General features: G+C 52.9%; 51 protein-coding genes and 1 tRNA gene (2 of these 52 only partly in view). 31 read left to right on the top strand and 21 right to left on the bottom strand.

Annotated elements, in window-relative coordinates; genetic code table 11:
* The 5 genes from DHN43_RS03455 to DHN43_RS03435 form a co-directional block, all read left to right on the top strand.
* Positions 1-600 carry the 3' portion of a sugar ABC transporter substrate-binding protein gene (locus tag DHN43_RS03455; protein ID WP_057465012.1) on the top strand. Its footprint begins 327 nt before the window's first position, so only the last 600 of its 927 coding nucleotides appear in the window; its start codon lies off the left edge, out of view; it ends in the stop codon at positions 598-600.
* Positions 601-664: 64 nt separating this feature from the next.
* Positions 665-1771, top strand: a complete 1107-nt coding sequence (locus DHN43_RS03450; protein ID WP_108817730.1) for an ABC transporter permease — start codon at positions 665-667, stop codon at positions 1769-1771.
* Between the two features lie 2 nt (positions 1772-1773).
* A complete protein-coding gene (locus DHN43_RS03445; protein WP_057465013.1) occupies positions 1774-2553 on the top strand; it encodes an ATP-binding cassette domain-containing protein in 780 nt (259 codons plus the stop codon).
* A gap of 184 nt (positions 2554-2737) precedes the next feature.
* Positions 2738-3850: a Gfo/Idh/MocA family protein gene (locus DHN43_RS03440; protein WP_063317951.1), complete on the top strand. Its 1113-nt coding sequence runs from the start codon at positions 2738-2740 to the stop codon at positions 3848-3850.
* Positions 3851-4052: 202 nt separating this feature from the next.
* Positions 4053-4128, top strand: a tRNA-Phe gene (locus tag DHN43_RS03435).
* 553 nt (positions 4129-4681) lie between these two features.
* On the opposite strand, the gene DHN43_RS03430 is transcribed toward DHN43_RS03435, so the two are convergent.
* The 5 genes from DHN43_RS03430 to DHN43_RS03410 all read right to left on the bottom strand — a co-directional run bounded on the left by DHN43_RS03430 (position 4682) and on the right by DHN43_RS03410 (position 9844).
* A complete protein-coding gene (locus DHN43_RS03430; protein ID WP_108817729.1) occupies positions 4682-5446 on the bottom strand; it encodes an ABC transporter ATP-binding protein in 765 nt (254 codons plus the stop codon).
* A complete protein-coding gene (locus DHN43_RS03425) occupies positions 5443-6495 on the bottom strand; it encodes a FecCD family ABC transporter permease (protein ID WP_082830616.1) in 1053 nt (350 codons plus the stop codon). The genes DHN43_RS03430 and DHN43_RS03425 overlap by 4 nt, the downstream gene beginning before the upstream one ends.
* The gene (locus tag DHN43_RS03420) at positions 6495-7484 is read right to left on the bottom strand and encodes a FecCD family ABC transporter permease (protein ID WP_108817728.1); all 990 of its coding nucleotides are present in this window, start codon (positions 7482-7484) and stop codon (positions 6495-6497) included. Before DHN43_RS03420 ends, DHN43_RS03425 begins: the two co-directional genes overlap by 1 nt.
* A 9-nt stretch (positions 7485-7493) precedes the next feature.
* Positions 7494-8417, bottom strand: coding sequence for an ABC transporter substrate-binding protein (locus tag DHN43_RS03415; RefSeq protein ID WP_108817727.1), 924 nt, complete (start codon positions 8415-8417; stop codon positions 7494-7496).
* Between the two features lie 149 nt (positions 8418-8566).
* Positions 8567-9844 (bottom strand): MFS transporter, encoded by a 1278-nt coding sequence (locus DHN43_RS03410; protein ID WP_063293301.1) that lies wholly within the window; start codon positions 9842-9844, stop codon positions 8567-8569.
* Positions 9845-10402: 558 nt separating this feature from the next.
* Here DHN43_RS03410 and DHN43_RS03405 point away from each other — a divergent pair.
* From DHN43_RS03405 to DHN43_RS03355, 11 genes are all read left to right on the top strand, one after another.
* Positions 10403-11962, top strand: a complete 1560-nt coding sequence (locus tag DHN43_RS03405) for a glycosyltransferase family 39 protein (protein ID WP_108817726.1) — start codon at positions 10403-10405, stop codon at positions 11960-11962.
* Between the two features lie 2 nt (positions 11963-11964).
* Entirely contained in the window at positions 11965-12948 is a 984-nt protein-coding gene (locus tag DHN43_RS03400) for a glycosyltransferase family 2 protein (protein WP_108817725.1), read from the top strand.
* Positions 12932-13708: a ChbG/HpnK family deacetylase gene (locus DHN43_RS03395; protein WP_159096782.1), complete on the top strand. Its 777-nt coding sequence runs from the start codon at positions 12932-12934 to the stop codon at positions 13706-13708. The genes DHN43_RS03400 and DHN43_RS03395 overlap by 17 nt, the downstream gene beginning before the upstream one ends.
* Positions 13709-13844: 136 nt before the next feature.
* Entirely contained in the window at positions 13845-14738 is an 894-nt protein-coding gene (locus DHN43_RS03390) for a GNAT family N-acetyltransferase (RefSeq protein ID WP_208994804.1), read from the top strand.
* Positions 14739-14750: 12 nt separating this feature from the next.
* The gene (locus DHN43_RS03385; protein WP_108817723.1) at positions 14751-15200 is read left to right on the top strand and encodes an ABZJ_00895 family protein; all 450 of its coding nucleotides are present in this window, start codon (positions 14751-14753) and stop codon (positions 15198-15200) included.
* A 286-nt stretch (positions 15201-15486) separates the two neighbouring features.
* On the top strand, positions 15487-17076 hold the full coding sequence (locus DHN43_RS03380; RefSeq protein WP_108817722.1) for an FGGY-family carbohydrate kinase: 1590 nt from the start codon (positions 15487-15489) through the stop codon (positions 17074-17076).
* Positions 17077-17105: 29 nt separating this feature from the next.
* Positions 17106-18746, top strand: a complete 1641-nt coding sequence (locus tag DHN43_RS03375; protein WP_108817721.1) for a signal transduction protein — start codon at positions 17106-17108, stop codon at positions 18744-18746.
* Between the two features lie 265 nt (positions 18747-19011).
* The gene (locus tag DHN43_RS03370) at positions 19012-20007 is read left to right on the top strand and encodes a LacI family DNA-binding transcriptional regulator (RefSeq protein ID WP_108817720.1); all 996 of its coding nucleotides are present in this window, start codon (positions 19012-19014) and stop codon (positions 20005-20007) included.
* Between the two features lie 269 nt (positions 20008-20276).
* The gene (locus DHN43_RS03365; protein ID WP_082830618.1) at positions 20277-20738 is read left to right on the top strand and encodes a nuclear transport factor 2 family protein; all 462 of its coding nucleotides are present in this window, start codon (positions 20277-20279) and stop codon (positions 20736-20738) included.
* A gap of 93 nt (positions 20739-20831) precedes the next feature.
* Entirely contained in the window at positions 20832-21617 is a 786-nt protein-coding gene (locus tag DHN43_RS03360) for a trypsin-like serine peptidase (RefSeq protein ID WP_108817719.1), read from the top strand.
* Between the two features lie 101 nt (positions 21618-21718).
* Positions 21719-22252 (top strand): hypothetical protein, encoded by a 534-nt coding sequence (locus tag DHN43_RS03355; protein WP_108817718.1) that lies wholly within the window; start codon positions 21719-21721, stop codon positions 22250-22252.
* A gap of 48 nt (positions 22253-22300) precedes the next feature.
* On the opposite strand, the gene DHN43_RS03350 is transcribed toward DHN43_RS03355, so the two are convergent.
* Together DHN43_RS03350 and DHN43_RS03345 are read right to left on the bottom strand one after the other, a co-directional pair.
* On the bottom strand, positions 22301-22969 hold the full coding sequence (locus DHN43_RS03350; protein WP_108817717.1) for a DUF6058 family natural product biosynthesis protein: 669 nt from the start codon (positions 22967-22969) through the stop codon (positions 22301-22303).
* Positions 22970-23056: 87 nt separating this feature from the next.
* Complete coding sequence (locus DHN43_RS03345; protein WP_108817716.1) at positions 23057-24739, bottom strand: methyl-accepting chemotaxis protein; 1683 nt, start codon at positions 24737-24739, stop codon at positions 23057-23059.
* A 403-nt stretch (positions 24740-25142) separates the two neighbouring features.
* Between DHN43_RS03345 and DHN43_RS03340 the strand changes: the two genes are divergently transcribed.
* From DHN43_RS03340 to DHN43_RS03325, 4 genes are all read left to right on the top strand, one after another.
* Complete coding sequence (locus DHN43_RS03340) at positions 25143-26744, top strand: peptide chain release factor 3 (RefSeq protein WP_108817715.1); 1602 nt, start codon at positions 25143-25145, stop codon at positions 26742-26744.
* 113 nt (positions 26745-26857) lie between these two features.
* Positions 26858-27901 carry a class I SAM-dependent methyltransferase gene (locus DHN43_RS03335; RefSeq protein ID WP_063287414.1) on the top strand — a complete coding sequence of 348 codons (1044 nt, stop codon included), beginning with the start codon at positions 26858-26860 and terminating at the stop codon, positions 27899-27901.
* Positions 27902-27929: 28 nt separating this feature from the next.
* On the top strand, positions 27930-28628 hold the full coding sequence (locus tag DHN43_RS03330) for a pseudouridine synthase (RefSeq protein ID WP_063295709.1): 699 nt from the start codon (positions 27930-27932) through the stop codon (positions 28626-28628).
* A gap of 124 nt (positions 28629-28752) precedes the next feature.
* Complete coding sequence (locus DHN43_RS03325) at positions 28753-29142, top strand: hypothetical protein (protein ID WP_063293287.1); 390 nt, start codon at positions 28753-28755, stop codon at positions 29140-29142.
* 63 nt (positions 29143-29205) lie between these two features.
* Here the strand turns inward: DHN43_RS03325 and DHN43_RS03320 are convergent, their stop codons facing one another.
* The 5 genes from DHN43_RS03320 to DHN43_RS03300 form a co-directional block, all read right to left on the bottom strand.
* Positions 29206-29610 (bottom strand): hypothetical protein, encoded by a 405-nt coding sequence (locus DHN43_RS03320; protein ID WP_108817714.1) that lies wholly within the window; start codon positions 29608-29610, stop codon positions 29206-29208.
* 109 nt (positions 29611-29719) lie between these two features.
* Entirely contained in the window at positions 29720-30610 is an 891-nt protein-coding gene (locus tag DHN43_RS03315; protein ID WP_108817713.1) for an AraC family transcriptional regulator, read from the bottom strand.
* A gap of 409 nt (positions 30611-31019) precedes the next feature.
* Positions 31020-31358 carry a hypothetical protein gene (locus tag DHN43_RS03310; protein ID WP_063305169.1) on the bottom strand — a complete coding sequence of 113 codons (339 nt, stop codon included), beginning with the start codon at positions 31356-31358 and terminating at the stop codon, positions 31020-31022.
* Positions 31359-31925: 567 nt separating this feature from the next.
* Positions 31926-32849 (bottom strand): signal peptidase I, encoded by a 924-nt coding sequence (gene lepB / locus DHN43_RS03305; protein WP_108817712.1) that lies wholly within the window; start codon positions 32847-32849, stop codon positions 31926-31928.
* 719 nt (positions 32850-33568) lie between these two features.
* Positions 33569-34036, bottom strand: a complete 468-nt coding sequence (locus tag DHN43_RS03300) for a hypothetical protein (RefSeq protein WP_108817711.1) — start codon at positions 34034-34036, stop codon at positions 33569-33571.
* A gap of 479 nt (positions 34037-34515) precedes the next feature.
* Here DHN43_RS03300 and DHN43_RS03295 point away from each other — a divergent pair, with 479 nt between their 5' ends.
* Positions 34516-35202: a potassium channel family protein gene (locus tag DHN43_RS03295; protein ID WP_208981836.1), complete on the top strand. Its 687-nt coding sequence runs from the start codon at positions 34516-34518 to the stop codon at positions 35200-35202.
* Between the two features lie 210 nt (positions 35203-35412).
* Positions 35413-35733 carry a carboxymuconolactone decarboxylase family protein gene (locus tag DHN43_RS03290; RefSeq protein ID WP_057462788.1) on the top strand — a complete coding sequence of 107 codons (321 nt, stop codon included), beginning with the start codon at positions 35413-35415 and terminating at the stop codon, positions 35731-35733.
* A gap of 174 nt (positions 35734-35907) precedes the next feature.
* Here DHN43_RS03290 and DHN43_RS03285 read toward each other — a convergent pair whose 3' ends face one another.
* Positions 35908-37728, bottom strand: coding sequence for an ABC-F family ATP-binding cassette domain-containing protein (locus DHN43_RS03285; RefSeq protein WP_199914764.1), 1821 nt, complete (start codon positions 37726-37728; stop codon positions 35908-35910).
* 385 nt (positions 37729-38113) lie between these two features.
* Between DHN43_RS03285 and DHN43_RS03280 the strand changes: the two genes are divergently transcribed.
* The 4 genes from DHN43_RS03280 (at position 38114) to DHN43_RS03265 (ending at position 43489) form a co-directional block, all read left to right on the top strand.
* Positions 38114-39700, top strand: coding sequence for a peptide ABC transporter substrate-binding protein (locus DHN43_RS03280; protein WP_063288129.1), 1587 nt, complete (start codon positions 38114-38116; stop codon positions 39698-39700).
* Positions 39701-39805: 105 nt separating this feature from the next.
* Complete coding sequence (gene oppB, locus DHN43_RS03275) at positions 39806-40729, top strand: oligopeptide ABC transporter permease OppB (RefSeq protein ID WP_057462785.1); 924 nt, start codon at positions 39806-39808, stop codon at positions 40727-40729.
* A 12-nt stretch (positions 40730-40741) separates the two neighbouring features.
* On the top strand, positions 40742-41869 hold the full coding sequence (locus DHN43_RS03270; RefSeq protein WP_057462784.1) for an ABC transporter permease subunit: 1128 nt from the start codon (positions 40742-40744) through the stop codon (positions 41867-41869).
* 9 nt (positions 41870-41878) lie between these two features.
* The gene (locus tag DHN43_RS03265; protein ID WP_063293277.1) at positions 41879-43489 is read left to right on the top strand and encodes an ABC transporter ATP-binding protein; all 1611 of its coding nucleotides are present in this window, start codon (positions 41879-41881) and stop codon (positions 43487-43489) included.
* 112 nt (positions 43490-43601) lie between these two features.
* On the opposite strand, the gene DHN43_RS03260 is transcribed toward DHN43_RS03265, so the two are convergent.
* Positions 43602-44054 carry a DUF2000 domain-containing protein gene (locus DHN43_RS03260; RefSeq protein ID WP_108817710.1) on the bottom strand — a complete coding sequence of 151 codons (453 nt, stop codon included), beginning with the start codon at positions 44052-44054 and terminating at the stop codon, positions 43602-43604.
* Between the two features lie 137 nt (positions 44055-44191).
* On the opposite strand from DHN43_RS03260, the gene DHN43_RS03255 reads away from it, so the two are divergent.
* Positions 44192-44686, top strand: a complete 495-nt coding sequence (locus tag DHN43_RS03255; RefSeq protein ID WP_057462781.1) for an Lrp/AsnC family transcriptional regulator — start codon at positions 44192-44194, stop codon at positions 44684-44686.
* Positions 44687-44733: 47 nt separating this feature from the next.
* On the opposite strand, the gene DHN43_RS03250 is transcribed toward DHN43_RS03255, so the two are convergent.
* Entirely contained in the window at positions 44734-45801 is a 1068-nt protein-coding gene (locus DHN43_RS03250; protein ID WP_108817709.1) for a dipeptidase, read from the bottom strand.
* Positions 45802-45997: 196 nt separating this feature from the next.
* Between DHN43_RS03250 and DHN43_RS03245 the strand changes: the two genes are divergently transcribed.
* Positions 45998-46312 carry a cupin gene (locus DHN43_RS03245; RefSeq protein ID WP_108817708.1) on the top strand — a complete coding sequence of 105 codons (315 nt, stop codon included), beginning with the start codon at positions 45998-46000 and terminating at the stop codon, positions 46310-46312.
* A gap of 58 nt (positions 46313-46370) precedes the next feature.
* Here DHN43_RS03245 and trhA read toward each other — a convergent pair whose 3' ends face one another.
* A complete protein-coding gene (gene trhA, locus DHN43_RS03240) occupies positions 46371-47015 on the bottom strand; it encodes a PAQR family membrane homeostasis protein TrhA (RefSeq protein WP_108817707.1) in 645 nt (214 codons plus the stop codon).
* 462 nt (positions 47016-47477) lie between these two features.
* Between trhA and DHN43_RS03230 the strand changes: the two genes are divergently transcribed.
* Positions 47478-48944, top strand: a complete 1467-nt coding sequence (locus tag DHN43_RS03230) for an ATP-binding protein (RefSeq protein ID WP_057462776.1) — start codon at positions 47478-47480, stop codon at positions 48942-48944.
* A gap of 8 nt (positions 48945-48952) precedes the next feature.
* Here DHN43_RS03230 and DHN43_RS03225 read toward each other — a convergent pair whose 3' ends face one another.
* Positions 48953-49816 (bottom strand): hypothetical protein, encoded by an 864-nt coding sequence (locus DHN43_RS03225; RefSeq protein ID WP_063318328.1) that lies wholly within the window; start codon positions 49814-49816, stop codon positions 48953-48955.
* A 224-nt stretch (positions 49817-50040) separates the two neighbouring features.
* Positions 50041-50931: a DMT family transporter gene (locus DHN43_RS03220; protein ID WP_063288136.1), complete on the bottom strand. Its 891-nt coding sequence runs from the start codon at positions 50929-50931 to the stop codon at positions 50041-50043.
* A gap of 382 nt (positions 50932-51313) precedes the next feature.
* Between DHN43_RS03220 and DHN43_RS03215 the strand changes: the two genes are divergently transcribed.
* Positions 51314-53497 carry a malate synthase G gene (locus tag DHN43_RS03215; protein ID WP_108817705.1) on the top strand — a complete coding sequence of 728 codons (2184 nt, stop codon included), beginning with the start codon at positions 51314-51316 and terminating at the stop codon, positions 53495-53497.
* 128 nt (positions 53498-53625) lie between these two features.
* Here DHN43_RS03215 and DHN43_RS03210 read toward each other — a convergent pair whose 3' ends face one another.
* The 3 genes from DHN43_RS03210 to DHN43_RS03200 form a co-directional block, all read right to left on the bottom strand.
* Positions 53626-54288 carry a DUF1906 domain-containing protein gene (locus DHN43_RS03210; RefSeq protein ID WP_108817992.1) on the bottom strand — a complete coding sequence of 221 codons (663 nt, stop codon included), beginning with the start codon at positions 54286-54288 and terminating at the stop codon, positions 53626-53628.
* Positions 54289-54506: 218 nt separating this feature from the next.
* A complete protein-coding gene (locus DHN43_RS03205; protein ID WP_108817704.1) occupies positions 54507-55955 on the bottom strand; it encodes an ATP-binding protein in 1449 nt (482 codons plus the stop codon).
* Complete coding sequence (locus tag DHN43_RS03200) at positions 55952-56680, bottom strand: response regulator (RefSeq protein WP_057462770.1); 729 nt, start codon at positions 56678-56680, stop codon at positions 55952-55954. The genes DHN43_RS03205 and DHN43_RS03200 overlap by 4 nt, the downstream gene beginning before the upstream one ends.
* Before the next feature lie 274 nt (positions 56681-56954).
* Here DHN43_RS03200 and DHN43_RS03195 point away from each other — a divergent pair, with 274 nt between their 5' ends.
* Positions 56955-57671, top strand: the 5' portion of a protein-coding gene (locus DHN43_RS03195) for an EF-hand domain-containing protein (RefSeq protein WP_108817703.1). It continues 291 nt past the right edge of the window; the window shows 717 of its 1008 coding nt (coding positions 1-717); its start codon is at positions 56955-56957; the stop codon falls past the right edge of the window.

Here is a 57671-nt window from a genome sequence, read left to right as displayed (position 1 = left end):
TCCATGAACTCCGGTAGTGATGTGTCTGCAAGCTTTGGTGCTTTGTTGCACGTGGGCCAGGACGAGTATGACGCCGGTAAAGCAGCAGGCCAAAAGCTTGCTGACATGGGCGGCAAAGTCGGCATCTGCGTCAACCAGGAAGTGGGCAACGTGTCCCTCGATCTGCGCTGTGACGGTTTTGCAGCTGGCTTTGGCGGCAAAGTAACTGTTGTTCCAACAAACAACGATCCAGCTGAAGTTGAAGCGAAGATCAAGGCAACTCTGGAATCCAACGAAGACATCGACACCATCATGGGTCTTGGTGCATCTCTCGTGGGTGAGCCAGCAGTGGCAGCTGTTGAAGCAGTTGGACGCACTGGCGAAGTAAACGTTGCAACCTTCGACATGTCCGCAGGCTTCCTGCAGTCAGTTGCTGACGGTAAAGCAGCATTTGCAATCGACCAGCAGCAGTTCCTTCAGGGCTACCTGCCTGTTATCTTCCTCGCTCTCAATGCAGAGTACGGACTTATCCCTGGTGGCAACGTTCCATCTGGTCCAAACCTGATCACCGCTGATAAAGCCGGTCAGGTTGTAGAGCTGTCCGCTCAAGGCATCCGTTAAGGAGCTTTGCTGTGGGAGGGGTGCATGCATCCCTCTCACTTCATGCAAAACTGAGGGAAATAAAATGTCCGATCTTGCTGTTGAGAGCGCGGACGAAAGAGTAAAAAACGTCTCGCTCATCTCCCGGCTCATGAAGCGTCCTGAACTCGGCGCCATTGCTGGCCTTGCTCTCGTAACAATCTTTTTTCTTTTTACTGCTGACCCTAAGATGTTCACCCTCGCGGGGATCCTGAACTTCATGACGCCTGCTGCCCAACTCGGCATTCTGGCTATTGGGGCAGCACTTCTCATGATCGGCGGTGAGTTTGATCTCTCCGTTGGCTCTATGGTTGCGTTCACAGGCCTGATTTTCGGCGCGGCAATGGTCACCTTCGACCTGCCACTCTATGCAGCGATTATTGTCACTTTCATCGTGGCAGCTGCAATGGGTGCCATCAACGGACAGATCGTCATCCGTACGGGCTTACCGTCTTTCATTGTAACGCTTGCGTTCCTGTTTATCCTGCGCGGCCTGTCTCTGGTTGGCCTCAAAGCGGCAACCGGCGGCTCAACTCAGCTGCGCGGTATCCGTGCAGAATTTGAAGGCAGCTGGCTTGCTGACTTCTTTAGCGGAGAAGCGTTCACACCATTCTTCTACTGGCTGGCCGAAGCGGGCTGGATCGACACCTTCAAGTCCGGCAAGCCAAAAGTAGACGGCATTCCGGTTGATATTCTCTGGTTTGTCTTGCTGGCTCTTCTGGCAACTTGGGTTCTGCTTCGCTCCCCATTTGGCAGCTGGATCTTTGCAGCAGGTGGTGACAGCAACGCAGCAAGTAATTCCGGCGTGCCAGTGCGCAAGGTCAAGATGTACCTGTTCATGTTCACTGCATGCTGTGCAGCTCTTGTCGCAATCCTGACTGTTATGGATGCAGGCTCAACGGACGCCCGCCGTGGTTTCCAGAAGGAGTTTGAGGCAATCATTGCAGCGGTGATCGGCGGCTGTTTGCTGACAGGCGGTTACGGCTCCGCAATCGGTGCCTTCTTCGGCTCCATCATCTTCGGAATGGTGCTTATCGGCCTCAGCTACACCAATATCGATCAGGACTGGTATCTGGTCTTCCTCGGTTCCATGCTGCTGATCGCGGTGTTGTTTAACAACATGATCCGCAAGCGCGTCACAGGGGAGCGCTGATCATGACGACACCTATTGTTGAGATGAAGAACATCGAAAAGCATTTTGGCTCTGTCATTGCTTTGGCTGGTGTTTCGTTCTCCGTCATGCCCGGCGAAGTGCATTGTCTGCTTGGTGACAATGGTGCAGGTAAATCCACCTTCATCAAAACCATGTCCGGCGTGCACAAGCCAAGCAAAGGCGAGATCGTCGTTGATGGTCAAAAGCAGGTCTTTGAAAGCCCGCGTGATGCAATGAATGCAGGTATTGCAACGGTGCACCAGGACCTTGCGATGATCCCGCTCATGTCCATCACCCGCAACTTCTGGCTTGGCCGTGAGCCGGTCAAAAAGTTCGGCCCGATCTCTTATTTCGACCATAAGTACGCAAACGAAGTCACTATGGAAGAAATGTCCAAGATGGGCATTAATCTGCGCGAACCGGATCAGGCTGTGGGCACACTGTCCGGCGGCGAACGTCAGACAGTCGCAATCTCGCGCGCCGTGTATTTCGGCGCGAAAGTCCTCATCCTCGACGAGCCGACCTCTGCTCTGGGTGTACGCCAGACGTCAAACGTGCTCTCGACTATGGATAAGGTCCGCAAAAAAGGTGTTGGCGTCGTGTTCATTTCGCACAACGTACGCCACGCCATGGCAGTGGGAGACCGCTTCACAGTGCTGAACAGGGGGCAAACCCTCGGTACTGCGAAGAAAGGCGAAATCACCGCTGAAGAACTTCAAGATCTCATGGCTGGCGGGCAAGAGCTTGCCAGTTTGGAGGCATCATTGGGCGGCACTGTGTGATGTGTATTCCTGAAAATCCTCTGTCGGTTTTCGGGTCAGGCATACGCAACATTCAGAATGTTCAGTGAGACACTGAGGAGCGGCATTACCCGATCGTGCCGCTCCTTCATTTTATCAATGCCCCGTTCATAACGCGTTCTATTCCAATGAACTCTATTCTAGGGGCACTTCCAGGATTACTGAGATGGAAAAAATCGGCGTAGGTCTGATTGGAACCGGATACATGGGCAAATGTCATGCTCTGGCATGGAATGCTGTATCCGGTGTGTTTGGTGGTGAGCTGAAGCCAGAGTTGGTGACGCTTGCTGAGGTGAATGAAGAACTGGCAGCAGCACGCGCAAAAGACTTTGGCTTTGCCAAGTCTACGGGCAACTGGCGCGATATGCTGGCCGATCCGGATATTCACATTATCTCGATTACCACGCCGAATGAGTTCCACCCGGAAATGGCAATCGCAGCTCTGGAAGCGGGCAAGCACGTCTACTGCGAAAAGCCAATGGCTCCGTCCTATGCGGATGCGCAGAAAATGCTGGAAGCCTCCCGCAAATCCGGTAAGAAGACCTTCCTTGGTTATAACTACATCCAGAACCCCATGATGCGCCGCATCCGCGACCTGCTGAACTCAGGCGAAATCGGCGATGTACTTCAGATCCGTCTTGAGATGGACGAAGACTTCATGGCCAACCCGGATGATGAATGGGGCATGAAAAGCGGATTGGCCTCCGGCTTTGGCGCACTGGATGACTTCGGCGTGCACACCATGTCCTTGCTCATGGCGCTGGATCTGCGCATTGCCAAAGTCATGTGTCACATGACCAAGCCGTACGCGACCCGCAAGGACGCTGCTGGCAACGACAAAGCCGTTGAAACCTTTGATGCAGCCACCGTGCTGTTTGAACTGGAAAATGGCGGCAACGGCACCCTCCAGCTCAACCGCTCCGCATGGGGACGTAAAGGCCGCATCGCCGTACAGATCTTCGGCTCCAAAGGCTCTATCGTTTATGATCAGGAACGCATGAACGAGATGCACGTCTACAAAGCTGAAGGCGATGTCGCAGGGCAGGGCTACACCACAGTTCTGGCAGGGCCAGCCCATGCGCCATACGACCGCTTCATCCCGGCCCCGGGCCACGGTCTCGGCTTCAACGATCTGAAGATCATTGAGGTCAACGAGATCCTGAAAAGCCTGCAGGGTGAAGACAGTCACCTGATCGACTTCGAACGCGGCATCTTCATTGAAGGCCTCGTCCAGACCATGGCCAAATCTCACGAACAGGCCAGTTGGGTCAGCGTCTAAGTCTATTGAGAGTAGAAGAAAACTAAGGGCGCATGAACAGCGCCCTTTTTTGTGAGCCAGCCCCTTCCTTGCAATACGTTCTGAGAAAAAAAGATTTAACCCCCTAAAAGCCTTTGGGAAAACTCATTGAGGTGCTGGACAGAGGAAATCAGGCGCCCTATAAGACCCTCACCTCAGCGGGGCACACTGCCCAACGCGAAATGCCCGGATAGCTCAGTTGGTAGAGCAGCGGATTGAAAATCCGCGTGTCGGTGGTTCGAATCCGCCTCCGGGCACCACTTATCTCCTTGAAATTACTAGATAATAAACCGAGCATTCGCTCAGCTTTCCAAAGGTTTGACACTTTTGCTCTATCCGCTTGCTGAACTCTTCCCCTCGCAGCGTGATTTCCTTTTCAATGTGGCGCGGCGTGAGGTTTTGCATAGGTGGGTGATATGACGTGCACAGCGGCCTTTTCTCTTTCCCTACAAGCTTTGAACGTTAGAGAAGTCTCAAAGCGTACCCTTTTAACGCTCAGTTTATCGACGGTTTAAGACACGCTCTTTGGAGCTAAATTATCTGCGCCCGAGGCTCTGGCCAGCTCTGCGACTTAAAGTGAGTTTTAGTAGCTCTAAGTCTTGGCACTCTCCGCCAAATTAAAGAGGGATTGTCTCCAATAGAAGTGGTTCGATGTCTCAGCCATTGTCCATGAGATAAATATTCACACTGAGGATTTTCTGGAAAGTCATCGTTAAAGGCATCAAAATCCGAATAACGTTAGGTCTGGACAAACAGGTTTTGTCCCTAGCACTTAATGCGCAGCTTTCACCCGAACGCACGCTGGCCTTCATCTCAAACAGGCGTTACCACCGGTGTTTGAGACACCGGATCAGCGTAAACGCTTGTGTCGATTTCGTAGACGGAGCTCACCAGAGACGGGCTGACCACCTCGTGTGGTGTTCCCTCGGCAAAGATCGTTCCATCACGCATGACGACGAGGTGGTCTGCGTAGCGGGAGGCCTGGGCGATGTCGTGGAGGACGACCACCACCGTGCGGCCCTGACTGTTGAGGTGTTGGAGGAGATCCAGTGTCTCATACTGATAGCGGATATCCAGATAGCTGGTTGGCTCATCCAGCATAATGTAGGGCGTATCCTGAGCCAGACACATAGCGATGAAGGCACGTTGGCGCTGACCGCCGGAAAGGTCTTTTAACGCCCGGTCCTTGAACGTGTAGAGCCCTGAGGTGTGCAAGGCCTCCTCAACAATCTCAACATCCCGCCGGCTGCGAATACCCAGGAGTGATTGATGCGGCGCACGGCCATACCCGACAAGTTGCTCAACATTGATGCCAGTTGGAACCACAGGGCTTTGCGGCAAAAATGCAATTTGCCGTGCAACCGTTTTGGCAGGCAGGCGATGGATTGCTTCACCATCAACGGTGATAGTGCCGCTCTTTAACTTGTTGATCTGGCCGATGGTTTTCAGCAATGTTGACTTGCCGCAGCCGTTGGGGCCGATCAAAGCGGCATAGCTGCCCTTTTGAATGGTGAGATTGATGCCCTTGAGCATGAACTCTTCGTAACCGGAGGTGACGTTTGAAAGAACGATGCTCATGTGCTTTGTCCTTTTTGTGAGCGGCTCATGATCCAGATGAAGTAAGGAGCGCCCAGCATTGCACTCAAAATGCCTGCGGAAACTTCAAGCGGCGGCGCAATAGCCCGTCCAACCGCGTCTGCCAGAACAACCAGAAGTGCCCCCACCAGTGCAGCAGTTGGCAGCAAAAGGCGATGTCGTCCCCCCACAAGAGAGCGGCTGATATGCGGTGACATCAAGCCGATAAAGCCAATCACACCAACCACGCCAACGGAGATACTGGCAAGCAGGGTTGCAACGCCCAACAATAAAAGGCGCATCTTATTCGTGCTTTGGCCTAGTCCGCGGGCGGTCTGGTCTCCCAGTTGCTGCAGGTCCAGTTGATAGGAGAGCACCATAGTCAGACCCAAAAGGATGACAAGTGGCATCCATATCGATTGCACATGCACCCACGTACGAGCCCATAGAGAGCCGGTGAGCCAGACAAGCGGGTTTGAGATTTCCAGCGTTGCGGCTGTCACCAGCAGATAATCAACACCTGCATCGCACACCATGCCAACGGCTATACCAACCAGAGCCAGACGGGCAGGGGAGACTTGGCGCAGATGAGCTGCAAACAGCACCACCACCGCAGCAACAATGCCGCCAAGGGCCGCAGCAAAAGGAAGATAAGTAACGGGCACATTGGGCAGGAACATCACTGTACCCAAAGCAGCCAGTGCAGCACCTGAGTTAATGCCCATGATCTTGGGGCTGGCCAGCGGGTTACGAATGATAGCCTGGACAATAACACCGGAAACAGCAAGGCTTGCCCCGGCCAGCAAGGCAATCAACACACGGGGGAGCCGTGACTTCCAGATAATATAGGTCTGCTTTTGGCCATCAAGATCAAACAGGCTGTTCAAAATCACATCCAGCGGGATGTTAACTGCGCCCACACCCAGACTGAGCATGCTGACAAAGACGCAGGCAAACAACAGCAGCATTTGGACGCGAAAGGCTTTGGTGCTCCGGTGGCTTTTAAAATCTGTACGCCACTGTGCGCCGGAGGCCTCAGAGAGCATGCTCATCAGTCAATCTCCTTGGCCGTGATGGTCAGGTACAAAAAGTAGGGCGCGCCAATCAGGGCTGAAACCACACCCACCGCAGTTTCCTCCGGGAAGTTGATCAGCTTGGAAGCGCCATCAGCAACAAGCATCAAGGTGGCACCACACAGCATAACCGCGGGCACCAGTACACGATGGTCTGTGCCAAAGGCAGCGCGGCACACATGCGGAATGATGAGGCCAACAAACATCACAGGCCCGGCAACGGAAACGGAAACACCGGTCAGGATTGCCGCGAGCAAAATGCCGAAAAGCAACGTAAGCCGTGGATCAGAGCCAAGCCCTTTTGAGGCTGCTTCACCAAGCGCCATCAAGTTAAGCTTATGCGACATGAAGAACGTCAGGAGGCCACCTGCCAGACACCAGACAAGCAGCGGCGTTGCCTGTTTCCAGCGCACATCTGCAATGTCACCTGTGGTCCACTGGATCACGGAGAGGGCAAGTTCATCATCCAGCGTAAAAGTGAACCGCACCAATGCAAACGCAAAAGCGCTGACTGCCACACCAGAAAGAATCAGGCGCAGCGCACTTAACGTGCCCTTGAGGCCACCTGCAAGCGTTAGAGTTAGACCACCGGCAAAGGCAGCACCCAGCACCGCCATGGTGTCGATGTTGAAGAGAACGAGCGAGGGGAACACCAGCCCGATGGCGATGCCCAGAGCTGCGCCCTGATTGATGCCAAGGATAGACGGAGAGGAAAGTGGATTGCGCGTTGTGGCTTGCAGCAAAAGCCCGGCAAGGCCTAGGTTTGCGCCAATCAAAGCGGCAATGAGAGTGCGCGGAGCACGGATGTCTCGCACAATGGAAAGGCTCTGCTCATCAAGCTGAGCAAAGACCGAGTTCAGGATTTGGAGAAACCCGATATCTTGTCGGCCACCTGTGGCAAGGGACAGCGCCGCTCCACCGAGCAGCGCCATCCCCATAAGGCTCCAGTACATGGCAGTGAGTGGCATGTGCGTGGCTTAGTTCTGAACTTGCTTCATAATGTCTTGCAGATCATTGGCGGTCATTTCTGCTGCCACCATGCCGCGCAGACGAGACCACACATGCGCTTCCACGTAAAACACGCGGTCGTTTTTCACAGCGCTGATGTTTTCGTAAAGCGCTTCGCCCTTCCAGCCATCCGCAAAGGCTGGGTTTGCGTAGCGGCCCAGAATGAGAATGTCCGGGTTCACAGCAGAAAGCTGCTCCAGAGAGGTCTTCACGTAGTTGGATTCGTAAACCGCACCCTTGGTTGGCTTCATGCCGCTGGCAAAACCAAAACCTTTCAACACTGAGCCATTGTAGGAAACTGGGGAATGCAACCACAGACCCTTTGCGTTGGTCACACCAAACTGGATCTTGTAGTCGCCAGCCTTTTCAAACTGCGCGCCAATCTCAGCCATTTTGGCTTTATGCGCTTCAACGCGGGCTTTCATCTCATCTGCCTTGCCAACGGCAGCGCCAATCGCTTCCAGCTGCGCAATTGCAGAAGGGTAGTCACCACCCAGACTGTCAAAGACAACCGTCGGTGCAATTTCAGAAAGCGTGTCATAAGCGGCTGTATGCCGGGTCTTGTCGGCAATGATCAGGTCTGGACCCAAGGATGCAATCACTTCAAGACTTGGTGTCTTACGGGTGCCAACAGAAACCCAGTCCTGCCCAATCTTATCCGTATAGGCGCTGATGATGCGCTCACGTTTCTTATCATCCGCCACACCCACAGGAGCAACGCCAACGGCAGCCAGCGCATCAACAAAGCTATATTCCAGCACAACAATACGCTGAGGTTGATCAGGAACAGTGGTGGTTCCCAGCTCGTGTTTTACATCACGCGCGGACGCTCCAAAGGCAACAAGAGTTGAAAGGGCACCAGCGAAGGCGGCTGCGAAAAGATTGGTTTTCATCGGCTTGACTTCTCATAAGGACGGGCAATAGCAAAGGTTGTAGGGTGAGCTATTGTATACCTGATAATTATAGTCAAGTTTAAATAAGAGTTTTTACCTCATATTTATTCGATAACGCAGACATCCTGCAAATGCCTGCGCATAACCACTTAAGACGAAGGTTGTTCTGACAGCTCGTCCACTTCCATCTCCTTGGCAACTTCTTCATCAGCAAGAATAATCGTTTGCGGTGTGGCCGTGCGTGTTGGCGCAGAAGGCACAAACACACTCTTCTCGCTCTCTGCAACAGCAGAACGCTGTGTGAGGCGCCATAAGGTAAAGGCAAGAATAAGCGCATGGGCTGCAAACGTGGACATGAACAGGCCGATAGACCCGAAAACGCTCATCAACACGCCGCCCAAAAATGGCCCGATCATGGACCCCACGCCAAGCATCAGCAACAAACCACCGCTGGTCTGCATCGCATCCCCCGCATCTGCATGGTCATTCGCGTGGGCAACCAGCACCGGGTAGAACGTGTAAATCGCAGCGCCAAAAATTACCGCTGAGGCAATGGCGATGTTGGCACTGCTGGTATCCGCAAACAGGAAGATGGAGTCCGCAGCCAAGGCAACCACCGCAATCGCAATGACGACGTAGCGGCGGTCCGTGCGGTCTGAGATCATGCCGATTGGGACCTGCGCAAAGGCGCCAGCCAAAATGGATGAACTCACAAACAACGTGATGCTGGCAATCGGCAGTCCAACTTTCCCGCCATATACCGCCGCCAACGTTCCAAAACTGCCGTTGGAAACGCCAGTCAGAACAACAGCAACCACGGCAACGGGAGAGTTACGCCACAGCCGCCGTATATCCAGTTTGACCTGTGCAAGGGGAGCCGGAGCAGGGGTGCGCGTGACAGCTGTCGGGATAAGCGCCACCACATAAAACATGGAGGCAATCACAAAGAACTCGAACCCATCAATCGGACCCATGGAAAGAACCACCTGCCCACCCGTGGTCGCAGCAAGGTTCACCATGGTGTAAGTGCCAAAAACAACCCCGCGATTGCTTGGGTCAGAGCGTTCCGTCAACCAGCTTTCCACGATCATGGCCGCCCCGGCAAAAGCAAACCCTGCCACGGAGCGAAAGGCAATCCATGCAATGGGATCAACCATGAGGGAAGAGGCCAGAACTGACAAGCACGCCAAAGACGCCATCACACCAAAGGCCCGAATATGCCCCGCCCGCTGCACGATCTTCGGCACACTCAGGCAGCCAGTCACATACCCAATTGCCCAGCCAGTCCCCAACAGACCGAGAGAAAGAGAGGAGAAGCCCTCAAACGTACCTCTAAGCGGCAAATGCATACCGGTAACACCACCGGCAAAAAACAGGAAGGCAGAGCCCAAAAGCAAAGAGGCGATAGGAAGCAGAAACTGACGCATGACAACGACCCGGAAGCTGGGCAAGTATCCCCGAAAATACTTACCCCGAAAAACACCAGGGAGGATAAGAGCACAACTCCCCCAAAAACGCGACAGCTTTATACTTACTCCCCTGCTTGAGAACACCTTTTCACGAAACAGCGAGAACAATCACGGAAACTAGTAATGGAAAGCTGGAAGGAAACGACTGCCTTCTAAAACTCTGAAGCAAGGAAGGAAATGGAAGTGTTCTGATTATGTTTGGCTTGAATAACGTCTTAGTTAAACATCATGTATCTGTGAGGGATGTATAGAAATGGTGGCATTTTAATTAATTAATATTTCTCAATAAGAGGGACGTAATTGGCTGTTTTTTGTGAGTAAAATTAATCTATTTGCGGGAGCTGATACCGAAAGAACACAGGGTACTGCGACTTGCCTGACAATCCAACCAGATATCGAATTGAACGTGGAGATTCGAAAAAATATTTGTTAGTTGTACCCACTGAAATTGCTATTTTTAAGAGAATTTAGGGATGCCTCGGGCTGCTGCTACGGGGCTGAACCTTTTTGGTGGTTATGGACACGGATTACATCAAGTCAGAGTTCGCTTCGGACAAAAGTGTTTTTGCTCGGGTTAACATCGGATCAGTTTGGCTCGTTTTGGCAGTACTAACTGTGCATCTGGTGCTCTACACAGCGATATCAGCGATATTTGCTAGCAACCTGCCTTTAGATTCAATCGAGTCTTTGTATTGGGGTAGAGAATGGCAACTGGGGTACTTTAAGCACCCGCCAATGTCAGCTTGGATGATTGACATTGTTGTAAGGTTCTTTGGGCGCTCGGATTGGATTGTATTCGCCAGCTCTCAACTCTGCACCATCCTGGCGATTATTCCGGTCCTTTTCATCGTACATGAGCGATATGGAGCAAAAGCCTGCGGATATACTGTTCTTGCTGTTTTCCTGACGCACTTCACGACACTAACTTCTATCGAATACAACGTGAATATGGGCTTCCTGCCATTTTGGAGCTGGATGGTATTCACTTTTTTGAAGGCCGAAGAAAAAGATAGCCTTTTCTGGTGGGGCATGTTTGGGGTGGTGAGTGCTGGTGGTATGTACGGTAAGTACATTGCTGGTGTGTTTCTAATCAGCGCAACATTATGGGTCTTGCTTAGACGTCGAGATCTACTCTTACGGCCAGGGCCTTACCTCGCTGTAGCTATGTTTCTGATAGCAGTTACACCCCACGTACTCTGGCTAGTGGATACTGATTTTCTCCCAATTAAATATGCGATGAACCGTTCTGGTAGTGAAGGCACAGCGTGGTATCTGCATTTTGCGATGCCGATCAAGTATCTAATTGAGTTCATTTATTCAGTTGCTCCAATGTTGCTTGCGCTTGCAATTGCTGCAGGGTGGCAACGGATGAAGTTAGCGTCGTTTGCTCGGGTTGGTGATCTCATCAACGACGTATGGTCAGATCCGTTCTTGTTTGCTGTTATCGGCCCTGTCGTTGTAATTGCTGCAATCTCTCTGGGACTTGGTGCAGACATCAAGACTGCATGGTCAATCCCACTTGGTGTTGTGTTTGCAGGCCTTATTGGTGCTGCAGCCAATTCATTGGATGTCAGTCTAGGTTCTTTCAAACAGCGCTTCATAGCTTCGTGGACTATCCTGTACGGCCTGCTGGTACTGATTTATGTCGGCATATTCGTGTTTTCTCCAATGGTGAAAAGCAAGCCTGCTCGCATGCAGCATGATGGTCCGGCATTAACTCAGATCGTGGAAAAGTATTGGTACAACCACGAGTCTGAGCCTTTTGAGTACACCATTGGTAGTCGTTGGCCAGGAGGAACTGTGGCTTGGTATGCGTCTCAACGGGCATCACTCTTTGAAAAGGCAAGTCTTAAGTATTCCCCGTGGATTGACGAGAAAGATCTACAAACCAAAGGCGCGGTCTACGTTGACTATAAAGAACCTAAAGCCAAGGTTGCTGGAATGTGTGTGATTGCTCCTCAAAAAGTACATTGGCCTGCTCCTGGCGGAAGAGTTTACAAAAAACATCCTGAAGTTTGGATTGCTGTTTTGAAACCTGCATTAGGTCCAAATGCTGTGACATGTGAGGGAGAATGACTATGAGTGAAAACACCCTCACACTTGCAGTGCCAGTATTTAACGAATCTGAGTCTTTGGAGGTCTTTCACCAACGTCTTGGAAAAGTTGCTGAGCAGCTCATTGATCAGTTCGCGTTAAATATCGAAATTCTCTACGTAGACGACGGCAGCTTTGACGGCAGTCCCACGATTATGAACCAGCTTTCGAGTGGCCGGTTCAGTGTGAAAACCGTTTGCTTTAGTCGCAACTTCGGCAAGGAAGCTGCGCTGGTGGCGGCAATAGAACGCTGTCAAAAAGGTGCGATTGTTTTTCTTGATAGTGATGGTCAACATCCACCTGAAATGTTGCCTGAGTTTGTTCGCCGCTGGAAAGAGGAAGGCAATGATGTTGTCTATGCGGTTCACAATAAACGGCAAGATCATCCGATCAAACAGAAGCTGGTTGGGATCTTTTATCGCTTGATAAATGCAGGGAGCAGGTTCGAGATTCCTGCAAATGCTGCTGACTACAAACTGCTATCTCCTCGTGCTTTGGAAGCATTGAAAGCTTGTCAGGAACGCATACGTTTCTTTAAAGGTCTTTCTACTTGGATTGGCTTCAAGCAGAGTGCGATTGAGTATGAGCCAGAAGCGCGTATCTCTGGCACGACCAAGTGGAACTTCTTGAAACTGCTTAGTTTGTCGTCCGAAGGTGTTATCTCGTTCTCAACGGTCCCTTTGCGGGCAACGATGTTCTTAGGGGTGGCTATTGCTATTCCATCGTCGATATATGGTTTTTGGATCGTGTTGTCGTCACTGCTGCTTGGCAATAATGTACCTGGATACTCATCACTATTCACCGCAACAGTCTTTCTAGGCGGACTACAGCTGATTTTGCTAGGAGTGGTTGGAGAATATGTCGGGCATATGCTGCGTGAAATTAAGCAGCGCCCGATTTACATCGTCGCAGAAGAACATAGCCAAAGCGCCAAAACAACCGAGGTGGCAAATGCGCTTGGTGGCTGATGATTACGCCTACACTTCGGAAATCAGCAAAAGCATTCTGTGGTTGCTGGAGAACGACAAGATTCAAGGCACCTCGTGCATGGTGGTCACAGATGCATGGCCACAGGACGTGACAGCCTTAAAGGCGCTGAGTGAGCAGAGGCCCGATATCCAGATCGGGCTTCATATCACGTTGACAGGGGACTGGCTTAAGCCATCATCCTCAGCTTTAGAATGGGCTGCGTTCCCAACAATGCCGCAGCTCTTGCTCAAATCGCACTTACGCAAGTTGAATACCTGTCAAATCGAGAAAGAGATTGCATCGCAGATTGAGAATTTTCAACGCGATTTCGGCCGTCTTCCCGATTTTGTAGATGGTCATGAGCATGTACATCTGTTCCCCCAAATCCGAAATGCATGCGTCAAGGCATTGCATGCTGCTGGGTTTAAAGGTTGGGTGCGGCAGTGCGGGGGGCCGCTAAAGGGTGTTCTGAAGCGACCTCATCGTTTTAAGTCATTGTTCCTGAACTACCTAAGTTGGTTGTTTAAGAAACAAGCTGATCGTTATGACATTCGCTATAACAGGGATTTTGCAGGCATCTACGATTTTTCGATGAAAAGTGATTTTAGCGGCTTGCTGGAAACATGGCAGCAGACTGCGTCTCAGGATAGTGTTTGCATGTGCCACCCAGGGGTCGCGCATTCTAACTCAAGTACTCCAGATCCAATTGCCCAATCACGCGAACGCGAAATGCGTGTCCTGTCGGGAGCAACGCGATAACAATTGCTACGAAGGGGCGAGGTACAGCTTGCGACCCAAATCCTCACGCCAACGCATTGAGCATTAGCCCCTGTTTAGGGTATTCAGGTGGTGTTGGCATCACTTTGAGTGATTCAGTGTGGTGAGAGGGTTGGGTGTGGTTTTATTTCGTCGGGCTTCAGAATTTGCGATAAGTCAGCTGCATCAGGTTATGGTTTTGGCGTTCTCCGATTATGTCATCCAGATGGATATGCCGCTCGCCGATTTTGAGCGGATGATTATGGCTCGAGGCTTTGACGCGGAGTTGTCCTGGCTAGCCGTGGAGAATGAGCAGCTGGTTGGCTTCTGGTTCATCGGCAAGCAAGGCGCTTATCCTGGCACCATCTACGCAGTCTCCACCGGAACTGTGCCACAGGCTCGAGGCAAGGGTATTGCGAGCAAGCTCTTTGCCAAAGTGGAAGAACACGCAGCTCGCCAAGGCTATCATCGCGTCCAGCTGGAGGTGATCACCAGCAACACGGCAGCTGTAAAGGCCTACGAAAAGCTCGGCTTCCAAACGCAGCGCGACTTTCAGTGCTTCAGCTTGCACAAATCAGCATTTGCTGAACGAGGCTTTGAGCGCACACCAGTATCTGCTGACTGGGCTGAGATCGAAACGAATGCCGCTGAACTGTGGGAATGTGCACCCAGTTGGCAGAACACTGCGTTCGCAATCCGGGCATTGGCAGAGGGTGTCGCTACCTACAAGATTGAGCAGGATGGTCAGCTGGCGGCCTATATCGCGTTTACTCGCAAAACCGGCGCAGTCATGCAAATCGCTGTGGCTTCGGAATATCGCCGTCAGGGCCATGCCTCTGCGTTGCTCAAAGCAGCGTTTGACAGTGTGAACAAAGATGCGCTCACGTTCATTAATGTGGATGAAGGGGAAGAGACCATCATGCAGGCCCTGTCAAAACTGGGGGCAACAAAAACACTGCAGCAATATGAGATGCATAGAGCATTGCAAACAAACACAGCTCATGGTCAAGAGAGCATGCTAACCACCCCCTAACTGGCAATTCTCATGACACAACTGCGCCGCTCTCTCTGGTTCTATCTCAGCTCGTTCATCGTGATCTATACGATGGTGCAGGTGGCTGTGACCGTACTGGTCTATCACTATGGCATCAAAGAAGCGGGCAATCTGTTCATTGAGCTCGGTTTGCCTGTGGTTTTGGTCAGCCTGATCTTTGTGCGCCGCGAACATAAAGCACCAACCGGCTCTGTGTACTGGGGCCTGTTTGTCGGCTCTCTCACAGTCAGCATTCCCATTTCCATGATGGTGCGCAGCTATCTGCTGTCCGGCAGTGATTATGCTGGTGCGCTCAGCCCGGTCCCATCCTTTACCGGAGATGAGATGGGGCTCTTCTTCATCATTGACCTGGTAGTCCGCGCACTTGCGTTTGGCATCGGTTACGGGTTCTTCGCCCGTCTGCTGTGTGATGCACAAAACCGCTCGAAAGAGCCGAAGTAACTCTCCTGAACCACACAAATCCTGAAAATCAGTGGCTGGCGGAACCATCCTCCGGCCTGCTTTGCTGTCTGCATCCACTGCGTGTTCCCGAAAAAGAACCTGCGGTCGTTGGAGGCAGAACAGGCCTGGGAAAAGCCTGAAGCTGCTTGGTGATCCTGACGCTAAGAGACGCTGCATTATGAGAATTTTTGCATAAATGTCATTTGCTTTGCACTTGCTAACACGAGTTAGCAGGTGTAGTTAGCAGGAGAGAAGAACAATCGCGAGTCGAAAGGGGAGGCCGCGTATGAAACAGACATGTTACGCTGGCATTGATGTCGGTTCTGCAAGTGCACGTGTAGGACTGTTCAATGAAAATGGAGAGCGGCTGGCCTTCGCAGTCCGGCCCATCAAGCAGTTCCATGGACGTACCAACTTCGTAGAACAGTCCTCCGCAGACATCTGGCAGCAGATTTGCGAGGCTATGAAAGAAGCGATGGTCAAGGCAAGCGTGTCCGCAGACGAGATCCGCTCGTTGGGTGTGGACGCCACCTGTTCACTTGTGGCTGTCGCGCAGGGGGGCAAACCTGTCTCAGTCGCTGAAAATGGTGACACTGATCAGGATATCATCATGTGGATGGACCATCGAGCTGCCGAGGAAACGGCGCTGATCAACGCCACGGGCGATGAGGCACTCAAGTATGTGGGCGGTGAAGTCTCCATTGAGATGGAACTGCCGAAAATCCTTTGGCTCAAGACCCATTATCCAGATCGTTACACCAACACAGTCCGCTTCTTTGATCTGGCCGACTATCTGGTCTGGAGAGCAACAGGAGCGGATGCCGCCAGCACCTGTACGCTGACCTGTAAATGGAACTATCTGGCCCACGAAGGCCGCTTTGCGGAGGATATGCTGCAAGCCGTTGGCCTGCATGATCTGCCGGAAAAAGTACCGGAAAAGGTACTGGATCTGGGGCAAGCCGCAGGCGGTCTGTCAGAGCAAGCTGCAAAGGACCTCGGCCTCAATGCAGGAACATCGGTTGCTGCTGGCATCATTGATGCGCACGCAGGCGGTCTAGCGCTTATTGGGGCTGAACCGGACGGCGGTCTTGCCATCATCAGCGGCACTTCAAACTGCCACATGATCGTCAACGAGAAACCAGTCATGGTGCCGGGCGTCTGGGGCCCGTACTGGGGCGCCATGCTGCCGGGTTACTGGCTGGGCGAGGGCGGACAGAGCGCAGCTGGCTCTCTGGTGGAATGGACCATCCAGCAATCTGACGCCTATGACGAGCTCAAAGCCGAAGCTGCCAAACAGGACATGCACGAGATCGCACTCCTCAACAACTGGGTGCTGGATCTGGAGGCGCGGGAAGCGAACCCGACCCGCGGCCTTCATGTCCTCTCTGACCATCACGGCAACCGCTCGCCGCGTGCCAATCCGCATGCAAAGGGCGTTGTCTCCGGCCTGACGCTGGAAACGGGTCGGGATGCACTGGCCCGCCTTTATCTGGCAACTCTGCAATCCATCGCTTATGGCACGCGCCATATCATCGAGGAAATGACGAAGGCCGGACACAGCATCACCAAGCTGTTCATGTGCGGTGGAGCCACCAAAAATCCGCTCTGGCTCAGAGAATATGCCAACATCACGGGCCGTGAAATTCAGCTGGCGGAAGAAGAAGATGCCGTCACGCTGGGCGCGGCCATTCTGGGGGCCGTGGCTTGCGGAGACTTCAGGGACATTCCATCAGCCAGCGCAAAGCTGGTGCGTGTTGGTGGTCTCATCAAGCCGGTGCGCAGCACCGCAGAGTTCCACACTGCCAAATATCAGGTCTACCTCAATCTTTACGACAACCATCAGCACCACAAGGCGCTCATGGAAACAGCCATTTAAATATCAAAACAAGTTCAGGAGGACACCACGTGCTCAACCTGCCACAGGCCCCAGCGCCTATCTGTGTAGCGGACAAGGAAATCCTTGTTGTCACCAATGCCGACCTTCGTGAAAGCGCCAACGTCGCTTGTTGGCCAACCTTTGAGGATTACGCGCAGCGGTTGGAAACTGCGCTGACCGCACAGGGCTTCAAGATGAAGCGTGCCCATGAGTATGATGCAGTGCGCGGCCACGGTTTCATTTCTTCGCAAAAAGAAGGCTCGGAGCTGTTTGCGCGGATTGATCCGGAGGCCCCGCTCATCGTGTTGCTCACTGCATGGCAGTACTCACACCACATCGCGCCATCCCTTGCAAAACACAAAGGACCAATCCTGCTGCTTGCCAACTTTGATGGCACATGGCCGGGTCTCGTCGGCATGCTCTGTATGGCAGGGTCTTTGACAAGCCTTGGCGTAGACTATTCCCGTCTGTGGTCCCAGTCGTTTGAGGACGAGTTCTTCAACTCAAGCCTCACCACATGGCTGAAGGATGGCAAACTCAGCCATGACACCTCCTATCTGCAAGATGTCTCCGCAAACCATGCGGTTTTGCAAACCCCAGCTGGTCAGGCAGGGCAACAGGTAGGCGAGTACATCCTCAAGAACAAAGCCATCCTTGGTCTGTTCGATACCTTCTGCATGGGCATGATAAACGGCTACTTCCCGGTCAAAGCTCTCACAGATATCGGCATGCCGCTGGAAAGCCTCTCGCAATCTGCGCTTCTGGTCGAAATGGAGAAAGTGCCTCAGTCACTGCGTGAAGAATGCCTGAAGTTCTACGAGGACCGGGGCATGACCTTCCAGTTCGGCAGCGATGATGCAACTGAGCTGACCCGCGAGCAGGTGCTGGAACAATGCGCCATGATGATCGCCATGGCCCGCTTCACCACGCGCTTCGGTCTCTCTGCCGTTGGTGTGCAGTATCAGCAAGGCCTGAAAGACAGCTGCGCGGCTTCTGACTTCGCCGAGGGGGCAATCGGCTCAACAGTGCGCTTCCCGATCCCGGACGAAGACGGCTCCATCATCTGGGAAGGCAAACCAATCCCATGCATCAACGAAGTGGACATGGGCACTGCTATTCCGCAAACCATGATGTGGCGCCTGCTGGATGCCATGGGCCTGCCAGCAGAAACCACGCTACATGATGTGCGCTGGGGCAGTGAGTATGAAGGCACCTTCTATTGGGACTTCGAAATCTCTGGCTCCGTTCCCTTTGAACATCTCAAAGGCGGTGTTGCAGGCGCGACAGGCTATCGCCAGCCAGCCATGTACTTCCCCAAAGGCGGTTCCAGCATTGCGGGCCAGTGTAAGGCGGGAGCATTCTTCTGGGCGCGGGCGCATTATGAGGGCACACAGGTCATCATGCACATCGGCACAGGCCATGCGGTTGAATTGCCGGAAGACGAGTTCGAGCGTCGCCGCAAAGCCACCACCTATGAGTGGCCATTGATGAACTGCACACTCGATGGTGTTGGCCGTGACGATCTGATGGCAGGGCACCAGTCCAACCACATCACAGTGGCTTATGTGCCGGAAGACAAGCTGCGCGATGTGCTGCAGGCATTCGTGGCTCAGGCACTCACACAGGGCATTAATGTCAAAATCGCAGGTTCTGCGAAGGACATGCTCTGAGGCTTTGAAAATGAGTTTGAGCATCGCGTGGTGCTCAAACTCACGCAAATGCCGCGGGATATCCACGGACACCAGCCCGCACCTGCCATATTCTACTTGGCAATTTGAGGAAGGCTGACTACCACTCGACATTCAAGCGTATTTGTGAGGCATGCTGAATGCACTTCGCAAAAGGATATACGCCGGAGCAATGGGTTAGAGCGTACTCTGCGACCGCAAGCAAGCGAGGAGGGGCTCTGAAGAAATCAGGGCGAGAAACGACGCAATGGCCAAAAAGCCGGATGAAATTGCAAAGGCGCTCGGCGTCTCCATCACCACAGTGCGACTGGTGCTGGGCGGCAAGGCAGAGAAGTACCGCATCAGCAAAGCCACCCAGGCCCGCATTCGTGAATATGTGGAAGAGCATGGCGTTAAGTTCGACCTGACCGCCCGAAGCCTCAAGCTCAAACGCACCAACACCTTTGGCCTGATCATTCCGCGCCTAGCCAATCCATTCTTCGCCAAACTCTCTGAAGAGCTGGAACACCGGTGCCGCGAAACCGGCTATCAGCTCATCATCAGTTGCTCCAACTCAGATGAGGAGACGGAGAAGGAGCTGGCAAACGGTCTTGTTCAGCGCAATGTGGATGGCCTGTTTGTGGTCTCGTCCACCTCCGGCAGCCAGCAACATTTGGGCAACACCATCACCAAGCCAATGGTGTTTCTGGATCGCGACTACGGCAACACCGATGCCCCCGTCATCACCTCAAGCAACTTTGAGGGTGCAAAAGATCTGACTGCAGCCATTGCAAAGGCCGCGGGGAATGAACCGGTCTACTTCCTGATCGGCGGCAGCAATCAACCCACCATCATCGAGCGTGCACGCGGATATCTGGATGTTATGCCGGAAAACGCAGGCGAAGACTGGACACTCCGGTCGGCCCGCAACCGCACGCAGGATGGCGAGCAGATGATGCAGACCCTTTGGGACAAGCTCGGCACTGCCCCACAAAACCTGATGGCATCCTCTTTGCCGGTTCTGGAGGGAGCTTTAGCAGTCCTGCGCGAGAGGCTCGGGCACATCCCGGCCCAGCTACGCCTTGCCACCTTTGATGACGACAAGATGCTGTCCTTCCTGCCTAATGAGATCTGGTCAATCAAGCAGCAGGAACCTGAATGGGCCGAAGCTGCATTGCAGGCCATGACCCAGACCATGAGCAGTGAGCAACCACACAGCAAAACCATTGCGACCCGCCTGATCCACCGGCCCAAAGATCAGTAATCCGTCACTATTTGTGGCGGAAATACGGCAGAGAATTATACCTCTGAAAACCATAGAACCGGAAGAAGGTGCTCATTCCGCTGCGTAACCGTTATATTCCTTAGGTATGTAGTGCAGGCAAATGCGCTAGTCTGTCTGCGGCTATGGTACTCTTTGGAGACGAACTCGGGCTTATCCCTGAAATGCACACCGGATTTCGACAGATGGATACGCGCGAAAACAAATAGTTAGAGCATTGCCGGATGCCCTGACCAGCTGGGAGCATGTAGATGGATACTATTGGGCCAATCCAAAATCGCATAAGTCGTTTCTTTATTGATGTCGATGACCGAAATTGGGCGTCTGTCGAAGCTGCGATGACTGGCCTTGTTCATCTGGACTATTCCTCCTTCGGGGCAGGGGAACCCGTTGACCTGACGCCGGAAGCGATCACAACCGCATGGAAAGAGCTGCTGCCCGGTTTTGATCAGACCCATCACCAGATCGGCAATGCACTTGTTGAATCCAAAGAGCAAAAAGCCACAGTCAAAGTCCATGCCACTGCCACCCACTTTATTGATGGAGCAGAAGGCGGCGACATATGGGTGGTCTATGGCACCTACCACATCGCATTAGTGCATGAGGGCGGGGCTTGGAAAATCAGCAGCATCCAGTTCAACTTCAAGTTCCAGGATGGCAATATGGATCTGCCGGTGATCGCGCAGGCCCGTGCGGATGAAAAAGCTGAGTAACCAGCAATAGCATTTTTATTCTGGGCGAATGCCCGCAGGCCGCATATAACAGCAGGTGCGATACTGCCGTAACTGGCGTGATAGGACCTGCTTATGCTGTTGAACTTGCTTTCCAAATGCACCTTAGGGGCTGCTCTCCTCATCGCGCTGGGCGCAGCCGCAACACAGGCGCAGGATAAGCCCAGTAAATCGGAAAAGTTCTTTCCCGGCATCATTGGCGAAGATAACCGCGAAATCATCGACAGCTGGGACAAACCATGGAGCGCCATTGGCCGCGTCAACGTCGCCGGGTTCCGCTCCCGCTCCATGTGCTCCGGTACATTGATCTCAGATCGCATGGTCATCACCGCCGCCCATTGCCTGTACAACGCCCGCACCGGTAAAGCGCACGTTCCCTCCAAAATCAACTTCGTGGCCGGGGTGCGCCGGGACAAATTCATCGCCCACACCACAGCTGCCTGCACCTACTTGCTGGATGGCTACACCTTCACCACCCGCCCGACGTTGAAGCATGCCGCAACCGATGTTGGCGTAATCATACTCTCAAAGCCGCTGGATGTGCCACCGATGTCAGTGATCAGCAAATCGCAGGAAGTCACCCAAAACCTCGACATCACCAGCGCCGGATATGCTCGTGATCGTCCGTTTTTGCTAGCCGCCGATAAAAACTGCAAACTGCTGAAAGACCGCGGCAACCTCTGGCTCACCAGCTGCGACACCAACTACGGCGGCTCCGGTGGTCCGGTGATGGTGGACGAAGGCGGAAAACTCAAACTCACCGCCATCATGGTCGCCTCCGCCCAAAACAAATTCTCCATCGCAGTGCCAAAGAATGTCTGGTCCCACCTTCTCGACAAAACGACCTGCGAAGGTAAATAAGCTTAAGCCTGCCTTTACCTTAAGCCCAACACAGCCTCACACACACCGATCCAGCCCGTCCTGTCTCTTGTTGCCAACGAAAAACAACAAGGGACAAACCCATGAAATTTCTGAGTATCCTTGCAGCAATTGCTGCTTTCCTATCGATTTCGGTCGAGGCAAATGCTGCCCTTCAACAATGCCGAACCATTGACAGCGTAATTGCTTCATCTGAGCTGGACACAAATCGAGACCAAGGCGGACATATCGCAAAGCATGTGATCAATGAAGGCATCTACAGCAGTGATGCAGATGCACAAGCAAAGCAAACAGACACATTTTTCCTGGATGAAGATCAATATGAAAGCGTTGCTGCCATTTTCCTTGCAAGAGGCGCTGGTAATTGTGAAACAACGGGTTCTGCTGCAAATGTAGAGATCGACCTTGTACAGGCAGATTTTGCAACTAAACCGGCTGCATTTATTGGATACAATTGTAAAGCTGGCTCAATCCTCACTGATAATAATCCATTTGCTGCTGGTCCACGGGTGTATTGTGGCCAGGAAGGGACATCTTTCACACCATCACAAATCCGGTTTGTCATGAAATGGGTGGATGGAAATTGGGTAATTCGAACGGCATTTCCGATGCCTTAAAATGAGTTGGGCGCAGCACCACGCTGCGCCTTCCACCATGGCGACGCCTTAAGCAGCAACACGCTTTGCCAAATACCGCGCCCGAACATCAATGATACAGCGTTGTCTCGACGACTGACTTACCTCGTGTGGAGCGAACTCGGATTCTACTCCATCCAGAAAATCAACAGTCTGCCGCAGTAGTGCGAGCTGCTCGCCTGAGAACCGGTGAGGCTCAGTCTCCGTCATCTTTTCAACGTACCGCACACCAACCTGTTTCTGGAAGATCGTGTCCGGCTGGCCGTCACGGGTGCAGATGCCATAGGTGCCGTTGAGAAAGTGCCCCCATGCGCGCTCCTCCAGATCCCCGTCGAAAGCACTCAGCACCTCAGGATAGGACGCATGCAAGCGAGATCCCAGCTCTCCGGAAAGAAAAGTCTCCTTGGCATTACGAAAACGGGAGAGGAAGAACGCTTTGGCGGCCTGTTCCTGTGTCAGGCCAAAACACTGCAGATCCTCAAACCAGCGGCGATGGCTCTTCAGGTGGAAGCGATAAAGCTCCCGCTCCTGATGCTGACCAAGGAACGAGACACACAGCGAGCTGTTGGTGAACAGGTAGGAGGCCGCTGGCATCACCCGCCGCTCCAGCAGGCTCTGCCAGTCTGCGGAGGAAAGGCCAAGCAGATCCAGAAACACCTGTTCCTCATAAAACTCCGAATAAAGATAGTTGAGCAGCAAGATACGCTCCTAAAGCAAGAGATGGAAAACCACCTCAAGCTCTAACCCACTTCATTCATGGAATGTTTCGATACGGATCGAACTAAGCTAACCTGCGCGCACCTGGCTCAAAAACGCCTGCATCGCATCTTGCATCTGGTCAGAGCGCTGGGAGAGGCTGGCGATAGAGTGATGGATCTCCTCGGAAAGCTCACCCGTCTTGCCAGCGGAGCCCTTCACCGTGTTGATCGCCCGGGCAATCTCTGCAGTCCCATCTGCTGCGCTGGAAATGTTCTCTGCAATGCTGTTGGTCGCCGTTGCCTGTTGGTCAGCAGCAGACGCCATAGCGGTGGTGTGCTCGCGGAAAGAATTCACCAGCGTCGTCAGCTCATCGGTTGCTGAGATGGACGCACTCACAACACTCCGCATTTCCTGTATCTGCGTTTCGATCTCTTCTGTAGCGGAGCCGGTCTGTTGGGCCAGAGCCTTCACCTCAGAGGCAACCACCGCAAAGCCTTTGCCAGCATCCCCTGCACGGGCCGCCTCAATGGTGGCGTTCAGCGCCAGCAGGTTGGTCTGGTTAGAGATCGCATTGATCAGGTTGGTCACTTCGCCAATGCGCTCAACAACCCCTTGCAAGCGTCCAACTGCGACGTTTGTTTGCTCAACCTGTGAAGCTGCACTTTGCGCCACCGCTGAGCTGGTGGAGACCTGAGCGTTAATCTCGTTGATGGACGCAGAAAGCTCTTCCGTTGCACCTGCCACACCCTGCATATTCCGGCTCGCTTCTTCCGAGGAAGCTGAGGCTATCTCGGATTCTTCTGTCGTCTGCGCAGCAATTTCAGCAAGGCTGCTGGCCGTTGCATCCAGCTGAGTGGTGGAGCTGCGAATGTCTGTTGAGATCTCCAGCACAGAGCCCTCCAGATCGCAGGCCAGTCGGTCTAACTCAGCACGGCGCTGTGCTTCTGCAGCTTCCCGGGCTTGTGTGCGTTGAGCCTCAAAATCCTGAGACTTCTGCAACTCGCCCTTAAACACCTCCAGAGCCTTGGAAAGAGCGCCAATCTCATCCCCGCGCTGGCAATATTCAATCTTTACATCCAGTTGCCCATGAGCAAGGGCACGGGTGGTATCCGTCAGCCGTACCATCGGTTTGGAAACAATTGTGTAATTCAAATAGCCAAGCAGGGTTGCGGCCAGAGCTACCACCACGGCGCCTACCAGCGAAACTGTTTGCAGGATCTGCAGATCATGGGCCTGCGAGCCAATCAGCACGTCACGGCGTACTTTCAACTCTTTGGCGATTGCCTCAAACCCAAGCTCAATCTCTTCCAGCAACAAGGCACTTGTGCCGTCCATCTCCATGTCGCGGGCGACATCATGAGTGGCTTCATCGGCCATCAGCAGCATCTGCGTGTTGGTGTAAGCATCCATCCACGATTGCCATGCGCTGAGCAGTTCTGCCATGGAGGTCGCCTCCAGCTGCAAGGCATCCACGTCCGACCCAACGCTCTGGAAGATTCTTGGAATGGCGACTGCATCATGCTCCAGCTTTTCAGCCCAGTGATCCTGACCCGTCAGCAAATAGTTCTTTAATGAAATGGCCTGATCAAGAACCAGAATTTCCAGCTCTTCCAGCTCGGTCTGGATCTCGTTGAAGTGGGCAACTTCAATCGCATCGTGGCTTACACGCACGGAGGAGAAATAAGAGAGGCTGCTGATGAGCAGTCCTACAACCGCAAGGATACCAAAGGCGGCAAAGCCCTTGCTGGAAACAGATAAATTGCGCAACATAATTTGATCTCGTCAAATATGAAAAATAAATAACAGTTGCATGAACCTTCTGATTTTAAATGTGGAATCACTAAATTCACGCAAAATCGTTTTTTCAGCCTCCAGTTAATGCAACGTAAAGATGTAGGAGGTTTGGGTTAATTAAAATATTTTCAGTATTACTTTTGAATTTTGCAGCACTGTCATGCCCTGCGGAAAAAGTTCAGCGAAGGGCTGGCATTGCTTCATTACATTCTGTAAGACCCAATCCGACAAAAGTTTCAGCAGATTTTGCGCGTGTCAGGTGTTCCTTGCTGCGGACGGCCATAAGCCGGAAAGAACACCTTAGAACTTTGCGCCAGATGGATACCCTCAAATCTGCCCTATTAGAATACGCAGGAGTTTGCCTGCAAAAGGAGGCTCTATGAGCACAGCAGGCACGCAGGCCTATAAGGCACGCCGCACATTCGCGATCATCTCTCACCCGGATGCCGGTAAAACCACACTCACCGAGAAGCTGCTTCTGGGTGGTGGTGCGATCCGTGCTGCGGGACAGGTGCGTGCGCGTGGTGAGCGCCGCCGCGCCCGCTCTGACTGGATGAAGATTGAGCAGGAACGCGGTATCTCCGTATCATCCTCCGTGATGACGTTTGAGCGCGATGGCATTCTCTTCAACCTGCTTGATACGCCGGGCCACGAAGACTTTTCTGAAGACACCTACCGTACGCTGACCGCTGTTGACGCAGCCATCATGGTGATTGACGCTGCAAAGGGTATTGAAACCCAGACCCGCAAGCTGTTTGAAGTTTGCCGGCTGCGCGATATTCCAATCATCACTTTCGTCAACAAAATCGACCGTGAAGGTCGCCACCCAATGGAAGTCATTGACGAGATTCAAGAGGCACTTGCTCTGGATGTAACGCCAATGAGCTGGCCTGTTGGTATGGGCTCTGACTTCTTTGGTGTTTACGATCATATCGGCAACCGCTTCTTCACCTCCACTGAGGGCCGTGGTGGTGCTCTGGATACCATCAAAAATGTTAAAGGTCTGGAAGACCCTGAGTTGGTTGGTGAACTGTTCGACAACATCCGCGAAGAACTGGAAGAAAACGTAGAACTGGGCGGCGCAGGTTACCCTGAGTTCGATCACGAAAGTTTCCTAGAAGGGCATCTGACCCCAGTCTTCTTCGGTTCTGCTCTGCGCGATTACGGTATCGACCAGATCCTCGATTTCATCGCAGCCTATGCACCACCTCCACATTCTCAGCCAGCAACGGGTGGCCGCACCATCAAGCCGGAAGAGAAAAAGGTAACAGGCTTCGTGTTTAAGGTTCAGGCAAACATGGACCCCAAACACCGTGACCGCATCGCGTTCGTGCGTCTGTGTTCCGGTACATTCAAACGCGGCATGAAGCTCAAGCATGTGCGTGCAGGCAAGCCAATCACCGTGTCCGCTCCAATCTTCTTCTTTGCAGAAGAACGTGAGATCGCAGAAAAAGCCTATCCGGGCGATGTGATCGGCGTGCCAAACCATGGCCAGCTGCGTGTGGGCGATACCCTGTCAGAAGGCGAAGAAATCCACGTCACTGGCCTGCCAGCATTCGCACCTGAAATTCTGCGCCGCGTACGCCTGACAGACACCATGCGCGTCAAGCAGATGCGCCGTGGCTTGGAAGATCTGGCAGAAGAAGGTCTGGTGCAGATCTTCAAACCAGCCATTGGCACCAACTGGATTGTCGGTGTTGTGGGTGTGCTTCAGCTGGACGTTGTGGTGGATCGCTTGAAAGCGGAATACCAGACAGAAATCGGCTTCGAGACCGCCATGTACAACACCGCACGCTGGATCGAGTGTGAAGACAAGCTCAAGCTTGATAAGTTCCTTGAGACCAACCGCGCCCATGTGGCACTGGACCGGGACGACAAGCCTGTTTACCTCTTCAAAAACGCTTGGGAAGTAAGCTACATCGGTGAAAAGAACCCTGATATCGGCTTCCGCGAAACCCGCGAAATCGTGCATACGTCTTAAGCTTATCTCCGAAAAGCGGTTTGGACTAGAATACGCCTACATACAAAGCCTTGGGCTCGGCGCGTGAACCTTGTGAACGCGACAGCCTCCAGGGCAGCAAGGATAAGAATAAGATGAAAGATCCAGCTCTCGATACATTGCTGCTGCCATTTGAAGATGGCCTGCTCAACTTTTTTGAAGAAGGTGCTGCTGATCAAAAAGCGCTCTTCCTGCGTGCACGCATGGGTTTTGCCATGAATGGCATCGCCAAAGATCGCCTGATCTGCCAGCAGACCTTTGCACCGGACAGAGACAATCTGGAACGCGCAGGCTTCACAGTTGCACCGGAAGTTGACGGCCAGTATCCGCTCGTCATGCTGCTGCCACCGCGCCAGCGTGATGAAGCCCGCGCCCTCATGGCAAAAGCTGTAAAGTCCGCAGGTGAGGGCGGCCTCGTTGTCGTCAGCGCCTCCAACACTGAAGGTGCCAAGACCGCTGAAAGCGATCTCACCAAACTGGCAGGCAACACTGGCAAAGTCTCCAAAAACAAATGTCGTGTGTTCTGGGCAGAAATTACACCAGAAAATGTGAACCACGAGCTGGTGGAAGAATGGTCCAAACTGGATGCGCCACGCGAAATCATGGAGGGCGAGTTCGTCAGCCGTCCGGGCGTGTTCGCATGGGACCATCTGGACAAAGCCTCTCAGCTTCTTGTCGCGACACTGCCAGAGAAACTGGCGGGCCGCGGCGCTGATCTGGGCTGTGGTTTTGGCTACCTGACCCGTGAAGTTGCCAAACGCGAAAAGGTGAAAGCGATTGATCTTTATGAGGCTGAAAAGCGCGCGCTGGATCTTGCAGAGCAGAACCTGAAGGGCAAGACCGGAGAGGTCGCGCTGGACTTCATCTGGCAGGATGCCACCAAAAAGCTGGCACGCACCTACGACTTCATCTTCACCAACCCGCCATTTCACGCAGGTGGTAAGCAGGACCGTGCAGATATCGGGCAGGAGTTCATCAAGTCCGCCGCCCGCGGCTTGCGTCCATCCGGCCATCTGTGGCTGGTCGCCAACCGACACCTGCCATATGAAGCAACGCTGGATAAGGTGTTCGCCTCCTACGAGATCATGGCAGACCAGAACGGCTACAAAGTCATTCGTGCCATCAAGGCGAATAAATAAACTTGCGGCTTTGAGTTAGGAACTAGGCATGAGACTTGTAAAGCTATTGGCAAATCTGGGATACGGCAGCCGCAAAGAAATGCAGGCCGCCATCCGCAATGGTTGGGTCACTGATAAAGACGGCAACCCAATCAAAGCCGATAGCAAGCTGCCTCATGAAGACATCCTGTTTGATGACGAGCCGCTGGACCCGCCAGAGGGCTCCGTCATCCTGCTCAACAAACCGCTTGGCTACACCTGTTCGATGAAAGATCGCGGACGACTGGTGTTTGATTTGCTGCCAGACCGCTACCGCGTCCGCAAACCAGCTCTGTCCTTTGTAGGCAGACTGGACAAGGACACCACAGGCCTGCTGCTGTTCACTGATGACGGCAAACTCCTGCACCAGATCATCTCACCCAAGGCAGATGCCGCAAAGATCTATGAGGTCGAGCTCGACCGCCCGATGACAGGCGGGGAAGCGGATCAGTTTGCATCCGGTGAAATGATGCTGGAAAACGAAACCAAGCCGCTCAAACCAGCAGAACTGGAAGTCCTGAGCGAGACAACAGCCCGCCTCACACTCCACGAAGGCCGCTACCACCAGGTCCGCCGCATGTTCGCCGCCACCGGCAACCACGTCACCAAACTCCACCGCGCCCAGCTCGGCAATCTGACCCTTGACGGCGTGGAAGAGGGGAGCTGGAAACTGCTCTCACAAGACGACATCGACAAGATCTTTGGGTGATCGCTGAAAAGAGCATTCAGCCTCGCTCCGGCTCCAAATGAGACATGAGACCTTTATTGCTTAAGGCCATGCTAGCAACACTTCAAGCTTTGCAGGATATGGCCTTCTTAAATGAGGTCCATAAATGCACCCGAAACTGAAACTGGCTGCAGCTCTTGTGCTCAGCGGTGTTGCTCTTGCAGCTTGCCAAAGCCCCAACCAAAAACTCATTCATGAGAATATCAAGTCTGGCAAATACCCACTGACCTATACGAAGAAGGTTGGCAAATACACCTTGTCCTATGGCAAGCCAGACAAAGCGCGGAACTGGCAATTCCTGCTCAGTATCACCCCAACCACCAATCCATTCCGGAATCAGGAAGTGCTGGCGGCGATCTTCGAGACGGTCACACCCATGTGTAACTCCCGCCTGCCAAATGCCGATCCCAACAAATTCGGTATTCTGAGCAAGAAACCGCTCGTGGATGAGAGCACACAGACCTCAAGGATCCTGCTGTCCTGTAAAACTCGATAGAGCGAAAGATAAGATAGAGCGCTGACGCCGTTCTTCAGCGCTCATTGCCTCAAGCAAACAACATCACCGCTCCGCCTTCTCCCGCACCATCTCCAGATGAGCCCGGATCTTCTCCTCGTACGCCCATGTGGAGAGCAGGTTGCCGAGCAGTTTTTGGTTGGGTGTGCGAAGGCAGACCATGTAAAGCTGGGTGTCCAACGCCGCCATCCACACCAGCGGAACCCACAGCGACCAGCAGGCCACCTCAGCCAGCACGTAGCCGCCGGACTGCACAATGACCCAGTTTGTTACCCAGTAAATCCCGATGGCATAGATGATCGTCAACGCGCTCATCAAAACACCCGCAAGCAGCCCCCAATAAAGCCCCTTGCGTGCCCACAGCAGCAAAGACAGGTAGAGCCCCCACATCCTGAACACGGTCAGGAGGTGATAGAAGAACAGGCGCCTGAATATCCAGCCGAAGACCATGAACCGCTCGCAAACAGCCAACACCGCCAAACCCTAAGACCACGCCTCTTAACCCCGCGATAAACCGCAGGCGCAACTTGCGCGCACCCCGCTTACCAATCACAGGGGCTTAAGAAAGAGGCCGCACCGGAATGCAGATCACCGCGGGCTGTGGCCCCGTCTCACCGGTCATGGAAGGATACAGCTGGAAGCAGGGGATGTTCTCCGGCTCGTACCCGCTCAAAGGCAACCACGTGCCATACATATATTCCCATGCCGCCTGTGACTGATCATGGGTGATCACAAAGTACCCGCAGGCATAGCGCCCGCCGCCAACCACCATCTTGCCCACTTCGCCCTCAACATCCGCTGGCCCGCGCAGCGTCAGGCAGGAGCTGAAACGCATCTGCTCCACATCGGTCACCTGCGGATCGTCGTGAAACAGGCACATCATCTCCGCTCTATGCATAAGCCCGCGCGGTCCGGCCCATGCCATCAGCGTGCCAAACGCCTCGCCAAAAATCTCGGGCCGTTCCTGAAAGTTGCCCGTCCGGCGCACATAAGCCACCGTGCGCGGCTCCAGTTTGCACACCTCCACCTTGTCCGCCACCAGCCCGCTCGCAGGCCGTTCCAGCACCATGGTCTCACCAGCAAACGCCTCAACGGACGCAGTCGCATCCCGCCGCCACTGGCTGGCGGACATGCCAAACCGCGCCTGAAACGAGCGCGCAAAGGTAGAGGGCGAGGCAAAGCCCATGTCCAGCGCCGCATCGGTAATGGAGATGCTGGCATTCTGCTTCAGCCGCCGCGCGGCCTTTTCAACCCGCAACCGGCTGGTGAACTGATTGACCGTCTCTCCGGTCATGGCCTTGAAGATACGGTGAAAGTGATAGGGAGAAAAACACGCCGCATCGGCAATCTGGGCAAGGGAGAGATCCTCGCAGATGTTCTGCTCAATATAATCCATCGCCCGGTTAATCCGCTGCGTATAGATGTTCTTCTGCAAAGCTTCATGCCGCATCGTCAGCCTCCCATACTCGGCAGAAGCTTACAACATCCCGCGCAAAAGAGGAGCCGGAATTTAGGGAGGGGAAGGGGCAAAACATCAAGGGCACAGCTCTGTTAAAACGAAACACCGCCCAAGCTTAAGCGGTCATCGTGCGCCATTCTTTGCAATTCTTGCTATGTTTGCATCCCACATGCCACAGCCTGAAAAGGCGCTGGCCTGCGAAGGGATGACAGCTCCGCAGACCAGCAGGGCACCCTTGGCGGCAATGCGGGGTGTAAGCGCGTTCCGCCTCCGGCACCACAGCGGCTGGCACGCACGGCGCCAAACGCTCAAGCACAGTCGGTCTGCACAGGCACATCGTGGCAAAACACCTGCCAAGGGCACCCATGCGGCCATCAAAAAAGCCGATTGCCTGAGATGATCAGGAACCGGCTTTGTCTGGAAACAGCACTGTTTTGGTTATGGGCTGCGGCTGGTCGACCTGCTCCAGGCCGTATTCCCGAAACCTGCTTTTGGGCATGGGAGAGGAATACGCGTCAATAATCTGTCCGCAGCTTTTTTGAAGAGCTTCCAAGCGGTCGCGAAAGGCATAATGCAAAGTGAACAAAGCATCCCGCTCACTGCTGTCCTGCATCCTCTCGCTCAGCAACAGCTGCTGCATATAAGCAAGGTTCTGCAAATCAGATGCAGCGACGAGCACTTCGTCTATTTCATTTTGGAAAGTATTTGTGGTGCCACAGGCACATGCGGAACTGGTCATTTCAATGCCCCTTGTATTTGGCAGTTGAAGGACCGCGCGGCAGTCAAGTTTGTGATGACCCACTGGCGAGCGGGAGGTTCACAACCTGATACAAGGCAGGCAGGTTTATTCCTTCCCGAAGGAAGTGTTGTATTCACCGTCCTCCCGCTCATAGCAAAGGGTTTGCACCCTTCAAAAAAAAGGCACAAAAAATCCGCCAGTTACGGGAGCGGTAGCCGCTTGTATTGAGGTTGTGAAGCCTCACACATGAATGTGGAATGAAACACCGCCCTTGTCAAATTGGTAATTTAGGCAAGGGGTGTGGATTGGTGGAAATGGAGGAAGTATTTCAACCGGAGATTGGGGAGACAGATTGCTATCTGTCATCAGATATCGACCCCCACCATCCGTCATCCCGCACTCGATGCGGGACCCAGAGCCACCCCACCACAACTCACCATCTCAGTACTGGATACCGGATCTCCACTCCGCTCCGTCCGGCATGACGGCGAAGAGAGGCACTAGCACAAGCCTCCCCCCCACCGGTGTCTTCCCGGCCCCCGAGCTGGGATCTATACCCACAACGACCTATGGATTAATCAGCGTTCCGACCCTGCTCAGATCATCCGACCAGTAGATAAACGCGGCTCTTCCAAAAATGTTTTCCGCTGGAACATATCCGACCTCCGCAAGAACACGGCTGTCTTGCGAATTATCCCGATGGTCACCTAGCATGAAGTAATGTCCTTTAGGTACAATATACTCAGGTGTATTATCAAAGAAGCTGTTTGGAACGAGATTCAGAATTGGATAGCTTTTCCCATTTGGTAAATGTTCGAGCATTTGCGGGATTTGCACGGTTTCACCGTACACATCTGTTGTTTCAAATACAGGCAAGGGGGTTAGTTCAAGTGCTTTTCCATTCAAGATGACTTTGCCATCATCCAAGCGCACGGTGTCTCCCGGCAAACCAATTACACGTTTTATGTAATCGCTTTGACCATCACTAGGTAGTTTAAAGACAACAATATCGCCACGTTTCGGAGCAAAGCCACTAAAGCCTCCTGCATCCGTAACGATGTATTCGCCTCTGAGTAGGTTTGGCTGGTCACTGCCAGATGCTACAAAGAATGTCCGAATTTGCCGCTGTGGGAGAAGTACGGCATTTACGATTTGGAGTGGAAACGGGAACAAAAGCCAGACGACTAAGTAAACCCACCACCGATTATAGCGCTTAAGAGTATATTCTTTCTGGCTCCGCGACAGCATAAATAAGTCAATGTATGTAGTCAGATACAGGGCCAGCCAAACAAGAAAGAAAATGCCCAAATAGACTCTGCTATCTATGAAGTTCGGCATTGGAACCAGCATGAATATTAGAGCAAGCCAGAGCAAAACAATAAAAAAGAAAAAGCGCTTTGGTCGCCCAACATACAAGTAGCCTGATGCGCCGAAGAATTGCAGTAGAAATGCTACTAACCATCGACGTTTTCTTACAATTGGTATTGTCATGATGAGTTCTGTGACTAGTTAATAATTGTGAAGTTAATAGCATAAGTTGCGCACTGTGTAAGTCGCAATTTCGAGATCAGATCCCGGCTCGGGGGCCGGGAAGACGTCGGTGGGGAGGCGAGGTGATGGAGTGATGGCAGCTCCCTCATGCCGTCATCCCGCACAAGCGCAGCGCGATGCGGGACCCAGAGGGGTGAGGTAGAGCCTCTCGGTATCTTCGCCTTGAAATGACGCATCAGATTGAAAGCGGCTTTGTGTTGTTTCCAAACCAGCCTCAGCACATGCCGCCCTAGGTCCCGGCTCGGGGGCCGGGAAGACGTCGGTGGGGAGGTGAGATGATGGGGCGATGGCAGATCCCCTCATGCCGTCATCCCGCACAAGCGCAGCGCGATGCGGGACCTAGAGCGGCGAGGTCAAGCCTCTCGGTATCTTCGCCTTGTAATGACGCATCAGATTGGAAGCGACTTTGTGTAGTCTCCAAACCAGCCTCAGCGCATGCGGCCCTAGGTCCCGGCTCGGGGGCCGGGATGACGTCGGTGGGGAGGTGAGGTGGCGAAGAGGTGAGGTGGTGGCGCTTAAACCTGTGCCGTCATCTCCTGAGTGTTTGCAACTCTTGATCGCAGCCTCGAAATAGGCACCGGAGGCACAGCTAATCAGCTGCAACAAAAGTGGGTACGCTCCAGTTAGAAAAGGGGCTCAGACTGGAGCGTGGGGGCTGCTTAGAGGAAGAAGTCGCCGTAATCAAAGCTGCTGTAATCTGAGGCCGCGTCATAGCCGCCATAATCAGCGCCATCGTAATCCATTGGATTGCCAACGCTATGGCCACCGGTATCTAAAGTAATGCCAGAGCCAACGACCGTGTGACCTCCAGTATCAAGATTAACACCGGAACCAGTGACATGGTGGCCACCGGTTGTGACGGAGTTGCCGGATCCGGTTACAACATTGCCGCCGGTGTTGATGCTGTTGCCGCCAAGGTTGCCGAAGTCAAAATCATCATATGGATTGTCATAGGAAATTGGAGCAGGGCCATCTGTGATGGTTCCACTCGGCGTCGTGATCGTGTTTCCAGTGGTGTTGACTGTGTTCCCTGGTGCAACCGAGTTGTTGCCAGATGAAATGCTGTTGGTGCCAGGATTAGGAGCACCGCCGAAATTGAAGTAATCAGGATTGAAGTTGTACCGCATATAAAATTTTCCTTTTACTTTATTAGAAATGCGAAATTTAGTAATTTCGCACTGCCCGAAAACATGAGTAAGTTAAACTTTTAAATTTGTCCTGCATATTATCGATATGGTAAGTTGTTGTAGGAAAAAGTGACGCAATGTAGTTTAGTATGTGTCTTTTTTGAGAATATTATAGTCAAACTTGCTTCAGGCTTGTCGAAAATAAGGTGTGTTTCTAGTAATTTATTGTTGATCTGAGTCAATAATACATAAGTGAACTTGAGACTCTTAAATGTAGACATGCATAACGTGTGTTTTTCCAAACACATAACTCGGCTCAACGTCGCATGCGGGGAGTGAGACAGAAAGGCATGAGGCAAGATTGCTACGCACTGACACGCTCCCAAATTTCATGGGCAAACCCACTCGCCAGATTTCCCATTCTTTAGCCTTCTTTTGCGAAAATTAGCGCAAAATAACAAAGAAAACTGGGGTCCCCGGTGCGGTCGCAATCTCTAAAGAGTCTGTTTGATTATCGGATTGAGGTGTTTCTCTTCAGTCAGATGATGCTCATGTTCGGCGCTTTGATCTTGCCGGGCCAGACACTGGACACGCCTGTTTTCAACGCGTTTTATAGCTTCAACATCGCAACCGGCATGCTCATCACGTTAAAAAGGAGGCAGTTTTTCAGGTTGGTCGCCGTGTTGCTTGCCTGCTCGCTGATCCTGTCGTTTCTTGACACGCCAATCTTTCCGACAATTGACCCGCTGGTCCCGCAAATTGTGATCTTCTTTGCCTTCCATGCTGTGGTGGCCGTCGTGCTGATTGATGAGATGCTCAGGACGTTTGAAGAAAACTACCGCGTGGTGCTGGGCGTGCTCAGCGGCTACATTTCAATCGGCATGGTCTCGTTCTTTCTCTTTATACTTATAGAGCACGTGCACCCGGGCTCCTTCAAAGGCCTGCCCATAGAAAATGTAGAGACCCACTCACAGGAAGAAGCCCTCATGTACGCCGCCTTCATCACGCTGATGACAATCGGCTACGGCGACATCGTTCCACTGACACCCATCGCCCGAAAGGCCGCAATCATTGTTGGGCTGGCTGGCCAGTTCTACATGGTGGTGCTCACCGCCATCATCGTCGGCAAATTCCTCAAATACAGGCAGCCGAAAAAGAAGGACTGATGTGCGCGATAGCTGCAAAACCGCGCCTGCGGCTTTTTCCAAAATGGCGCCTGCAGCCCTTTTAAAAAATAGCGCCTGCGGCTTTTCCAAAATAAAGAATGAAAGCGACCCGTCTGATCCTGATTAAAGCTGAACGGGTTTCATTGGTGGTTATTAAGCGCAGCCTGTTTTAATTGCCCGGAAAAACCTGAGCCAACCGGAAGGTCGCCCATGCCAATGTTCTCCATGGACAATATGCGCAAGCTGAAGAAGTTCAGTTCTTTGGCAACCGGTAAAACCTGGAAGATGTTCATCGCCTTCAATGCAGAGGCCATGTCCGACGGCGTGATCTCCAAAAAGAACAAGCAGCTCATTTCACTGGCCGCCGCACTCACCACTCAATGCCCATACTGTATCGAGATCCACCGCGAGAACGCCAAGGTCTGCGGCGCAACAGATGAAGAGCTCGCCGAAGTCGTCTTCATCGCCGCCGCCATCCGCGCCAGCAGCGCCATCACCCACGGCACCCACATGATAGAGCATGATGAATAACACTGCGGGCAGGGGGATAAGCCAGCCTCTGAGCACCAGTGCTACCACGCGACCAGTTTCATAAAAAACGCTGGTATCTCGCAAGTAACGCAAATGAACGCACAAAATAACGCAAACAAAAAAGGCTCCGGAAACCTCCGAAGCCTTTTCTAAAATCATAGGGATATGAGGTGCTTAGCCCTCATCGGCAAGCATCTCCAGCTCCAGCCACTCTTCTTCAAGCGCAGCAAGGTCCTCGTGCAGCTTCCCAACAGCGGTCATCACTTTGTGAAAACGGTCCGGATTGGAGCTGAACAGGTTCGGATCCTCTAACTCCTTCTGGCCCTTAGTGATTTTCGCTTCCAGTTTTTCAATCTCACCCGGAATGTCCTTCAGGCGGTGCTGCTGAGTAAAGTTGAGGCCGGACTTCTTGGTCTCCTTCTTCGGCGCAGCAGTAGAGGACTTATCCTCCTTCGCAGCACCGGAAGCCTTGTCCGCCTTGGCAACTTTACGCGCCTGCACACCTTCACCGCGCTGGCGCACCATGTCGGTGTAACCACCAGCATACTCACCCCAATTGCCGCTCTCATCTTCCATCGTAATGATGCTGGTGCAGATGCGGTCAAGGAAGTCACGATCATGGCTCACAAGCAGGACGGTGCCGGGATAATCAGAAATCAGCTCCTGCAACAGGTCCAGTGTCTCAAGGTCCAGATCGTTGGTCGGCTCATCAAGCACCATCAAATTGGAAGGCGCAGCCAGCGCACGCGCCAGCAGCAAACGTCCCCGTTCCCCGCCCGAAAGCACACGCACAGGGGTGCGCGCTTGTTCCGGCTTAAACAGGAAGTCCTTGAGATAACTCATGACATGCTTGGAAGTGTCACCCAGAATAACCATGTCCCCGCTGCCACCCGTCATAGCATTGACGAGTGTGTCATTGGGGTCCAGCTTCTCGCGCTTCTGGTCCAGCGTGATCATCTGCAAGTTGGCGCCAAGACGGATCGTGCCGGCATCCGGTGCAAGCTCGCCGGTGAGCATCTTCAGCAAGGTGGTCTTGCCAGCCCCGTTCGGCCCCACAAAGCCAATCCGGTCCCCACGCAAAATGCGGGTGGAGAAATCCTTGACGATTGGGCGCTCTTCGTAGGTCTTGCCGATGTGCTTGGCTTCAGAGACGAGCTTACCGGAGATATCCCCCTCAGTGGCAGCCATCTTCACGCTGCCCTGCGGTCCTTTATGCTCCTTGCGCTGCTGACGCAGATCAGCCAGCTCCCGCACCCGCCGCATATTCCGCTTACGACGCGCAGTCACGCCATAAACCATCCAATGCTCTTCCTGCCGAATCTTCTCATTCAGCCTTGCTTGCTCTTTTTCTTCCTCTTCAAAAACCTTGTCCCGCCACTCTTCAAACTTGGCAAAGCCCTGATCCATACGGCGGGAGATACCTCTGTCAATCCAGTAGGTTACGCGGGATAGGTTCTCTAAAAAGCGGCGGTCATGCGAGATCAAAACAATGGCAGACTTCATCTGCTTCAGTTCAGATTCCAGCCACTCAATCACCGGAAGGTCCAGATGGTTGGTCGGCTCGTCCAGCAACAAAATGTCCGGCTCCGGGGCCAAAGCCCGCGCAATCGCCGCGCGCTTGGCCTCCCCGCCCGAAAGCGTATCCGGATCTTCCTCACCCGTTAAGCCTAGGATTTCTAATAGGTATTTGGCCCGATATTGATCATCACCAGGAGCCAGCCCACCTTCAGCATAGGCAAGCACTGTCGCATACCCCGAAAGATCCGGCTCCTGAGGCAAGTACCGGATCGTCCGCCCCGGCTGCAAAAAATACTCGCCCTTATCCGGCTCTGTTAATCCCGCAGCGATTTTCAGCAATGTCGACTTGCCAGACCCGTTTCGACCAACTAAGCAGATCCGCTCGCCTTCCCCGACTTGCAGCTCTGCACCAGTCAGAAGAGGTGTGGTTCCAAAGTTAAGGTGTATGTCTCGCACATGAAGAAGCGGTGGTGCCATTAAGCTTGTCTTTCCAGATTCCCAAAACAGCGCATTTCAACGCTAGGAGTAGATTTGTTGGTAGTGCTCTACCACAAATGAGCCAAGGTGAAAGTTTTTTGCCGCCCCTGTGAAAAAACGGGGAGCACAAATGCTGGGCGTCATAGTGACGCGATTGCAAAAGATTCAGTAACGTAATTTGAAATAATTGTTCCAAATTTAGTCTATATTGGAAATAATGCTTCCGTAATCGTTCATAATGTAAATAAGAGATTAAAATAATCTCCGATTACGAGGAAATTTTGATCCTCCGACACTTGCTATAATAACGCAACAGTGAAATGTTGCTGCGAACTGCCAGTCTCCAAATCTGGCGGAATGTAACTTGAGGAGAGGGGAGATCTGCATGATCAAGTCCATTCGTATGTCAGCGCTAGCTGCAGCCCTTATTGCTGCTACTTCGCTATCTGCCACGGCTGAAACCGTATACAACCGTGGTAATTCCGCTGACCCAGAAACACTTGACCAGCACAAGACATCTACAACTTATGAAGCTCACATTCTGCGTGATCTTTATGAGGGTCTTGTTGCTTACAACGCGAAGGGTGAAATCATCCCCGGCGCGGCCGCAAGCTGGACTGTTTCTGACGATGGTCTGACATACACATTCAAGATGCGTGACGACGCAAAGTGGTCAAACGGCGATCCGGTTCTGGCTGGTGACTTCGTTTACTCCCTGCGCCGCATCATGAACCCAATGACCGGTGCGAAATACGCAAACGTTCTCTACCCTATCCTGAATTCCGAAGCCGTTAACAAAGGCGACATGGAAGGTGAGAAGCTCGGCGTTAAAGCAATTGATGACAAGACCCTTGAAATCAAGCTGCACGCTCCAACCCCTTACTTCATCCAGCTTCTGGCGCACCAGTCCGGTCTTCCGGTACACCCTGCATCCGTTGAAAAGTTTGGTTCTGACTTCGTAAAGCCAGCCAACATCGTAACCAACGGCGCGTTTGTACTGTCCAGCTTCGTACCGAACGATGCTGTGACCGCAGTTAAGAACCCTTACTTCCATGACGCAGCAAACGTTGCTCTGGATTCAGTTAAGTTCTACCCGACTGAAGACCGTGGTGCTGCTCTTCGCCGCTTCCAGGCTGGCGAACTGGACACCAACAACGATGCCCCACTGGAGCAGATCGACTTCATTCGTGGCACTTTGGGCAATCAGTTTAAAGTCGCACCATATCTCGGCAACTACTACTACGCGCTGAACCATGAATCTGAAGCTATGAAAGACCCTGATATTCGTCAGGCTCTGTCCATGGCAATCGACCGTGAATTCCTTGCAGAAGACATTTGGGGCGGCACTATGGTTGCTGCTTACTCCCTCGTGCCTCCTGGAATCGACAACTACGGCGAACCAGCTTACGCTCCTTGGGCAGAAACTGACCTGCTCGACCGTGAGGAAGAAGCTAAGAAGATTCTTGAATCCAAAGGTTATAACCAGAGCAACCCTCTGAAGGTTGAAATCCGTTACAACACCTCTGAGAACCACAAGAACACTGCTGTTGCAATTGCAGACATGTGGAAGCCTCTTGGCGTTGAAGTGTCCATGTTGAACACTGACACCAAGACCCACTACGCACACCTGCGTGACCGTGGTGATTTCGATGTTGCTCGTGCAGGCTGGATCGGTGACTACTCCGACCCGCAGAACTTCCTGTTCATGACTGAAAGCGACAACACAGGCTTCAACTACGCTCGCTATGAAAACCCTGAGTACGATGCACTCATGGATGAAGCAGCTGTAACTGTTGACCTAGAAAAGCGTGCAGCGATCCTGAAGAAAGCAGAAACTATCTTCATGCGTGATCTGCCATTCCTGCCTTTGATGTACTACGGCTCTAAAAACCTCGTTTCTGATAAGGTTTCCGGTTTCGAAACCAACCTGTTGGACGTGCATCCAAGCCGCTTCGTCAAGATTAACAAGTAATCTTTAACGCGACAGAAAATGCCAGTCATGCAGGATAGCTCATGGCTGGCATTTTTGTGAACTATCGGTAAATAAAAACGATAAACAACTGGAGAAGCAAGGCCCATGTTACGCTATGTCCTGAGCAGATTGCTCAGCGCGATACCGACCTTGTTCTTGATCATTACGATTTCCTTCTTCCTTATGCGCGTAGCGCCAGGTGGTCCGTTCGATCTGGAACGTCCATTGGAAGCAAAGGTTATGGAGAATCTGAACAAGATCTACAATTTGGACAAATCTCTTTGGGAGCAGTACCTCATTTATCTCAAGAGCGTATTGTCCGGTGATTTTGGTCCAAGTTTCTTCTTCCGAGATTTCTCGATCAATGAACTTTTCGCCCAAAGTCTTCCAATCTCCATGCAGCTCGGTCTTTCTGCACTGGCTCTTGCCCTGGCTGTTGGTGGGTTTTTGGGGGTTATCGCAGCGCTGCGCCAGAATAAAGGCGTCGACTATTCTGTGATGGCCGTTGCGACACTCGGGGTGACCATCCCGAATTTTGTTGTGGCACCAATTCTGACACTCATACTGGGTGTGCATTTTGGTTGGCTCCCTGTCGGGGGCTGGGGCGGTGGCGCCTTTGTCAACATGGTTCTGCCTGTCGTAACGCTGGCTCTTCCGCAGATTGCAGTTGTTGCCCGTTTGACCCGTGGTTCAATGATTGAAGCACTGCGTTCCAACCATGTCCGCACAGCACGCGCTTATGGCCTGTCCGGATACACCGTCGTTGTCATTCACGCTCTGCGTGGTGCCATCCTACCGGTTGTGTCCTACCTCGGCCCTGCAGCTGCTGCATTGCTGACCGGTTCCGTTGTTATCGAAACCATCTTCGGTATCCCGGGTATTGGCCGCTACTTCGTACAAGGCGCTCTGAACCGTGACTACACACTCGTAATGGGTACTGTCGTGGTCGTCGCTTGTTTCGTCATTATCTTCAACCTCATCGTGGATCTGCTCTATGCAATGCTTGATCCTCGTGTGCGTTTTGACTGAGGACTCGAATTTATGAGTGTTACCTCCGACCAGCTGAAAGAAGCCCCGAAAATGGGCCGCTCGCTGTGGGATGACGCCCGTGATCGTCTTCTCGCAAACAAAGCAGCAGTGACCTCTCTGATCGTGCTGGCAGTGATCACACTGCTGTCCGTCGTTGGGCCAATGCTGACACCGCACCCATACGATCAGGTTTATCGCGATTACGTGAAGCAGCCTGCGAGCCTGGAAGCTTATCCGAAGCAGGATGAGATCCAGCCAGCCTTTGCAAAAATTGCAAAGCGTGCTCGTATGACCGTCGACAGCTACGAGCTGAACGATGGCAAGGTGACTGCAACAGTAACATCCCGTCGTAAACTGGATGAGCGTTATGCGCGTTACTTCGATCGTTCTGATCTGTTTGAGAGTGCTGCAATCAGCAACATCTCTTCAGATAAAAAGAGCGCGACTGTAACCGCTGACATTCAGTATATGCACTTCTACTTCGGTACGGATGCAAACGGCCGCGACATGCTCACCCGTACACTGATTGCAGGTCGTGTTTCCTTGACCATCGGTCTGCTGGCAACCTTCGTTGCAATCAGCATCGGTGTGTTCTGGGGGGCTGCCTCCGGTTACTTCGGTGGCAGGGTCGATCTGGTGATGATGCGTGTTGTAGACATCCTCTACTCACTGCCATTCATCTTCTTCGTGATCATGCTTGTTGTGTTCTTTGGCCGTAACTTCGTCCTGATGTTTATTGCCGTGGGTGCTGTTGAGTGGCTGGATATGGCGCGTATTGTGCGCGGTCAGACCTTGTCCATCAAACGCCAGGAATACGTACAGGCTGCGGAAGCTATGGGTGTTGAAGGTGGCGGAATTCTGAAGCGCCACATCATTCCAAACACCCTTGGTCCGGTTGTGATTTACATGACCCTGCTGGTACCAAAAGTGATCCTGCTGGAAAGCTTCCTGTCCTTCCTGGGCCTTGGTGTTCAGGAGCCAATGACCTCTTGGGGTGTGTTGATCTCCGAAGGTGCGCGTAACCTGCAAGGTGCTGCATGGATGCTGGTGTTCCCGGCAATCTTCCTCACCTCCACATTGTTCGCGCTGAACTTCATCGGCGACGGTCTGCGCGATGCGCTGGACCCTAAGGATCGATAAGAGGACAGAATGAGCAAGATTAACGAAAACACTGTTCTTGAGATCGACACTCTTAAAGTTGATTTCGAAACCAACACCGGCATGGTTCACGCAGTAAAAGGCGTGAACATCCATGTGGACTCCGGCGAGACTGTCGCGATTGTGGGCGAGTCTGGCTCTGGTAAATCCCAGACCATGATGGCAGCCATGGGGCTTCTGGCAGGCAACGGCATCACCCATGGTGAAGTCCGTTACCGCGGCACGAACATCCTTGGGTCTTCCATTCGTCAGCTCAACAAGATCCGTGGTGCGAAAGTGACCATGATCTTCCAGGAGCCGATGACCTCTCTGGATCCGCTCTACTCCATTGAGCGCCAGCTCTGTGAGCCAATGGTTGAGCACGGGGAATACACCTGGGCAACAGCTAAAAAGCGCGCTGTAGAGCTTCTGGAACTCGTGGGTATTCCTGAGCCGGCACGTAAAGTGAAGGCGTTCCCCTATGAGATGTCTGGCGGTCAGCGCCAGCGTGTCATGATCGCGATGGCGCTCGCAAACGATCCGGATATCCTGATCGCGGATGAGCCAACCACTGCGTTGGACGTGACCACTCAGGCTCAGATTCTTGAGTTGATGGCAGATCTTCAAAAACGCCTCGGCATGGCAGTTGTGTTCATCACCCACGATCTGGGTATCGTTGAGCGCATCTCCGACCGTGTGTATGTGATGAAGTCCGGTGAAGTTGTTGAAGAGGGCAACACCAAAGAAATCTTTGGTAATCCTCAGCACGACTACACCAAGATGCTGCTGGATGCAGAGCCAACCGGTTCTAAAGCCGTTGTACCTGACACCAACCCGATTGTTCTGGATGCAAAGGACGTGCGCGTTGAGTTTGAAACCGAAACTGGTTTCCTCAAACCAAATCACGTCCTGCGCGCTGTAAACGACATTTCCATGGAAGTGCGTGAAGGCCAGACACTCGGCATCGTAGGCGAGTCCGGCTCCGGTAAATCCACTCTGGGCCGTGCTGTGCTTCAGCTTCTGCCAACAGCAGGTGGCCGTGTTGTTTACCTCGGAAACGACATCACCGGTGCAGCCAAAAAGAAGATGCAGCCGCTTCGTAAAGAAATGCAGCTCATCTTCCAGGATCCGTTCGGGTCTCTGTCTCCGCGTATGACCGTGGGCCAGATCATCACCGAAGGTCTGTTGGTGCATGAGCCTCAGCTTTCAGCCAAGGAACGTGATCTGCGGGCTATCCAGGCGCTTGAAGAAGTGTCCATGGACCCAGCCATGCGCAACCGCTACCCACACGAGTTCTCTGGTGGTCAGCGTCAGCGTATCGCGATTGCACGCACCATGATCCTCAATCCAAAGCTTGTTGTGCTGGACGAACCAACCTCCGCGTTGGACCGTACCGTGCAAAAGCAGGTGGTTGAGCTTCTGCGCAACCTGCAAAAAGAGCATGGCCTGACCTATCTCTTCATCTCTCACGATCTGGCCGTGGTTCGCGCCATGTCCGATACTGTGATGGTGATGCAGAAGGGTGAAGTGGTTGAAAAGGGACTGGCAGAAGAAATCTTCTCCAACCCGAAAGAAGACTACACCAAAGAACTGCTCGAAGCTGCTGCGTTGAAGCCAGCTTGAAGCTAAGCGATCAAAGCTTTTAAAATTGAAAACCCCGGTGCAACGCGCCGGGGTTTTTGCATGAGGCGTGAGAGGTTCACTGTCAAAGTGCACCGCATCGTTTGCACTCAAACTATCTTAACAGCTTGAGCGCTCCCACAAGTGAGCGCACCAGTTTGCTTGGACCACAAATCCCGATCCCGTCTATCTTCTCTGTCTTCAGAGCCTGCGTAGGCACCAGAGCGTCATACTCAGCGAAAGAATGGATTGATCTGGCAAAGGCGGGAAAGACAACCAGAGTAATTTCGTCAAGGTGTGCGGAGGACTTCGTCAATAAGTTCTGCATTTGATCGATATTGGCCTGCAGGATAGGGACGGGACGATCCGCACTGCATTTGAAGGATACACCCTCACGGTCCGTTAAAGTTACTCCGGCCAACCCGGTGTTTTCTGTTCCAATCCCAATTGATATAGCCCCGACCGTATTTGCGAGCAGACCCGTAGGTAGATCCGGGTCTGCCACAATCGCAAGCCGGAAATCCTGTTCACCTCGAAGTGGTTGTTTCTTGATTTGATTAGTAAGCATCCTTGTCTCCTTTATGGGGACAATATCTGGATGCAGAAGAGAAGGTTGATCTATCTTACCCTAAAATGAGCGATATATAGGTAGGTGCTACCTGAAAATAGCCAAAGTTAGGTATAGTCTACCAATAGGAGTGCAAAATGTCTCTTGAAAGTAGTGGGCAACAAAAGAAAGCTGTTCAGCTGGATGCCGCAGATAGGAAAATCCTTCAGGTTTTGCAGAAGGAGGGACGCCTTTCAAATACTGAGCTTGCCGAAAAGGTGGGTATGTCCACCTCGCCATGCTGGCGGCGCGTCAGACGGTTAGAGCAGGAAGGGGTGATCAGTAATTACGCCGCTCGTCTGGATCGAAAAACTCTGGGCCTTGGTGTGTTCGTTGTCGTGATGATCCAGATTGACGCGCACAATGCAGAACAGGCCGTGGAGTTTGAAAAGGCTGTGCTGAAGCTTGAGCAGGTCATTGCCTGCTACTCAGTCGGAGGGGGAGTTGATTTCGTGCTGCAAGTGGTTTGCGAAGATCTTGATGCGTATGCCGAATTCTCGATGAACATCCTACGGCGCCTTCCGGGCATTAAAGCTATGGAAAGCAACTTTGTGCTCAAGGAGCTAAAGCCGCTCACGGGCTGGCCTGTTTGACTGACATGCCAACCCATTTTTCACATCTTCGCGGCAAGGAAGGGGAATTAAATCCCCGCTCGCTCCAAAACGCTGATCCAGTTCTTGTGCGCGATCTTGGCGATCAGGTCCTCACCGAAGTCTGCTTTGCGGAAGGCTTCGATCAGGTTTGGCAAACCAGCCACATCCTTGATGTCGTTGGCAACCAGACAGCCGTCGTAGTCTGACCCAAGCGCAACACCATCTTCACCCAGTTTGTTGATCAGATAGTCCGCATGGCGCAGGATCACGTCTAAAGGCATGTCAGAGTTCAGCTGTCCATCAGGACGCAGGAAGAAGACCGCAAAGTTGATACCCACCAGTCCCTTGGATTCAGCAATCGCATCAAGTTGCTTATCTGTCAGGTTCCGGCTCATTGGACAGATCTTGAACACGTTGGAATGGCTCGCCACGATCGGCTTGTCGGTGATCTTGGCCAGATCCCAAAAGCCTTTCTCATTCAAGTGAGACACGTCCAGCTGGATCTTACGGTGATTACACTGGCGCACCAGCTCTTTACCCACATCAGTAAGACCCGGACCAATGTCTGGGCTGTGCTCAAACTCCATCGGCACGCCATATCCGAAGATAGTCTCACGGCTCCATACAGGACCGATAGAGCGCAAACCGCGATTATACAGCAGCTCCAGCGCTTCAAAGTCCTTATCGATGCACTCGGCGCCTTCAACATGCAGCATCATCGCCAGTTGCTCAGCTGCCATTGCCTCCTTGATTGCAACAGTTGAACGGCAGATCTTCACCTCACCATTCCCCTCGGCTTCAAGGTCCTCTGCAATATCAAGAAGCTTCAGAGTATAATCCAGCGCTTCCTGTTGGGACACGCCTTTGAAATGCTCAGGGCTTTTGAAGTCAACCTCTTTACCTTCCTTCGGTTTGGCTCGCACAGAAGGGGTAAACATGGCAAACAGCCCACCAGCAAAACCGCCTTTGCGGGCGCGTGGCAGATCGATGTGATCGTGACCAGCCTCCTCAAAGAAACTGCGTTCCTTGGGAGTATTTGACCGACGCTCCAACGAGAGCAGCGTATCGTTATGGCCGTCAAAAACCGGAACCAGGTTGGAGGCAGTATCTGTCATGAAGAACTCCGAAAATGAAAAATGCTATGAGAAAAACCAAATGTGAAAAGCAAAAGGGATCTACGCAAAGCCCAAGGCCACTGGCACAAAGCTAGGTCACATTGGCGGAATTTGAAACTACACTGTTAAATATTAAACCCTTAAAATCAATAGGATCAGCGGATATTTCTGGATGGTTTTATGAGGGAACAGCGCAATGGCGACAGTGATCAGAAGCTCTGACTTTACGGCAGACAAAGCCTGGGGTGCACAGCAGATTGCCAACATGAATGACATTACCACACGGCTGCATTGGACGGATCAGCCCTACAAATGGCACGTGAATGAGGGGGAGGAAGTGTTTGTCGTACTGTCTGGATGCGTGGAGATGAAGTATCGCCAAAACGGCGAGGAACTCTCCGCTCTATTGAACACAGGCGATATTTTCTATGCTTCAATCGGCACTGAACATATAGCACAGCCTCATGGTGAGGCGCGTGTGCTGGTCGTTGAGACTGAGGGCAGTGTCTGATACCAGGCGATTTGGGGAAGGGGACTGCTGTCCCCATCCTCGGTCTTGAGCGAGTAGGTCAGGCCAAGCCGGGCAAGGCCACATCTACCATGATCATCGCAAAATGACAGGCCGCTGCTGACAACACAAAACCGTGCCAGATTGCGTTTTGGAATGGCAGGTTCTTCCAGATGTAAAACAGGGTGCCAACCGTATAGAGGCCACCACCGGTCGCAAGCAGCGTGAAGCCTGCCAGGGATAGCTCATTGTAAATAGGAACGATTGCAAAGAAGCTCACCCAGCCCATCGCCAGATAAATAGGCACAGCCAGCTTATCCATGGAAGTAATGTGCAAGATCTTGATGGCCGCACCCGCCACCGCACAAATCCAGATCCCGACGAGCATGGAAATCCCAAGCCACCCGCCAAGAACCATCAGGCATAGGGGAGTGTAGGTACCGGCAATAAGGAAATAGATTGCGGAATGGTCCAGACGGCGCAGGATGCCAATCTTGTTATCTTTCTGCAAAATATTGTAGGTCGCAGAGCAGACAAGCATCGCCAACAGCGTACCAGCATATATGTAGATGCTGATTTGCCGAGCATAATCATCCGCTGCCCACAAGACCATAACAAAGGCTGTTGTCGCAGCAGCTCCAAACGCAATGCCCGCAACGTGGATGACGCCGTCAACCACTCGTTCTGCGTAGGTTTCTTCCCTCATCCGCGGACAATCCCCCAATTAATCCAATATATACCCTCTTCCATAATGCAGGTCCAAGCTCGTAAACTCAACTGTAACTAAGTTGCAATCTGGTCATTTACTGGGCAATTCTCAATTCTGAAGGTCATGCCCTTGGAAATCGGGCATATCCAATTGCCAGTCTCGCCCAGATGTGGCATTGCCTCTCTCGGCTTCCCAAAAGAAGCTGCTCTGGTTTGAAGGACCCTTTGGGCTCTGTGGGAAAGACCGCGAAAGCGAAACAGCTTCTTTGCAATTTTCCCTAGAATCGGAGATTTTGCGCTGACTTCCCAAGCAGCAGTCGATGCCATTTTCGGGTTTGTAAGCGTTGGTTCTTGCCAGCGTCAAAATCTGAGAAGCGAACCGAAGCGCACTTTAAAAAACGTTTATTGCCGATACCCGGTTAATCACCTGCCTCTTGCGAGGCGCAACAAGAGATTTTGAATGACGGTCAGCATCGAAATGGGTGTCAAACCTAATGGCACCTCCTCTGTTGTCGATCTTGAAGAATTGCTTGCAACGCGACTACTCGTGCAGGGAAACTCCGGCTCGGGCAAATCGCACCTGCTACGCCGCCTGATGGAGCAAAGCGCGCCATGGGTGCAACAGGTGGTGATTGACCCGGAAGGCGACTTTGTCTCGCTGGCAGATGAGTTTGGGCATGTGGTGATTGAGGCGACCATGAATGATCGCGAACTCACCATGATCGCCGCCCGCGTGCGCCAGCACCGCATTTCCGTCATTCTCAACCTGGAACATCTGGAGCCGGACAAGCAGCTCAAAGCCGCAGCTGCCTTCCTGAACGGCTTGTTCGATTCCGATCGCCAATACTGGTATCCGGTTCTGGTCGTCGTGGATGAAGCCCAGCTGTTTGCGCCTTCCGCCTCTGGTGATTACGGCGAAGAAGCCCGCCGCCTTTCCCTGATGGCCATGACCAACCTCATGTGTCGTGGTCGTAAGCGTGGTCTGGCAGGCATCATCGCCACCCAGCGTCTGGCAAAGCTTGCCAAGAACGTGGCTGCGGAAGCCTCCAACTTCCTGATGGGCCGTACCTTCCTTGATATTGACATGGCCCGCGCCTCCGACTTGCTCGGCATGGACCGGCGTCAGGCAGAGCAGTTCCGTAACCTTGAGCGCGGACAGTTCATCTCCCTCGGCCCGGCAATGACCCGCCGACCGCAAAAGGTGGTGATTGGCGAAGTTGTCACGGGCAGCCGTGGTGGCTCGCCAAAGCTGATGCCAATGCCAAACCAGCCAGTTGAAACAGCTGCTGAACTGATCTTCACAGCAACGGACAATGACCCGGTGCTGCACAACAACCGTGTGGCCGCGCCTTCTGCAAAAGACGTTATGCTACAGCTGTCACAAACAGCTGCCAGCAACATGCAGGCACAGCATAAGGAAGTTGTTGAAGCTGAGCCGGAAGACCTCTTCAATCTGGAAGAGAAGAACCAGCAGTATCAGGAGATCATCGCCAAGATCCTTGAAGACCCTGAAGCTGCCTTCGCACCGGTCTCCCAGCTCTATCAGGATTTTCAGGTCCGCTGCCGCATTGATCGGTTGAAGTCTCAGGATCTTGCCAAGTTCCGTAAGTTTCTTTCCGTGGCCCGTGCTGGTGTCGATAAAAAAGAAGTCGAAGAAGGTGATTGGCAGCAAGCAGAAGTGATTGCTGGACAGCTGCCAGAAGAAATGCGCGGCGTCTATCTCCTGCTGGCCAAAGCTGCCTTTGCAGATGAGCCGTGCCCGGCAGATCTGGACATCGCGAAAGCGTATGGTACCCGCTCACCGGGCAGAGCGCGTTGGCTGCTCACCCATATGGAAGAGCAGGGCTTCATCATCTGTGCCAGTGATTTGCGTGGAAACCGTATCGTGACTCTGCCGGATATCGGCAAGCAAACCGCAACCAAATAAGCTGCAGGTCAGCGGCCATCCGGCAAGGAATGGCCGCCCGCAGGCCCATCCACTTCATCAAAGAAGGTTGTCTCAGTGCTTCGCGAGCAGGTGGAGCACAAATGCGGTTTGGATGGCAGAACATACTTCAGGCAGCACGCTTTGCGCCGCGGAGCATACTCCGTCAACCCCTCCTGCTGGCGTTGACGCCAGACAATCCCGCCATTGATCTTCTTCCCAAGGCTCGCAAGATAGGCACGCATCAGGCTCGCCACATCTGATGGTTTTGCACCATGGCGTCGCAAGACAAGAAACGGCGATATGATGGAAACAGCCACGGTGGAATAAAACACCGAAGGCGCCACTTTTCGCCGCCCCAGCTCCCGGTGGAAGACCTGAATGATCTCTTCGAAGCAAATGGAAAGTGCGAACAGCTCCGCAGGGCCCTGGTCCGGATTAAGCTCGAAATCCTCTTCCGAAAGGCGAGGGTCAAAGAATATCTCCACCCAGGGGGCCTTGCCATGCAGGACAAACCGCAGTTCATCAATGCGGGGTGCACGGCCACTCAGCAGGTAACTGACCGAAATCCGGTTGAGCAGGATCTGGCAGATTGTCTTCAGGGCAAGGCTTGCGGCAATCTTTGTCGTCGGTGCGCCGCGATCTTCCTTGATGTAGTCAATCATGCGCTTTGCAACCAGACCGAAGTTGCTGTCAAAACCGGAAAACTCCCGCAGCTCTGCAGCCACCACGTGTGGTGCAGGCGCGGTGATTGCCCGCGCAGCAACCAGCTCACCACCTTCAGGTAGAGCAGCCTTAATGAGGCCTGCAAAACGTGCGGGAATGCCCGCTGTTTCGAAAGTGGGAATATCTGAGGGCGATAGACCGGTGGACACTGCCTGCAAAACCTCTGGATCTACGACTGCGCATATCCGGAAAGTGGAATTGAATTTCCGAAATGGATACGCTGAAACTTATAGTTACGAGGCGCGCATGTTTGGCTGACAGTTGGCTGAACACGACACAACAACACTTTCGCGTTACTTAGCACAAAAACAAAGTCTACTGAAATGGTAGACTTTGAAGTCTGTGAGTAATGCACCTGTCTGTTGCAAAAGGATCAGGCTTTCGCCTTGTTGGCCCGCTTCTCCCAGGCAAACTTCTCTGCAATCCAGATGCCACCCAGCACCAGCGCCAGAGCAGCGCCGTGATAAAACGCAAACACTTCCCCAAGCAGCACAATTGCCATCACCGATGCAAACACCGGAACCAGATTAACAAAGACACCAGCCCGGTTAGGACCAATCAGTTCCACTCCGCGCATATAGAAAATTTGGGCAAGGAAGGAAGGGCAAAGAGAGATGTACAAAATAACCAACCAGCCCTGCAGCGAAGGCCAGACCAACGTCTCCTGACTGTATTCAACGGCCAGCATCGGCAGTGACACCAGGGAAGCCACAAAGGCCATCACCGCAAAAAAGGCGAGTGCAGGGACCTTGGGTCGGTTTCTCAAAGCCAGCGTGTATCCAGCATAAAACACCGCAGCAACAAGCATCAGCGCATCACCCGGGTTAATGTGCAAGTTGAGCAGAACCTGAATGCTGCCCTGACTGGCCACAACAAAAACCCCAAGCAACGTCAGCAAAATGCCGATGAACTGGATAAGCGTCACCCGTGCGCCAAACAGAAAGTAAGCGCCAATCACGACGATCATCGGAATGGAGCCCTGCAAGATGCCCATGTTCACCGCCGTGGTGTTGTGAGCTGCTAGATAGAACAGGCCATTGAAGCCGGAGAATCCGAACGCGGCCATCAAAGCGATGCTGATCAGGTGAGGGCGGATGTCCGCCCAGGAGGCAACAAGATCCCGCCAGGCAATCAGGCTCATGAGCGCAGCCACAATCCCCCACCGCAAGAACACGATCACCATAGGCGAAACATGCCCCACAGCCAGCTGGCTCGCCACGGCGTTGCCGCTCCACATGAGTGTGGTCAACACCAGAAGCAGCATTGGCCTGCTGTACAGAGGGGTGAGAAAAGGCATGTAAAAAGTCCGTCGGTGAGCGGGCAGGAGGCACCGCTGAAAAGGAACTGTCACCCTTCACCGTCCCCCTATCAAATGCAAGGTGAATTTCCGCAAGGGCTGTAGAGGTTTCGTCAAGTATGCCCTTTTGCCCGACATGTCACTGTGAAGTGCAGACAAACCCACCCAAAATCAAAGCATTAGACCGCGTGACCAAAGCCTGCCATTCAATCACCTGTGTTTTGAAAGAGCCGGAAACGAATTGATGCATTGAAACTTGAGATTGAATTTGCAAGGGTTTGATCTGAAAAACTCAGCGGCAGGAAGTGACGGCATATCCTGCTAAAAAATGACAATACGAGGGGGACCCATGTCGCAAAGAGTAAGTGTTGCATCACTACAGGTTTCACCGGAGCTCCATAACTTCATCGAAAACGAAGCGCTTCCGGGAACTGGAGTGTCATCCGAACAGTTCTGGGAGGGCTTTTCGCAGATCATCAAGGATCTGACACCGAAGAACCGCGAGCTGCTTCAAATCCGTGAAGACATCCAGACCAAGATCGACGACTGGCATAAAGCCAATCCCGGTACCATTGATCTTGAGAGCTACAAGGCATTCCTCAAAGAGCTTGGCTACCTCCTGCCAGAAGGGGACAGCTTTGAAGTTGAGACAGACAACGTAGACCCGGAAATTGCAGAGATCGCTGGCCCTCAGCTCGTTGTACCAGTCATGAATGCGCGCTACGCCCTCAATGCTGCCAATGCACGCTGGGGCTCCCTGTATGATGCGCTCTACGGAACCGATGCAATGGGGACCACCCCACAAGCAGGCGGGTACGATGAGAAGCGCGGCGCAGAAGTGATCACCTACGCACGCAAAAAACTGGATGAAGCTCTGCCACTGGATGAAGGCAGTTGGGCTGATGTCAAAGAGTTCGCCATTATGGGTGGTTCTCTGGCGCTGACCCTTGAAAATGAAGATATGGCTGGCCTTCAGGACCCTCTCGGATTTGTTGGCTATGCAGGCGATAAAGACGCGCCAACCTCTATCCTGCTGCAGAAAAACGGCCTGCACTTTGATGTTCTGTTTGACAGCACCAGCCCGATTGGTGCTGCAGACAAAGCTGGTATCAGCGACATCATTTTGGAATCTGCCATCTCCACCATCATGGACTGCGAAGACTCTGTTGCTGCCGTGGATGGGGAAGACAAAGCACTGGCCTACCGCAACTGGCTGGGCTTGATGAATGGTGATCTGAAGGAAGAAGTCGCCAAGGGTGGCAAAACCTTCACCCGTACTTTGAATGCAGACCGCCACTATACAGATGCACAGGGCGATGCACTGGCTCTGAAAGGGCGTTCCCTGATGTTGGTGCGCAACGTCGGCCATCTGATGACCAACCCTGCAATCCTTGATCAGGATTGCAATGAGGTCTTCGAAGGCATCATGGATGCCATGGTGACAGCCCTTTGCGCAGTACACGACATTGGCCTGCGCACAGGCGCAACAGCCCGCAACATGAACTCTGTGTCTGGTTCGGTCTATGTCGTGAAACCAAAGATGCATGGCCCGGAAGAAGTCACCTTCGCAAACGAGCTGTTTGGCCGTGTTGAAGATGTTCTGGAACTGCCGCGCAATACCCTGAAAATGGGCATCATGGATGAGGAACGCCGCACCACGGTCAACCTCAAAGAGTGCATTCGCGCAGCTAAAGCCCGTGTCTGCTTCATCAACACCGGCTTCCTTGATCGCACTGGTGATGAAATCCATACCTCCATGGAAGCTGGCCCGATGATCCGCAAGGCGGACATGAAGCAAGCAGCATGGATCAACGCTTATGAGAACCACAACGTAGACACCGGTCTTGCCTGCGGCTTGAGAGAGCATGCACAAATCGGTAAAGGCATGTGGGCCATGCCGGATCTTATGCACGCTATGCTGGAGCAGAAGATCGGTCATCCAAAAGCGGGTGCCAACACCGCATGGGTTCCATCTCCAACCGCAGCAACATTGCATGCCATGCACTACCATCAGGTCTGTGTGCCAGCCGTTCAGGAAGAACTGGCAAGCCGCGAGCCTGCAAAGCTGGACGACATCCTGTCCATTCCGGTTGCGACCAATCCAAACTGGACGCCGGAAGACATCAGGTCAGAAGTTGAAAACAACGCACAAGGCATCCTTGGTTATGTTGTCCGCTGGGTAGAACACGGTACTGGTTGTTCCAAGGTGCTGGACATCCACAATGTTGCTTTGATGGAAGACCGTGCCACCTGCCGCATCTCTTCCCAGCACATCGCCAACTGGCTGCATCACAATGTCTGCTCAAAAGAGCAAGTGATGGAGATCATGAAGCGTATGGCCGCTGTGGTGGATGAGCAGAACGCGGGCGATACGGCCTACCACAATATGGCACCGGACTTCGACAACTCCGTCGCCTTCCAGGCCGCTTGCGATCTGGTGTTCAAGGGCCGCGTCCAGCCAAGCGGTTACACCGAACCAGTGCTGCACAAACGCCGTTTGGAAGCAAAAGCCAAATTCGGCGTTTCTGCTTAAAACACATAGTTTGAGTGTATTCCCGAAAGCAGCTCCGGTCTTCGGGCAGGAATATACCTGCATATAGAGATTAAGAGCATGGTGCGTGAATGTAGATAAGCGCACCATGTCTAAACCCAGAGTAAAGCTCAGGTGTCGCCCTGTGGCACGAGGTGTGTGAAACCTCCGAAGCTGCCTTGGGACAGATTCATCGTATCACTGTCAAAGTCAGTTCCTGAGATACGAACCGGCGGGCCTTGTAGGATGTTCCATTTGTTGGAATCCTTAAATTCCTGATAGTTTCTAAATCCGGTTGATTGGCTCAGCCACGTAAAGTCCACCAACTTGTCGTCTAAAAGTTTCTGATTGATCAGGCCATTGGCATAGACCCCGACTTTGTAGGGTGAGCCAGCCTCTGAAAATGCTTGATTGATCGCTTCAAAATAGGGGCGGATATGCTGGTCGTGGTCTTGTTCTGAAGCATCATAGTCTACCGCAAAATAGATGGCTGTCCCCTTGGGCTGGCGGATCACGGTTTGGGCCTGCCGCATTGCTTCCTGCGCCTGGGCAGTCCCCGTTTCACTACTAAATTGTGCAGCTGAATTGTTCGCATCTTCGTAAACGGTAAAAACGGTCAGTCCGGCAGCAATAAGCTGTTGTGCTTCTGTTTGTGTCAGGCGTTTCCAGTCCGATTTGGAATAGTAACGCCCAATGGCTTTGTACCCCTTTTTAGCCAAACTGCTGGCGAGTACTTCTGCTGAAGCCGCTCCGTCTACCCCAGGTTCCGTCTTTATGGCTTGTTGCTTTGTCATTGTTCTCTGCTTTTTGTTGTTATGCAGAGCCATGACGAGCGCACGACACTCACCGTGAGGCATCAGGTGGTGTCAAGGTAAGGCAATCCTTAAAACATTTTTCGAAAAAAGCTGGAACGGTTTGTCGACGAAAAACGGCAAAGGCAACCCAGAGGGCAGGTACAGGCCCACAAAAATGGCCTGGCGATTAGCGGCCTTCAAGGCAAGGAAAAGCCGCCTTAAAGCGGTAGTCTCACAATTGCGACAAGGCCGTTTTCCTCGTCATTCTCAAGGCGGATTGTACCGCCTTGCGCATGAATGATGCTGCGTGTGATCGCAAGGCCCAAACCGATGCCACCTGTTTCTTCATTTCTGGATTCTTCCAGACGAACAAACGGCTCGAACACATCTTCAAGGCGGTTCTGCGGGATGCCCGGACCTTTGTCTGCAATACGAACTTCCGCATGAGCCTCGTCAACTCGGAACGAAACCTCAGCCTGCTCGCCATAACGGATTGCATTGCCAATCAGGTTCTGGAAAGCACGTTTAAGAGACATCGGACGACACTTCAGCACAACACGGTCGTGTGCCTCAACGCTCACATGGTTGCCCATGTCCTCCTGATCATTGGCGATGCTCTCCAGCAAACCGCCAAGGTCGACAGAACGCAGCTCTTCCTGCTTGGAATCTTCACGGGTAAAGGCAAGCGTTTCCTCCACCATTGCCTGCATTTCATCCAGCGTGGCGATCATGCGCTCCCGGTCTTCATCATCATCAATAAACTCGGCACGAATACGCAGTGAGGTGATCGGGGTACGCAAATCATGGCTGATCGCCGCCAGCATGCGGGTACGGTCAGAGATAAACCGTGTTAATCGCTCCTGCATCTGGTTGAACGAGCGCGTCACAGCCTGCACTTCGGCAGGACCTGCTTCTTTCAGCGGCTTCACATCGGCACCACGGCCAAGATCATTGGCAGCCGCTTCCAGCGTTCGAAGTGGCTTTGTCAGGCGGTACACAGAGACCCAGATGATCAAAATGGTCAGCAAGGCCATAATGACGATCGGCAGCAATATCGGTACAAACGAGGGCTTCGGAAGCCGGAAGTTGCTCTCGATGTTGAGCCACTGGCCATTCTTCAGCTCAATGGCAGCAAAGAGCTGGACGCCCTTGAGAGAAAACCAGCGGTATTTTTTGAAATAATCATCGCGGCGGTCATGCATCGCCTGCATGGAACCATGAGAAGATCGCTCACGCCCATCTGGAGGCGGAGAAGACCGCTCACGCCACTTCTCTTCTTGAAAACGCTCATTGTAGATAACGGCAACACGGGCTTGTCGGTCATGATCCAGCTTGCGCTTCAGGTAGTCGGCAAGCCGAGCTTCCATGCTTTCATCACCACCCGTTTCGGCGACGACCGGAGTGTCTCCAATCGAAAAGCGCGTGCGTGTGTTAGAGACCGTACGCAGAACCTGCTTCTGCAAGCGCGGCGGCGTCGCTTCCAGCAGCTTCACCACATTCGCAGTGCGCCACAAGGCATTATCGCGGGCAAGATTGGCAAGCGCCACCTGACGCTCTCGTCCAAGCAGAACAAAGCTGACGACCTGCGAAAAGATAAGCGCAGCCAGCAGCAGCAAGATGAGCTGGGGAGCAAGACGGCGGGGGATCAGGTATCTGAGAAATTTCATTGGGTGACTTCTTTGACTTCACCGGTAAAGGTGTAACCGCCCCCCCAGACAGTTTTGATCAACTCCGGATTTTTGGGATCAATCTCGATTTTCCGGCGCAAGCGGGAAACCTGATTGTCGATAGACCGGTCGAACACCCCCAGTGAGCGGCCTGAGGTCAGATCAAGCAGTTGCTCGCGGGACAGCACAACACGGGGCCGCTTCAAAAACGCCAGCAGCAACTGAAACTCACCGGACGACAGAGGCACGCTCACATCTTCCGGATCAATCAGTTCTCGCCGTGCAGTATCCAGAACCCAGCCGTTAAACGCCAGTTTTTCTGTATCGATAGGGTCACGTTCCCGCGGAACACTGGTGGCACGGCGCAGCACAGCGCGGATGCGGGCCAGCAGCTCACGCGGGTTGAAGGGCTTGGTCACATAATCATCTGCACCAATCTCTAGGCCCACAACGCGGTCTGTATCTTCAGCCATCGCTGTCAGCAGGATCACAGGGGCCTGATTGGTCTCCACCAGATGCCGGCAGAGTGACAAACCGTCTTCACCCGGCATCATGATGTCCAGCACCACAAGATCAATGGAGGAGTTTCTCAGAGTCTTACGTGCAGCAGCTGCACTTTCTGCCACGGTCGTACGCATATTATTCTTCGTCAGATACCGGGCAAGGCTCTCCCGGATATCCCGATGATCATCGACGATAAGAATATGTGCTGTACTCTGAGACATGCATCCTCGCTGTAAGTCTCGTCTCCCATTACCTGTGAAAGACCATATAGTATGCGATGCCTAACTTATGCCGTATTCCCGGGGCCTGCGAAAGGTTCTCTGTACCCAAAAATGTATCAAACTGTCCCAACCCGATATTCTGGCAAATACTGTGACAAAACAGCGTGTTTTCTGGTGTAGTTTTGCGACAGTTCGCTCCTATCTTCTGTTTATCGAAGCACACTCACACAAACCTTCCCCTCGTTTTAGGCTTTGATTTTTAGGAGAACACGACATGATGAATTTCAAAACGATTATGGCTGGCTCTGTAGCTGCATTGATTGCTGGTACCGCTCTGTCTCCTGCCATGGCTGCTCCAGGTTTTGGCGGAAGCTTTGGTAAGAAGATGTCTTCCCAGTTTTTTACAAATTTTGACGCAAACAAGGACGGCTCAGTCACCACAGCTGAGATTGAAGCAAAACGCAAAGCAGACTTTGCAAAAGCAGACACAGCTGGCGACGGCGCAATCACTCTGGAAGAATGGAAAGTCTTCGCAGCAGATCGTTCATCCGAGCGCAGCAAGGACCGTTCAGTCCGCATCTTCCAGCGCTTTGACAGCAACGGCGACGGTCAGGTGACCCGCGAAGAGTTCCTTGATCAGGCAGAACGCATGACTGCGCGCATGGACAAGATGAAAAAGCGCATGGGCGACCGTATGGCCAAGATGCAGGACGGCAAGGGCGGCAAAGGCAGCTGGGGCGATGGCCCACGTGATGGCAAACAAGGCAAGGACGGCTGGCAGAAAGGCCCCCGCGACGGTAAGCAAGGCGGCAAACAAGGCAAAGGTGGCTGGGGTGATGGCCCTCGCGATCAGGGCATGATGAGCTTTGGCAAGCATGGCGGCAAAGGCATGCGCGGCGAAATGATGGGCGCAATGTTCGCCAAGGTTGATCTGGACAAGAACGGCCAGATCTCCAAGGATGAACTGAGCAAACTCGCTGACCAGCTCTTC

It is taken from the genome of Pseudovibrio sp. Alg231-02, from assembly GCF_900143565.1.
Classification (GTDB): domain Bacteria; phylum Pseudomonadota; class Alphaproteobacteria; order Rhizobiales; family Stappiaceae; genus Pseudovibrio.
Note: the sequence above shows the minus strand (reverse complement) of the source record. Positions and strands in the feature narration are given on the sequence as shown.

Coding starts and splice junctions, on each gene's coding strand:
- DHN43_RS03450 (WP_108817730.1), top strand. CDS start 665: ATGTCCGATCTTGCTGTTGAGAGCGCGGACGAAAGAGTAAAAAACGTC.
- DHN43_RS03445 (WP_057465013.1), top strand. CDS start 1,774: ATGACGACACCTATTGTTGAGATGAAGAACATCGAAAAGCATTTTGGC.
- DHN43_RS03440 (WP_063317951.1), top strand. CDS start 2,738: ATGGAAAAAATCGGCGTAGGTCTGATTGGAACCGGATACATGGGCAAA.
- DHN43_RS03430 (WP_108817729.1), bottom strand. CDS start 5,446: ATGAGCATCGTTCTTTCAAACGTCACCTCCGGTTACGAAGAGTTCATG.
- DHN43_RS03425 (WP_082830616.1), bottom strand. CDS start 6,495: ATGAGCATGCTCTCTGAGGCCTCCGGCGCACAGTGGCGTACAGATTTT.
- DHN43_RS03420 (WP_108817728.1), bottom strand. CDS start 7,484: ATGCCACTCACTGCCATGTACTGGAGCCTTATGGGGATGGCGCTGCTC.
- DHN43_RS03415 (WP_108817727.1), bottom strand. CDS start 8,417: ATGAAAACCAATCTTTTCGCAGCCGCCTTCGCTGGTGCCCTTTCAACT.
- DHN43_RS03410 (WP_063293301.1), bottom strand. CDS start 9,844: ATGCGTCAGTTTCTGCTTCCTATCGCCTCTTTGCTTTTGGGCTCTGCC.
- DHN43_RS03405 (WP_108817726.1), top strand. CDS start 10,403: ATGGACACGGATTACATCAAGTCAGAGTTCGCTTCGGACAAAAGTGTT.
- DHN43_RS03400 (WP_108817725.1), top strand. CDS start 11,965: ATGAGTGAAAACACCCTCACACTTGCAGTGCCAGTATTTAACGAATCT.
- DHN43_RS03395 (WP_159096782.1), top strand. CDS start 12,932: ATGCGCTTGGTGGCTGATGATTACGCCTACACTTCGGAAATCAGCAAA.
- DHN43_RS03385 (WP_108817723.1), top strand. CDS start 14,751: ATGACACAACTGCGCCGCTCTCTCTGGTTCTATCTCAGCTCGTTCATC.
- DHN43_RS03380 (WP_108817722.1), top strand. CDS start 15,487: ATGAAACAGACATGTTACGCTGGCATTGATGTCGGTTCTGCAAGTGCA.
- DHN43_RS03370 (WP_108817720.1), top strand. CDS start 19,012: ATGGCCAAAAAGCCGGATGAAATTGCAAAGGCGCTCGGCGTCTCCATC.
- DHN43_RS03365 (WP_082830618.1), top strand. CDS start 20,277: ATGGATACTATTGGGCCAATCCAAAATCGCATAAGTCGTTTCTTTATT.
- DHN43_RS03360 (WP_108817719.1), top strand. CDS start 20,832: ATGCTGTTGAACTTGCTTTCCAAATGCACCTTAGGGGCTGCTCTCCTC.
- DHN43_RS03355 (WP_108817718.1), top strand. CDS start 21,719: ATGAAATTTCTGAGTATCCTTGCAGCAATTGCTGCTTTCCTATCGATT.
- DHN43_RS03345 (WP_108817716.1), bottom strand. CDS start 24,739: ATGTTGCGCAATTTATCTGTTTCCAGCAAGGGCTTTGCCGCCTTTGGT.
- DHN43_RS03340 (WP_108817715.1), top strand. CDS start 25,143: ATGAGCACAGCAGGCACGCAGGCCTATAAGGCACGCCGCACATTCGCG.
- DHN43_RS03335 (WP_063287414.1), top strand. CDS start 26,858: ATGAAAGATCCAGCTCTCGATACATTGCTGCTGCCATTTGAAGATGGC.
- DHN43_RS03330 (WP_063295709.1), top strand. CDS start 27,930: ATGAGACTTGTAAAGCTATTGGCAAATCTGGGATACGGCAGCCGCAAA.
- DHN43_RS03325 (WP_063293287.1), top strand. CDS start 28,753: ATGCACCCGAAACTGAAACTGGCTGCAGCTCTTGTGCTCAGCGGTGTT.
- DHN43_RS03320 (WP_108817714.1), bottom strand. CDS start 29,610: ATGGTCTTCGGCTGGATATTCAGGCGCCTGTTCTTCTATCACCTCCTG.
- DHN43_RS03315 (WP_108817713.1), bottom strand. CDS start 30,610: ATGCGGCATGAAGCTTTGCAGAAGAACATCTATACGCAGCGGATTAAC.
- DHN43_RS03310 (WP_063305169.1), bottom strand. CDS start 31,358: ATGACCAGTTCCGCATGTGCCTGTGGCACCACAAATACTTTCCAAAAT.
- lepB (WP_108817712.1), bottom strand. CDS start 32,849: ATGACAATACCAATTGTAAGAAAACGTCGATGGTTAGTAGCATTTCTA.
- DHN43_RS03300 (WP_108817711.1), bottom strand. CDS start 34,036: ATGCGGTACAACTTCAATCCTGATTACTTCAATTTCGGCGGTGCTCCT.
- DHN43_RS03290 (WP_057462788.1), top strand. CDS start 35,413: ATGCCAATGTTCTCCATGGACAATATGCGCAAGCTGAAGAAGTTCAGT.
- DHN43_RS03285 (WP_199914764.1), bottom strand. CDS start 37,728: ATGGCACCACCGCTTCTTCATGTGCGAGACATACACCTTAACTTTGGA.
- DHN43_RS03280 (WP_063288129.1), top strand. CDS start 38,114: ATGATCAAGTCCATTCGTATGTCAGCGCTAGCTGCAGCCCTTATTGCT.
- oppB (WP_057462785.1), top strand. CDS start 39,806: ATGTTACGCTATGTCCTGAGCAGATTGCTCAGCGCGATACCGACCTTG.
- DHN43_RS03270 (WP_057462784.1), top strand. CDS start 40,742: ATGAGTGTTACCTCCGACCAGCTGAAAGAAGCCCCGAAAATGGGCCGC.
- DHN43_RS03265 (WP_063293277.1), top strand. CDS start 41,879: ATGAGCAAGATTAACGAAAACACTGTTCTTGAGATCGACACTCTTAAA.
- DHN43_RS03260 (WP_108817710.1), bottom strand. CDS start 44,054: ATGCTTACTAATCAAATCAAGAAACAACCACTTCGAGGTGAACAGGAT.
- DHN43_RS03255 (WP_057462781.1), top strand. CDS start 44,192: ATGTCTCTTGAAAGTAGTGGGCAACAAAAGAAAGCTGTTCAGCTGGAT.
- DHN43_RS03250 (WP_108817709.1), bottom strand. CDS start 45,801: ATGACAGATACTGCCTCCAACCTGGTTCCGGTTTTTGACGGCCATAAC.
- DHN43_RS03245 (WP_108817708.1), top strand. CDS start 45,998: ATGGCGACAGTGATCAGAAGCTCTGACTTTACGGCAGACAAAGCCTGG.
- trhA (WP_108817707.1), bottom strand. CDS start 47,015: ATGAGGGAAGAAACCTACGCAGAACGAGTGGTTGACGGCGTCATCCAC.
- DHN43_RS03230 (WP_057462776.1), top strand. CDS start 47,478: ATGACGGTCAGCATCGAAATGGGTGTCAAACCTAATGGCACCTCCTCT.
- DHN43_RS03220 (WP_063288136.1), bottom strand. CDS start 50,931: ATGCTGCTTCTGGTGTTGACCACACTCATGTGGAGCGGCAACGCCGTG.
- DHN43_RS03215 (WP_108817705.1), top strand. CDS start 51,314: ATGTCGCAAAGAGTAAGTGTTGCATCACTACAGGTTTCACCGGAGCTC.
- DHN43_RS03210 (WP_108817992.1), bottom strand. CDS start 54,288: ATGACAAAGCAACAAGCCATAAAGACGGAACCTGGGGTAGACGGAGCG.
- DHN43_RS03205 (WP_108817704.1), bottom strand. CDS start 55,955: ATGAAATTTCTCAGATACCTGATCCCCCGCCGTCTTGCTCCCCAGCTC.
- DHN43_RS03200 (WP_057462770.1), bottom strand. CDS start 56,680: ATGTCTCAGAGTACAGCACATATTCTTATCGTCGATGATCATCGGGAT.